60 protein-coding genes (1 of these 60 cut by a window edge) are annotated in these 54,111 nt (G+C 68.4%); 37 read left to right on the forward strand and 23 right to left on the reverse strand.

Going from position 1 to position 54,111, the window contains the following annotated elements; all coding sequences use genetic code 11:
- From rplP to ACSGC5_RS11615, 25 genes are all read left to right on the forward strand, one after another.
- Positions 1-252: the 3' portion of a 50S ribosomal protein L16 gene (gene rplP, locus ACSGC5_RS11495; protein ID WP_195692939.1), read on the forward strand. The gene continues 168 nt to the left of window position 1, outside the view; the window shows 252 of its 420 coding nt (coding positions 169-420); its start codon lies off the left edge, out of view; its stop codon occupies positions 250-252.
- Entirely contained in the window at positions 252-563 is a 312-nt protein-coding gene (rpmC, locus tag ACSGC5_RS11500) for a 50S ribosomal protein L29 (RefSeq protein ID WP_434970755.1), read from the forward strand. The genes rplP and rpmC overlap by 1 nt, the downstream gene beginning before the upstream one ends.
- 134 nt (positions 564-697) lie before the next feature.
- On the forward strand, positions 698-964 hold the full coding sequence (gene rpsQ / locus ACSGC5_RS11505) for a 30S ribosomal protein S17 (protein ID WP_434970811.1): 267 nt from the start codon (positions 698-700) through the stop codon (positions 962-964).
- Positions 965-967: 3 nt separating this feature from the next.
- A complete protein-coding gene (gene rplN / locus ACSGC5_RS11510) occupies positions 968-1,336 on the forward strand; it encodes a 50S ribosomal protein L14 (RefSeq protein ID WP_434970756.1) in 369 nt (122 codons plus the stop codon).
- A 3-nt stretch (positions 1,337-1,339) separates the two neighbouring features.
- Positions 1,340-1,699 carry a 50S ribosomal protein L24 gene (gene rplX / locus ACSGC5_RS11515; RefSeq protein ID WP_434970757.1) on the forward strand — a complete coding sequence of 120 codons (360 nt, stop codon included), beginning with the start codon at positions 1,340-1,342 and terminating at the stop codon, positions 1,697-1,699.
- 2 nt (positions 1,700-1,701) lie between these two features.
- A complete protein-coding gene (gene rplE / locus ACSGC5_RS11520; RefSeq protein ID WP_434970758.1) occupies positions 1,702-2,292 on the forward strand; it encodes a 50S ribosomal protein L5 in 591 nt (196 codons plus the stop codon).
- Positions 2,293-2,388: 96 nt separating this feature from the next.
- Complete coding sequence (gene rpsH / locus ACSGC5_RS11525; RefSeq protein ID WP_179430951.1) at positions 2,389-2,787, forward strand: 30S ribosomal protein S8; 399 nt, start codon at positions 2,389-2,391, stop codon at positions 2,785-2,787.
- A gap of 6 nt (positions 2,788-2,793) precedes the next feature.
- On the forward strand, positions 2,794-3,330 hold the full coding sequence (gene rplF, locus ACSGC5_RS11530; RefSeq protein ID WP_434970759.1) for a 50S ribosomal protein L6: 537 nt from the start codon (positions 2,794-2,796) through the stop codon (positions 3,328-3,330).
- A 2-nt stretch (positions 3,331-3,332) separates the two neighbouring features.
- The gene (gene rplR / locus ACSGC5_RS11535; RefSeq protein ID WP_434970760.1) at positions 3,333-3,692 is read left to right on the forward strand and encodes a 50S ribosomal protein L18; all 360 of its coding nucleotides are present in this window, start codon (positions 3,333-3,335) and stop codon (positions 3,690-3,692) included.
- Positions 3,689-4,387 (forward strand): 30S ribosomal protein S5, encoded by a 699-nt coding sequence (gene rpsE / locus ACSGC5_RS11540; RefSeq protein WP_434970761.1) that lies wholly within the window; start codon positions 3,689-3,691, stop codon positions 4,385-4,387. Before rplR ends, rpsE begins: the two co-directional genes overlap by 4 nt.
- On the forward strand, positions 4,387-4,572 hold the full coding sequence (gene rpmD / locus ACSGC5_RS11545; protein WP_023954062.1) for a 50S ribosomal protein L30: 186 nt from the start codon (positions 4,387-4,389) through the stop codon (positions 4,570-4,572). Before rpsE ends, rpmD begins: the two co-directional genes overlap by 1 nt.
- The gene (gene rplO, locus ACSGC5_RS11550; protein ID WP_434970762.1) at positions 4,572-5,288 is read left to right on the forward strand and encodes a 50S ribosomal protein L15; all 717 of its coding nucleotides are present in this window, start codon (positions 4,572-4,574) and stop codon (positions 5,286-5,288) included. Before rpmD ends, rplO begins: the two co-directional genes overlap by 1 nt.
- Positions 5,289-5,387: 99 nt before the next feature.
- On the forward strand, positions 5,388-6,710 hold the full coding sequence (gene secY / locus ACSGC5_RS11555; RefSeq protein ID WP_434970763.1) for a preprotein translocase subunit SecY: 1,323 nt from the start codon (positions 5,388-5,390) through the stop codon (positions 6,708-6,710).
- The gene (locus tag ACSGC5_RS11560; RefSeq protein WP_434970764.1) at positions 6,707-7,312 is read left to right on the forward strand and encodes an adenylate kinase; all 606 of its coding nucleotides are present in this window, start codon (positions 6,707-6,709) and stop codon (positions 7,310-7,312) included. The genes secY and ACSGC5_RS11560 overlap by 4 nt, the downstream gene beginning before the upstream one ends.
- A gap of 9 nt (positions 7,313-7,321) precedes the next feature.
- On the forward strand, positions 7,322-8,164 hold the full coding sequence (map, locus tag ACSGC5_RS11565; RefSeq protein WP_434970765.1) for a type I methionyl aminopeptidase: 843 nt from the start codon (positions 7,322-7,324) through the stop codon (positions 8,162-8,164).
- A 53-nt stretch (positions 8,165-8,217) separates the two neighbouring features.
- Complete coding sequence (locus tag ACSGC5_RS11570) at positions 8,218-8,892, forward strand: DsbA family protein (RefSeq protein WP_434970766.1); 675 nt, start codon at positions 8,218-8,220, stop codon at positions 8,890-8,892.
- Between the two features lie 281 nt (positions 8,893-9,173).
- On the forward strand, positions 9,174-13,016 hold the full coding sequence (locus tag ACSGC5_RS11575) for a lamin tail domain-containing protein (protein WP_434970767.1): 3,843 nt from the start codon (positions 9,174-9,176) through the stop codon (positions 13,014-13,016).
- Between the two features lie 222 nt (positions 13,017-13,238).
- Positions 13,239-14,237, forward strand: a complete 999-nt coding sequence (locus ACSGC5_RS11580) for a hypothetical protein (protein WP_434970768.1) — start codon at positions 13,239-13,241, stop codon at positions 14,235-14,237.
- 335 nt (positions 14,238-14,572) lie between these two features.
- Positions 14,573-14,794 carry a translation initiation factor IF-1 gene (infA, locus tag ACSGC5_RS11585; protein WP_013583992.1) on the forward strand — a complete coding sequence of 74 codons (222 nt, stop codon included), beginning with the start codon at positions 14,573-14,575 and terminating at the stop codon, positions 14,792-14,794.
- 68 nt (positions 14,795-14,862) lie between these two features.
- A complete protein-coding gene (rpmJ, locus tag ACSGC5_RS11590; RefSeq protein ID WP_022893853.1) occupies positions 14,863-14,979 on the forward strand; it encodes a 50S ribosomal protein L36 in 117 nt (38 codons plus the stop codon).
- Positions 14,980-15,158: 179 nt separating this feature from the next.
- Entirely contained in the window at positions 15,159-15,539 is a 381-nt protein-coding gene (gene rpsM / locus ACSGC5_RS11595; RefSeq protein WP_434970769.1) for a 30S ribosomal protein S13, read from the forward strand.
- A 28-nt stretch (positions 15,540-15,567) separates the two neighbouring features.
- A complete protein-coding gene (gene rpsK / locus ACSGC5_RS11600) occupies positions 15,568-15,966 on the forward strand; it encodes a 30S ribosomal protein S11 (RefSeq protein ID WP_228177304.1) in 399 nt (132 codons plus the stop codon).
- 160 nt (positions 15,967-16,126) lie between these two features.
- A complete protein-coding gene (locus tag ACSGC5_RS11605) occupies positions 16,127-17,116 on the forward strand; it encodes a DNA-directed RNA polymerase subunit alpha (RefSeq protein WP_434970770.1) in 990 nt (329 codons plus the stop codon).
- Positions 17,117-17,173: 57 nt separating this feature from the next.
- Positions 17,174-17,770, forward strand: coding sequence for a 50S ribosomal protein L17 (gene rplQ, locus ACSGC5_RS11610; RefSeq protein ID WP_434970771.1), 597 nt, complete (start codon positions 17,174-17,176; stop codon positions 17,768-17,770).
- Positions 17,771-17,942: 172 nt separating this feature from the next.
- On the forward strand, positions 17,943-19,058 hold the full coding sequence (locus tag ACSGC5_RS11615; protein ID WP_434970772.1) for a GNAT family N-acetyltransferase: 1,116 nt from the start codon (positions 17,943-17,945) through the stop codon (positions 19,056-19,058).
- Positions 19,059-19,212: 154 nt separating this feature from the next.
- Here the strand turns inward: ACSGC5_RS11615 and ACSGC5_RS11620 are convergent, their stop codons facing one another.
- Positions 19,213-21,192 carry an acyltransferase family protein gene (locus ACSGC5_RS11620; RefSeq protein ID WP_434970773.1) on the reverse strand — a complete coding sequence of 660 codons (1,980 nt, stop codon included), beginning with the start codon at positions 21,190-21,192 and terminating at the stop codon, positions 19,213-19,215.
- Positions 21,193-21,337: 145 nt separating this feature from the next.
- Here ACSGC5_RS11620 and truA point away from each other — a divergent pair, with 145 nt between their 5' ends.
- Together truA and ACSGC5_RS11630 are read left to right on the forward strand one after the other, a co-directional pair.
- Entirely contained in the window at positions 21,338-22,201 is an 864-nt protein-coding gene (truA, locus tag ACSGC5_RS11625; RefSeq protein ID WP_434970774.1) for a tRNA pseudouridine(38-40) synthase TruA, read from the forward strand.
- 117 nt (positions 22,202-22,318) lie between these two features.
- On the forward strand, positions 22,319-22,978 hold the full coding sequence (locus ACSGC5_RS11630; RefSeq protein ID WP_434970775.1) for a hypothetical protein: 660 nt from the start codon (positions 22,319-22,321) through the stop codon (positions 22,976-22,978).
- 117 nt (positions 22,979-23,095) lie between these two features.
- On the opposite strand, the gene ACSGC5_RS11635 is transcribed toward ACSGC5_RS11630, so the two are convergent.
- Positions 23,096-24,274: a hypothetical protein gene (locus ACSGC5_RS11635; RefSeq protein WP_434970776.1), complete on the reverse strand. Its 1,179-nt coding sequence runs from the start codon at positions 24,272-24,274 to the stop codon at positions 23,096-23,098.
- A complete protein-coding gene (locus tag ACSGC5_RS11640) occupies positions 24,274-25,905 on the reverse strand; it encodes a sensor histidine kinase (protein WP_434970777.1) in 1,632 nt (543 codons plus the stop codon). Before ACSGC5_RS11640 ends, ACSGC5_RS11635 begins: the two co-directional genes overlap by 1 nt.
- Positions 25,906-26,057: 152 nt before the next feature.
- On the opposite strand from ACSGC5_RS11640, the gene ACSGC5_RS11645 reads away from it, so the two are divergent.
- Positions 26,058-26,831: a fructose 1,6-bisphosphatase gene (locus ACSGC5_RS11645; protein WP_434970778.1), complete on the forward strand. Its 774-nt coding sequence runs from the start codon at positions 26,058-26,060 to the stop codon at positions 26,829-26,831.
- Between the two features lie 33 nt (positions 26,832-26,864).
- On the opposite strand, the gene ACSGC5_RS11650 is transcribed toward ACSGC5_RS11645, so the two are convergent.
- Positions 26,865-27,968: a hypothetical protein gene (locus tag ACSGC5_RS11650; RefSeq protein WP_434970779.1), complete on the reverse strand. Its 1,104-nt coding sequence runs from the start codon at positions 27,966-27,968 to the stop codon at positions 26,865-26,867.
- Between the two features lie 161 nt (positions 27,969-28,129).
- On the opposite strand from ACSGC5_RS11650, the gene ACSGC5_RS11655 reads away from it, so the two are divergent.
- On the forward strand, positions 28,130-29,743 hold the full coding sequence (locus tag ACSGC5_RS11655; RefSeq protein WP_434970780.1) for a glycosyltransferase: 1,614 nt from the start codon (positions 28,130-28,132) through the stop codon (positions 29,741-29,743).
- 59 nt (positions 29,744-29,802) lie between these two features.
- On the opposite strand, the gene ACSGC5_RS11660 is transcribed toward ACSGC5_RS11655, so the two are convergent.
- On the reverse strand, positions 29,803-31,038 hold the full coding sequence (locus ACSGC5_RS11660; protein WP_434970781.1) for a response regulator: 1,236 nt from the start codon (positions 31,036-31,038) through the stop codon (positions 29,803-29,805).
- A 290-nt stretch (positions 31,039-31,328) separates the two neighbouring features.
- Positions 31,329-32,339 carry a glycoside hydrolase family 6 protein gene (locus ACSGC5_RS11665; protein WP_434970782.1) on the reverse strand — a complete coding sequence of 337 codons (1,011 nt, stop codon included), beginning with the start codon at positions 32,337-32,339 and terminating at the stop codon, positions 31,329-31,331.
- Positions 32,340-32,460: 121 nt separating this feature from the next.
- Here ACSGC5_RS11665 and ACSGC5_RS11670 point away from each other — a divergent pair, with 121 nt between their 5' ends.
- Entirely contained in the window at positions 32,461-33,174 is a 714-nt protein-coding gene (locus ACSGC5_RS11670; RefSeq protein ID WP_434970783.1) for an endonuclease/exonuclease/phosphatase family protein, read from the forward strand.
- A gap of 34 nt (positions 33,175-33,208) precedes the next feature.
- Here ACSGC5_RS11670 and ACSGC5_RS11675 read toward each other — a convergent pair whose 3' ends face one another.
- The gene (locus tag ACSGC5_RS11675) at positions 33,209-33,346 is read right to left on the reverse strand and encodes a hypothetical protein (protein ID WP_434970784.1); all 138 of its coding nucleotides are present in this window, start codon (positions 33,344-33,346) and stop codon (positions 33,209-33,211) included.
- 58 nt (positions 33,347-33,404) lie between these two features.
- Entirely contained in the window at positions 33,405-35,405 is a 2,001-nt protein-coding gene (locus ACSGC5_RS11680; protein WP_434970785.1) for a DUF4012 domain-containing protein, read from the reverse strand.
- Positions 35,406-35,563: 158 nt separating this feature from the next.
- Between ACSGC5_RS11680 and ACSGC5_RS11685 the strand changes: the two genes are divergently transcribed.
- Positions 35,564-36,868 carry a type II toxin-antitoxin system HipA family toxin gene (locus tag ACSGC5_RS11685; protein ID WP_434970786.1) on the forward strand — a complete coding sequence of 435 codons (1,305 nt, stop codon included), beginning with the start codon at positions 35,564-35,566 and terminating at the stop codon, positions 36,866-36,868.
- A gap of 77 nt (positions 36,869-36,945) precedes the next feature.
- Here the strand turns inward: ACSGC5_RS11685 and ACSGC5_RS11690 are convergent, their stop codons facing one another.
- Positions 36,946-37,539 carry a hypothetical protein gene (locus ACSGC5_RS11690; protein WP_434970787.1) on the reverse strand — a complete coding sequence of 198 codons (594 nt, stop codon included), beginning with the start codon at positions 37,537-37,539 and terminating at the stop codon, positions 36,946-36,948.
- Positions 37,540-37,624: 85 nt separating this feature from the next.
- Between ACSGC5_RS11690 and ACSGC5_RS11695 the strand changes: the two genes are divergently transcribed.
- Positions 37,625-38,503 carry a universal stress protein gene (locus ACSGC5_RS11695; protein WP_434970788.1) on the forward strand — a complete coding sequence of 293 codons (879 nt, stop codon included), beginning with the start codon at positions 37,625-37,627 and terminating at the stop codon, positions 38,501-38,503.
- Between the two features lie 257 nt (positions 38,504-38,760).
- On the opposite strand, the gene ACSGC5_RS11700 is transcribed toward ACSGC5_RS11695, so the two are convergent.
- From ACSGC5_RS11700 to ACSGC5_RS11710, 3 genes are all read right to left on the reverse strand, one after another.
- Complete coding sequence (locus ACSGC5_RS11700; RefSeq protein ID WP_434970789.1) at positions 38,761-39,819, reverse strand: hypothetical protein; 1,059 nt, start codon at positions 39,817-39,819, stop codon at positions 38,761-38,763.
- 187 nt (positions 39,820-40,006) lie between these two features.
- A complete protein-coding gene (locus ACSGC5_RS11705; protein ID WP_434970790.1) occupies positions 40,007-40,942 on the reverse strand; it encodes a CPBP family intramembrane glutamic endopeptidase in 936 nt (311 codons plus the stop codon).
- Between the two features lie 119 nt (positions 40,943-41,061).
- Positions 41,062-42,036 carry a hypothetical protein gene (locus tag ACSGC5_RS11710; RefSeq protein ID WP_434970791.1) on the reverse strand — a complete coding sequence of 325 codons (975 nt, stop codon included), beginning with the start codon at positions 42,034-42,036 and terminating at the stop codon, positions 41,062-41,064.
- A gap of 135 nt (positions 42,037-42,171) precedes the next feature.
- Here ACSGC5_RS11710 and ACSGC5_RS11715 point away from each other — a divergent pair, with 135 nt between their 5' ends.
- Together ACSGC5_RS11715 and ACSGC5_RS11720 are read left to right on the forward strand one after the other, a co-directional pair.
- Positions 42,172-42,294, forward strand: a complete 123-nt coding sequence (locus ACSGC5_RS11715; protein WP_434970792.1) for a hypothetical protein — start codon at positions 42,172-42,174, stop codon at positions 42,292-42,294.
- Positions 42,291-42,485 (forward strand): hypothetical protein, encoded by a 195-nt coding sequence (locus tag ACSGC5_RS11720; RefSeq protein WP_434970793.1) that lies wholly within the window; start codon positions 42,291-42,293, stop codon positions 42,483-42,485. The genes ACSGC5_RS11715 and ACSGC5_RS11720 overlap by 4 nt, the downstream gene beginning before the upstream one ends.
- A gap of 14 nt (positions 42,486-42,499) precedes the next feature.
- Here the strand turns inward: ACSGC5_RS11720 and ACSGC5_RS11725 are convergent, their stop codons facing one another.
- The 3 genes from ACSGC5_RS11725 to ACSGC5_RS11735 all read right to left on the reverse strand — a co-directional run bounded on the left by ACSGC5_RS11725 (position 42,500) and on the right by ACSGC5_RS11735 (position 45,593).
- Positions 42,500-43,909: a sugar transferase gene (locus ACSGC5_RS11725; RefSeq protein WP_434970794.1), complete on the reverse strand. Its 1,410-nt coding sequence runs from the start codon at positions 43,907-43,909 to the stop codon at positions 42,500-42,502.
- Positions 43,910-43,982: 73 nt separating this feature from the next.
- The gene (locus ACSGC5_RS11730) at positions 43,983-44,672 is read right to left on the reverse strand and encodes a DUF2510 domain-containing protein (RefSeq protein ID WP_434970795.1); all 690 of its coding nucleotides are present in this window, start codon (positions 44,670-44,672) and stop codon (positions 43,983-43,985) included.
- Positions 44,673-44,807: 135 nt separating this feature from the next.
- Positions 44,808-45,593, reverse strand: coding sequence for an NRDE family protein (locus ACSGC5_RS11735; protein ID WP_434970796.1), 786 nt, complete (start codon positions 45,591-45,593; stop codon positions 44,808-44,810).
- Between the two features lie 53 nt (positions 45,594-45,646).
- Between ACSGC5_RS11735 and coaBC the strand changes: the two genes are divergently transcribed.
- Positions 45,647-46,888: a bifunctional phosphopantothenoylcysteine decarboxylase/phosphopantothenate--cysteine ligase CoaBC gene (gene coaBC / locus ACSGC5_RS11740; protein WP_434970797.1), complete on the forward strand. Its 1,242-nt coding sequence runs from the start codon at positions 45,647-45,649 to the stop codon at positions 46,886-46,888.
- A 44-nt stretch (positions 46,889-46,932) separates the two neighbouring features.
- Here the strand turns inward: coaBC and ACSGC5_RS11745 are convergent, their stop codons facing one another.
- Positions 46,933-47,226 carry a hypothetical protein gene (locus tag ACSGC5_RS11745; RefSeq protein ID WP_434970798.1) on the reverse strand — a complete coding sequence of 98 codons (294 nt, stop codon included), beginning with the start codon at positions 47,224-47,226 and terminating at the stop codon, positions 46,933-46,935.
- 101 nt (positions 47,227-47,327) lie between these two features.
- A complete protein-coding gene (locus tag ACSGC5_RS11750) occupies positions 47,328-48,767 on the reverse strand; it encodes an HNH endonuclease signature motif containing protein (protein WP_434970799.1) in 1,440 nt (479 codons plus the stop codon).
- A 238-nt stretch (positions 48,768-49,005) separates the two neighbouring features.
- On the opposite strand from ACSGC5_RS11750, the gene ACSGC5_RS11755 reads away from it, so the two are divergent.
- Positions 49,006-49,578, forward strand: a complete 573-nt coding sequence (locus ACSGC5_RS11755) for a DUF4287 domain-containing protein (protein WP_434970800.1) — start codon at positions 49,006-49,008, stop codon at positions 49,576-49,578.
- Here ACSGC5_RS11755 and ACSGC5_RS11760 read toward each other — a convergent pair.
- A complete protein-coding gene (locus tag ACSGC5_RS11760; protein WP_434970801.1) occupies positions 49,563-50,402 on the reverse strand; it encodes a helix-turn-helix domain-containing protein in 840 nt (279 codons plus the stop codon). The genes ACSGC5_RS11755 and ACSGC5_RS11760 overlap by 16 nt on opposite strands.
- A gap of 31 nt (positions 50,403-50,433) precedes the next feature.
- Between ACSGC5_RS11760 and ACSGC5_RS11765 the strand changes: the two genes are divergently transcribed.
- A complete protein-coding gene (locus tag ACSGC5_RS11765) occupies positions 50,434-50,586 on the forward strand; it encodes a hypothetical protein (protein ID WP_434970802.1) in 153 nt (50 codons plus the stop codon).
- A 42-nt stretch (positions 50,587-50,628) separates the two neighbouring features.
- Here the strand turns inward: ACSGC5_RS11765 and ACSGC5_RS11770 are convergent, their stop codons facing one another.
- From ACSGC5_RS11770 to ACSGC5_RS11790, 5 genes are all read right to left on the reverse strand, one after another.
- Positions 50,629-51,015: a type II toxin-antitoxin system VapC family toxin gene (locus ACSGC5_RS11770; protein ID WP_434970803.1), complete on the reverse strand. Its 387-nt coding sequence runs from the start codon at positions 51,013-51,015 to the stop codon at positions 50,629-50,631.
- A complete protein-coding gene (locus ACSGC5_RS11775) occupies positions 51,012-51,278 on the reverse strand; it encodes a type II toxin-antitoxin system Phd/YefM family antitoxin (protein ID WP_434970804.1) in 267 nt (88 codons plus the stop codon). Before ACSGC5_RS11775 ends, ACSGC5_RS11770 begins: the two co-directional genes overlap by 4 nt.
- Positions 51,279-51,366: 88 nt before the next feature.
- A complete protein-coding gene (locus ACSGC5_RS11780) occupies positions 51,367-51,636 on the reverse strand; it encodes a hypothetical protein (RefSeq protein ID WP_434970805.1) in 270 nt (89 codons plus the stop codon).
- 120 nt (positions 51,637-51,756) lie between these two features.
- Positions 51,757-53,139 carry a UDP-glucose dehydrogenase family protein gene (locus ACSGC5_RS11785; protein ID WP_434970806.1) on the reverse strand — a complete coding sequence of 461 codons (1,383 nt, stop codon included), beginning with the start codon at positions 53,137-53,139 and terminating at the stop codon, positions 51,757-51,759.
- Positions 53,140-53,182: 43 nt separating this feature from the next.
- Positions 53,183-54,111, reverse strand: a 929-nt coding sequence (locus ACSGC5_RS11790) for a sugar transferase (protein WP_434970807.1), incomplete at its 5' end; no start/stop codon positions are given.

Genomic DNA, 54,111 nt, shown 5'->3' on the forward strand with positions numbered 1-54,111 from the left:
CACATCAAGCGTGGTGGAAAGGTGTGGATCAACATCTACCCCGACCGTCCGCTCACCAAGAAGCCCGCAGAAACCCGCATGGGTTCGGGTAAGGGCTCGCCGGAGTGGTGGGTCGCAAACGTCAAGCCGGGTCGCGTCCTGTTCGAGGTCGCCGGCGTCAACGAGCAGCTCGCTCGTGAGGCCCTGACCCGTGCCATCCACAAGCTGCCCCTGAAGGCACGCATCATCAAGCGCGAGGAGGGCGACGCGTAATGGCGATCGGCACCAAGACGCTCGCCCCGAGCGAGCTGGACACGTTCGAAGACCAGCGCCTGGTCGAGGAGCTGCGCAAGGCCAAGGAAGAGCTGTTCAACCTGCGCTTCCAGTCGGCCACGGGTCAGCTCGACAGCCACGGCCGCATCCGTGCGGTCAAGCGCGACATCGCGCGGCTGTACACCGTCATCCGCGAGCGCGAGCTCGGCATCCGTGCCACGCCCACGCCCGTCGAGAAGGCGACCAAGGCTCGCAAGACGAATGCCGCGAAGTCGGATGACGACGCCGCCGCCAAGGAGGAGGCTGAGTGATGGCCACCACAGAGAACACCACCGAGAAGGCTCCGGCCAAGAAGGCGCCTGCCAAGAAGGCTCCCGCCAAGGCCGCCGCTGAGGAGACGGTCGAGGCTCCGGTCGAGGTCGGACACGAGCACGCTGAGCACGACGTGCGTGACCCCAACGCCCGTGGCTACCGCAAGGCCCGCCGCGGTTACGTCGTGTCGGACAAGATGGACAAGACGATCGTCGTCGAGGTCGAGGACCGCGTGAAGCACCCCCTCTACGGCAAGGTCATCCGCCGCACGTCCAAGGTGAAGGCCCACGACGAGGCGAACACCGCCGGCGTCGGTGACCTCGTCCTCATCAACGAGACCCGTCCGCTGAGCGCCACGAAGCGCTGGCGCCTGGTCGAGATCCTCGAGAAGGCGAAGTAACCGATGATTCAGAACGAATCCCGCCTCAAGGTGGCGGACAACACCGGCGCGAAGGAGCTGTTGACCATTCGCGTGCTCGGCGGCTCGAACCGTCGGTACGCCGGTCTCGGCGACATCATCGTCGCAACCGTCAAGGACGCGATCCCCGGCGGCAACGTCAAGAAGGGCGACGTCGTCAAGGCGGTCGTGGTGCGCACGGTCAAGCAGACCCGTCGTCCCGACGGTTCCTACATCAAGTTCGACGAGAACGCCGCCGTCATCCTGAAGAACGACGGGGAGCCCCGTGGCACCCGTATCTTCGGGCCGGTCGGCCGTGAGCTTCGCGACAAGAAGTTCATGAAGATCGTCTCGCTCGCCCCGGAGGTGCTGTAACCCATGGCGAACATCAAGAAGGGTGACCTGGTCCAGGTCATCTCGGGTCCGACCCCGGAGCGCGGCGGCGACCGCGGCAAGCAGGGCACGGTTCTCGAGGTGCTGACCGAACAGGACCGCGTCATCGTCGAGGGCGTGAACTACGTCACCAAGCACACCCGCGTGGGCCAGTCCCAGCGCGGAACCAAGACCGGCGGCATCGAGACCATCGAGGCGCCGATCCACATCTCCAACGTCCAGCTCGTGGACCCCGAGACCAAGAAGCCCACGCGGGTCGGTCACCGGGTCGAGGAGCAGGTCAAGGACGGCGTCAAGCGCACGGTCCGCGTGCGCTACGCGAAGAAGTCAGGCAAGGACCTCTGAACATGAGCACTGCAACTGCCGTCGAGACTGGCAAAATCCAGCCTCGCCTCAAGCAGAAGTACAACGGCGAGATCAAGAAGGCGCTGCAGGACGAGTTCGGTTACGCGAACGTCATGCAGATCCCCGGCCTGGTCAAGGTCGTCGTGAACACCGGTGTCGGCGAGGCAGCTCGTGACAGCAAGGTGATCGATGGTGCGGTCGACGACCTCACGAAGATCACCGGTCAGAAGCCGGTCGTCACGAAGGCCCGCAAGTCCATCGCGCAGTTCAAGCTGCGCGAGGGGCAGGCCATCGGCGCGCACGTCACCCTCCGTGGCGACCGTGCGTGGGAGTTCATCGACCGTCTCGTGAGCCTCGCGCTGCCCCGCATCCGTGACTTCCGTGGCCTCTCGGACAAGCAGTTCGACGGCAACGGCAACTACACGTTCGGCGTGCAGGAGCAGTCGATCTTCCACGAGATCAACCAGGACAAGATCGATCGCGTCCGAGGCTTCGACATCACGATCGTCACGTCCGCCAAGACGGATGCCGAAGGCCGTGCCCTCCTGCGTCACCTCGGCTTCCCGTTCCGCAGCGCCGAGCAGCAGGCCTGATCCTCCCCTGAAGTCCCGGGACCTCCGGGCCTTCGCCACCACAGGTCGGCGTCCGCGTAACGGGCGTCGAAACCTGGTGAAAGAAAGAAGAACCCCATGACCATGACAGACCCGGTCGCAGACATGCTGACCCGGCTGCGCAACGCGAACTCGGCGCACCACGACTCCGTGTCGCTGCCGAGCTCGAAGCTCAAGACGCACATCGCCGAGATCCTCAAGCAGGAGGGCTACATCTCGGACTGGTCGGTCGAGGACGCCCGCGTGGGCCAGACCCTGACCATGACCCTCAAGTACGGCCCCAACCGGGAGCGTTCGATCGCGGGCATCAAGCGCGTGTCGAAGCCCGGTCTGCGCGTGTACGCGAAGTCCACCGAGATCCCCACCGTTCTCGGCGGCCTCGGCGTTGCGATCCTGTCCACCTCCTCCGGTCTTCTCACCGACCGTCAGGCCGAGCAGAAGGGCGTGGGTGGGGAAGTCCTCGCCTACGTGTGGTGATCTGACATGTCGCGTATTGGACGTCTTCCCATCGACATCCCCGCCGGCGTGACCATCACGGTCGAGGGCCAGGATGTCGCCGTCAAGGGCCCGAAGGGTGAGCTTTCGCTCACCGTCGCGCGCCCCATCGAAGTGAAGGTCGAAGAGGGTCAGGTGCTCGTCACCCGTCCCGACGACGAGCGCGAGTCGCGTTCGCTGCACGGCCTGACCCGCACTCTGATCAACAACAACATCATTGGCGTGACCCAGGGCTACACCAAGGGCCTCGAGGTCGTCGGCACCGGTTACCGCGTGGCGCAGAAGGGCAGTTCGATCGAGTTCGCCCTCGGCTTCTCGCACCCCGTGCTCGTCGAGCCGCCGACCGGCATCAGCTTCACGGTCGAGGGCAACAACAAGGTCACCGTGAGCGGCATCGACAAGCAGGCCGTCGGTGAGGTCGCCGCCAACATCCGAAAGATCCGCAAGCCGGAACCCTACAAGGGCAAGGGCATTCGCTACGCCGGCGAGGTCGTGCGTCGCAAGGCCGGAAAGGCTGGTAAGTAACCATGACCGTGAAGACGAAGTCCGACGCGCGCGCGCGTCGTCACGCCCGCCTTCGCAAGAAGGTCGTCGGCACCGCCGAGCGTCCGCGCCTGGTCGTCACCCGTTCTGCCCGTCACGTGTTCGTGCAGGTCGTCGACGACAGCCAGGGCCACACGCTCGCCTCGGCATCCACTCTCGAGACCGACCTGCGCGGGTTCGACGGTGACAAGACCGCGAAGGCACGCAAGGTCGGCGAGCTCGTCGCCGAGCGCGCGAAGGCGGCTGGGGTCTCGGATGTCGTGTTCGACCGCGGTGGCAACCGCTATGCGGGACGGGTCGCGGCGATCGCCGACGGCGCCCGCGAGGGAGGTCTGAACCTGTGACCGAGAACAACAACAACGTGGAGAACGACGTGACCACTGCCGAAGGCACGACGGAGCAGCCGGCGGCCGAGGCCGCGGCGACGACCGAGCGCGAGCGCGAGCCGCGCCGGGGCAGCCGCGAGCGCAACCCCAACCGTGACCGCGGGTCGCGTGACCGGGGCGACAACCAGTTCCTGGAGCGCGTCGTCACGATCAACCGCGTGTCGAAGGTCGTGAAGGGTGGACGTCGCTTCAGCTTCACCGCCCTCGTGGTCGTCGGTGACGGCAACGGCGTGGTCGGTGTCGGCTACGGGAAGGCCCGCGAGGTGCCCCTGGCGATCTCGAAGGGTGTCGAAGAGGCCAAGCGCAACTTCTTCCGTGTCCCGCGCTCCGGCTCCACCATCCCGCACCCCGTGCAGGGTGAGGCAGCCGCCGGCGTCGTGCTGCTGCGCCCCGCCGCCGCCGGTACCGGTGTTATCGCCGGTGGTCCGGTTCGCGCCGTGCTCGAGTGCGCCGGCATCCACGACGTGCTGTCCAAGTCGCTCGGCTCGTCGAACACGATCAACATCGTCCACGCGACCGTCGAGGCGCTCCAGCAGCTCGAGGAGCCGCGTTCGGTCGCCGCTCGTCGCGGTCTCGACTTCGATCAGGTCGCGCCGGCTCGTCTGGTCCGTGCCGAGGCTGAGGCAACGGCCGCGCAGAAGGTAGGTGCCTGATGGCTGCTCGACTGAAGGTCACGCAGGTCAAGTCCAAGGTGAGTGAGAAGCAGAACCAGCGGGACACGCTGCGTTCGCTCGGTCTCAAGCGGATCGGCGACTCCGTCGTCCGGCCCGACGACGCGCAGACGCGCGGGTACGTCAAGACCGTCGCTCACCTCGTGAAGGTTGAGGAGATCGACTAATGGCAGACAACACTTCGTCCAAGCTCAGTGCGGGCGAGAAGGTCGAGGCCGCAGAAGCTGTGGCTGAGGCTCCGAAGAAGGCCCCGGCGCGCAAGGCTCCGGCCAAGGCCGCGTCGGATGCGCCCGCCGAGAAGAAGGCTCCCGCGCGCAAGGCTCCGGCCAAGGCCGCCGCCGATGCGCCGGCAGAGAAGGCCGCTCCCGCCAAGAAGGCTCCGGCCAAGGCTGCTGCGGCGAAGAAGGATGTCGTTCCCGCGACGCGCCCCGGCGTGCTCAAGGTGCACCACCTTCGTCCGGTTCCCGGCGCCAACACCGCGAAGACCCGTGTGGGTCGCGGTGAAGGATCCAAGGGCAAGACCGCAGGCCGTGGCACCAAGGGCACGAAGGCCCGTTACCAGGTCAAGGTGGGCTTCGAGGGTGGGCAGATGCCGCTGCACATGCGTACCCCGAAGCTGCGCGGATTCAAGAACCCGTTCCGCGTCGAGTACCAGGTCGTGAACCTGTCGACGCTCGCCGAGCTCTACCCCCAGGGTGGAGACGTCACCGTGAGCGACCTCGTCGCCAAGGGTGCGGTGCGCAAGAACGAGAAGGTCAAGGTCCTCGGCGACGGCGACATCTCGGTGAAGCTCACCGTCACGGTCGACAAGGTCTCGGGTTCGGCCCAGCAGAAGATCGTCGCCGCTGGCGGGTCCGTCGCGACCGCTGCGTCGGCGGAGTAGTACCTGAAAGGAGGGGCCGGAGACATCTCCGGCCCCTCCTTCGGTTAGCCTGGACGTTGGCGCGCCCGAGCGTGTCGGCATCCCCTTGGAGGAATCCTCTTGTTCAGCGCCATCGCGCGGGTGTTCCGCACTCCCGACCTTCGTCGCAAGATCGGGTTCACCCTGGCCATCATCGCCCTCTATCGCCTGGGTGCGCATGTGCCCACACCGTTCGTGGACTTCCCGAACGTGCAGCAGTGTCTGCGCGACTCCAGCGGCACCGAGGGACTGCTCGCTCTTGTCAACCTGTTCTCGGGTGGCGCGCTGCTGCAGCTGTCGATCTTCGCCCTCGGTGTCATGCCCTACATCACGGCGACGATCATCGTGCAGCTGCTGCGTGTGGTCATCCCGCACTTCGAGGCTCTCTACAAGGAGGGCCAGGCCGGGCAGGCCAAGCTCACCCAGTACACGCGGTACCTCACGATCGCGCTCGCTCTTCTGCAGTCCACGACGCTTGTGACCGTCGCGCGCAGCGGTCAGCTGTTCGGCACCACGGGTATCCCCGAGTGCGAGCAGCTGCTCACCAACGACGCGTGGTGGGCGCAGCTGCTCATGATCATCACGATGACCGCCGGTACCGGCCTCATCATGTGGTTCGCGGAGCTCGTGACCGAGCGCGGCATCGGTAACGGCATGTCGATCCTCATCTTCACCTCGATCGCCGCCGCCTTCCCCGCCTCGCTGTGGGCGATCTGGCAGTCGCGCGGATTCGAGACCTTCCTGCTCGTCCTGGCTGTCGGCATCGTGGTGGTCGGGCTGGTGGTGTTCGTGGAGCAGTCCCAGCGCCGCATCCCGGTGCAGTACGCCAAGCGGATGGTGGGCCGTCGCACCTACGGCGGAACCAACACCTACATTCCGATCAAGGTCAACATGGCCGGCGTCGTGCCCGTCATCTTCGCCTCGTCGCTGCTGTACATCCCGGCACTGATCGCGCAGTTCAACCAGCCGCAGCCGGGCCAAGAGGCCGCACCGTGGGTCGTGTGGATCAGCAACAACCTCACGAACGGTGACAGCGCGATCTACATGATCGTGTACTTCCTGCTCATCGTCGGCTTCACGTACTTCTACGTCGCGATCACGTTCAACCCGGTCGAGGTCGCCGACAACATGAAGAAGTACGGCGGGTTCATTCCCGGCATCCGTGCGGGCCGCCCCACCGCCGAGTACCTCGACTACGTGCTCACCCGCATCACGCTGCCGGGCTCGCTCTACCTCGGTCTGATCGCGCTGCTTCCGCTGTTCGCGCTGGCACTTGTCGGTGCCAACCAGAACTTCCCGTTCGGCGGCGCATCGATCCTCATCATCGTCGGTGTGGGTCTTGAGACCGTGAAGCAGATCGATGCGCAGCTGCAGCAGCGACACTACGAAGGGCTCCTCCGATGACGCGCTCCGCCGACCTCCCCTCCGCTCGCCTTCTCATCGTCGGTCCGCAGGGCTCGGGGAAGGGGACGCAGGGCGTCCGAATCGGAGAAGCGCTGTCGATCCCGGTGATCTCGACGGGAGACGTCTTCCGCGCGAACGTCAAGGACGGCACTCCGCTCGGACAGCAGGTCAAAGCGATCATCGAGGCCGGAGACCTGGTGCCGGACTCGCTGACCAGCGAGATCGTGCGCGACCGCCTCGCCCAGGACGACGCCGGCAATGGTTTCCTCCTCGACGGGTATCCCCGCAATCTCGGCCAGGTCGGCGACCTCGACGCCTTCCTCGAGGGCCGGGGTGAGTCGCTGGATGCCGTGATCGAGCTTTCGGTCCCGCGCGACGAGTCGATCGCCCGGCTCACGCAGCGCGCCATCGACCAAGGCCGTACGGATGACACCGAAGAGGTCATCGCGAACCGTCTCGCGATCTACGAGCGCGAGACAGCACCGATTCTCGATGTCTACCGCGAGCGGGGCATCGTCGACACCATCGACGGCGTCGGCTCACTCGACGAGATCGCCGATCGCATCGCCGCGGCGCTGTCTGCGCGCGGCATCACCGGCTGACCGGGCGCCGTGCTGCGTCGATCGATCTACAAGACCCCCGCTCAGCTGCGGGCGATGGTCGAACCTGGACTGATCACCGCCGCCGCGCTCGATGCGGTCCGCGCGCTTGCGGTGCCGGGTGTCAGAACGATTGAGCTCGACGCTGCGGCATCCGCGGTCATCACCGCTCGCGACGCCCGTTCGAACTTCCAGCTCGTGCGTGGCTACCGTCACACCGTGTGCGCGTCGGTGAACCAGCAGGTCGTCCACGGCATCCCTGGTGATTACGTGCTGCAACCGGGCGACATCCTGTCCGTGGATGCCGGCGCCGAGTACCGGGGCTGGAACGGCGACTCCGCCATCACGATCGTCCTGCCCGATGCGGAACGCCCCGAGCTGGTAGCTGCTCGTGAGCGGCTCTCGGAGGTGACACGCGGCTCGTTGTGGGCCGGGATCGCGGCGCTCGCGACGGCGTCCCACGTGGGCGAGGTCGGCGCGGCGATCGAGGGCTACGTCAAAACCCACGCCCCGGAGGGCGGGTACGGCATTCTGCGGGACTACATCGGTCACGGCATCGGGCGGAAGATGCACGAGGCACCGCCCGTGTTCAACTACCGCACGAGCGATCCGGGAGCCGAGGTGCGCCCCGGGCTGGTCCTCGCCATCGAGCCGATGGTCGTCGCGGGCGACCAGGCAACCTTCGTCGAGGACGACGACTGGACGGTGTCCACCGTCGACGGCACAGACGGTTCACATTGGGAACATAGCGTCGCCGTGCACGATGGTGGTATCTGGGTGCTGACCGCACCCGATGGCGGCGCCGCGGAGCTTGCTCCGTTCGGCGTCACTCCGCAGCCGATCGCGGGGGCCTGAGAGGCGAGAGCCGGCGACGAGCCGGCCGGACACAGCATCCGGAGGAACAGGAAATGGCAGCACCGGCGAAAAAGAACAACTACTTCGCGATCTGGATCAGCGTCGCGGTCGTCGCGGCTCTCGTTCTGATCGGCGCCCTCGTGGTGTGGATGAACAATGCGGCCAGCGCTCCGGGTGCTGTCCCCGAGGGGCCGGGCATCAACACGTCGACCGGAGCGATCGTGGTCGGCGAAGGCTCGAACGAGGTCGACGTCTGGTTCGACTTCTACTGCCCGCACTGCCAGGACTTCGAAGACGTGTATGGGCCGACGCTCGACGAGCTCGTCACGTCGGGAGACATCACCCTCAATCTGCATCCTGTCGCGCTCTCCGGCCTGAATGCCGCATCCGGCACGGACTTTTCGGAGCGCTCGGCCAGCGCGCTGTACTGCATCGCGACGCAGGATGCCGACGCCGCTTACGCGTTCTCGCAGACGCTGCTCACCGCCGACGTCACCGGGGCGGGACCGACCGACCAGGAGCTCATCGACCTCGCCGCCGACGCGGGTGTCACGGGCATCGACGAGTGTGTCACCGATCGCACGTACGTGGACTTCGTCGCAACGCAGACCCGAGAGATCCCGACCAGCCCCGAGGGTGGGCAGGGAACCCCGACTCTCGTGATCAACGGCGAGTACATCGCACTGACCGGTGACGTGAACGCCGACATCGTCAATCGGCTGAACTGAGGCCTCCGCCCACACGCGCTCATCGTGCGCCGGCGCCCCGGGGATACCGTTCCCCGGGGCGCCGCGGTGTCTGCCGGGTGCCTGCCACGGTGGCTGCAGGAGCCCTCGCCGTGTCCGATGCCGCGGTTATCAGGGGTGACACCGAGCGACCACCCCCGGTTCGCAACCCGTTCACCGCTTCTTTGCCTGGAGTCGTGAGGCTGGGCGAGCGCCCGTCCCGGGGTCCCTGACCCGACACATCGGCGCGCCATCCCCCGCACCGACCTGCAGGAGTACTCGCCATGCGCCGACGCCTCGCCGCCGTCCTGTCCGTGATTCTCGGGCTCTCCTTCGCCGTGGCGGTGCCGGGAGCAGCAAGCGCGGATCCGATCGAGATCCCGTCGGTGGTGATCAACGAGATCCAACCCGACGACGCGGTAGCCGAAGACTGGGTCGAGCTCGCAAACACGGGTGACACGGATGTCGACATCAGCGGATGGATCGTGCGGGACGACAAGAACACCTCCACGTTGCGGGCCGGCCTCGTCGTCCCGGCGGGTGGATACCTCGTGCTTTCGAACAAAGATCACTTCGACTTCGGGTTGGGCAAGAGCGGTGACGAGGTACACGTTGCGCTCCCGGACGGCACGATCGTCGACGAGTACGCCTTCACGAGCAAACCTGCGACCACCTGGGGTCGCTGCCCGGACGGAACCGGTGAGTTCGGTCTGACGGAGACCGCCACGCCCGGTGCTGCCAACGACTGCCCGGCTACTGCGGGGCCCGACAACATCACGATCAACGAGGTCACGTCGCAGGGTGAGCCGGCCGACTGGGTCGAGCTGCACAATGACGGCACGACGCCCGTCGACATCTCGGGATGGATGGTCCGCGACGCCAAGGTCGACGCGCTGGCACCGCTGCCCGAGGGCACGATCGTTCCGGCGGGCGGCTACCTCGTGCTTCAGAACGGCACGCACTTCGCGTTCGGCCTCGGTGACGGTGATCAGTTCCACCTGTACCTCGAGGACGGCACGACTCTCGTCGACGAGACGGCGTGGCCCGCGGACACCCACGCCGCGCCGTCCTGGGGACGCTGCCCCGACGTGACCGGCGCCTTCGAGATGACCGCGACCGCGACCCCCGGTGCCGTAAACGACTGCGTCCGACCGGTCGGTGCTGACGGCATCCTCATCACGGAGGTCTCGTCCGACCCCGATGACTGGGCCGAGATCCACAACACCGGTGATGCGGACGTCGACATCTCGGGGTGGCACGTGGACGACAGCAGCCCGCGCGAGGACGTTCTCCCCTCAGGGACCATCGTCCCGGCCGGCGGCTACGTTGTGCTGACCAACGGGACGCACTTCGGCTTCGGTCTCGGCAAGGGCGACCAGTTCCGCCTCTTCCTTGCAGACGGGGTCACCCTTGTCGACGAGACGCAGTGGACCGCTGACACCCACGCCGACCCCTCGTGGGGTCGGTGCCCCGACGCGACCGGCGAGTTCGTCATGAACGTCACCGCCACCCCTGGCGCCGCCAACGACTGCCCCGAGGTCAACCCGGTCGGCGAGCTCGTCCTCAACGAGGTCGAGTCCTCCGGCGAGGGCGCGGACTGGGTCGAGATCTACAACCCGACGGCTACGGCAATCGACATGACCGGTCTGGTGATCGCTGACGCCGGGGAGCCGAAGACCACCATCGCAGCGACCTCGATCGTGCCGGCCGGCGGATACGTCGTCGTCGAGACCAGCGGGCTCGGCGGAGCCGACAGCGCCCGCCTATTCGCAGCGGACGGCACCACGCTGATCGACGAGACGAGCTGGACGGCCACCGCCGACGAGACCTGGGGCCGGTGCCCGGATGCTGTCGGCGCCTTCGGAGAGACCGAAGCGCCCACCCCGGGCGCGGCCAACGACTGCCCGCCGCCGGCCGGCTGGCAAGACGTCGTCATCAACGAGGTCGAGTCCTCGGGCGGCGAGCCCGGCGACTGGATCGAGCTGCACAACACGGGAGACGTGACGGTCGACCTCACCAGCTGGATCCTGCGCGACAACGTCGATGAGCACGCGTTCGTGATCGCTCCGGGGACCTTGCTCGCTCCGGGCGGCTTCCTCGCCGTGGTGACCGACGTCGATCCTGACGCGTTCGGACTCGGCAACCCCGACACCGCACGCCTGTACCTGCCCGGCGGAGAGACCCTCGTCGACAGCTACGCGTGGGAGGACCACGCCGAGAGAACGACGTACGGCCGCTGCCCCGACGGCACGGGGGAGTTCGTCCTGACGTTCTCGCCGACGAAGGATGCCGCCAACGACTGCTCGCCGGTGCGCATCAACGAGGTCGACTCGAAGGACGCGGACCCTGTCGACTGGGTCGAGTTGGTGAACATCGGCGACGAGTCAGTGGATGTCTCCGGATACGTCCTGCGCGATAACAAGGACACGAGCGAGATCGTGATTGCCGACGGCACGACGATGGCGCCGGGTACCTACCTCGCCGTCGACGTCGATGGCGAAGGCGGCTTCGGGCTGGGCGGCGCGGACGAGGCGCGTCTATTCGCTGCTGACGGCACGACGCTGCTGGGCAGCGTCAGCTGGAGCGAGCATGCTCCCACCTCGTGGGCGAGGTGCCCGGATGGCCTCGGCGCGTTCGAGATCTCGCAGTCGGTCACCAAGGGGGCAATGAACGAGTGCGTCGGAATCGTCGCCGCCACCGCATGGCCAGGTGGGCAGGGCGTGACGACCGTTTCTGTGGAGAACCAGTTCGGCGGCGACCTGAGCGGACTCGCCTACGAGGCCACCGGCGACGGACGTGGGACGCTGTGGGCCGTCCAGAACGGCGACGGCCTGCTCTACAAGCTCGAGTGGAACAGTGCAGCCTGGGTGCCCGTCGCCGGTGAGTGGGCCCAGGGCAAGGAGCTCGTCTACCCGGACGGCGGCGGCACGGTGGATGCCGAAGGCGTCGGCTTCGTCGGATCCTCCGCATCCGGAATCTACGTCGCGAGCGAGCGCAACAACGATGGCGGCGGCAGCCGGCCCTCAGTCCTGCTCTACGACGTCTCGGCATCCGGCACGACGCTGACGGCATCCGCGGAATGGAACCTCGCGAACCTGCTGCCGACGCTGGCAGCCAACCAGGGACTGGAGGGAATCACCTGGATCCCTGACTCGGCGCTGGTCGCCGGGGGACTGGTCGATGAGGCCACGGGGGAGGCGTACGACCCCACCCGTTACGCCGGTCACGGCGACGGACTGTTCTTCGTGGGCGTCGAAGGCACCGCACGCATCTACGCCGTTGCGCTGATAAGCGATGGATCGGCCGCGCTCGTCGCGACGATCGACCCCAAGCTCGCTGTCGTTGCCGACGTCTTCTACGACGCGTCGACCGGCCTGCTGTGGGCGGCGTGCGATGACGCGTGCGACGGGCAGACCGCGGTCCTGACGATCGCCGAGGACGGACCCTTGGCAGGCACGTTCCAGGTGACTTCGTCGTACGAGGCGCCGTCGGGCATGGCCGAGAACATCGCGAACGAGGGCTTCGCCATCGGTTCGGCACTGTGCGCCGACGGACACGCTCCGGTCTTCTACGCCGACGACAGCGAGACGGATGGATACTCGATCCGGGAGGCGACGATCGTCTGCACCACCTCGGGCGGGGGCTCCGGCGGCTCGGGTGGTGGCGATTCCGGGTCGGGCGGCGGCCTCACACCCGTCGGCGACCCGGTGGCGCCGTCCGAGTCGGCGCTCACGCCGCAGACGCAGAACCAGATCCAGGCGCCGAACACTGCCGTCGCCGGCGAGACCATCACGATCGTCGTCGGAACCGCGTACGCGGGCCAGCTCGTGGACGGATGGGTCTTCTCGACCCCCACGTACCTCGGGCAGGCGACTGTGTCGGCATCCGGCTCTGTGACGTTCACAGTGCCCGCGGGTCTCGCCGCTGGGACGCACCGCCTGGTCGTGACGGACTCGACCGGCGCCGTGATCGGCTGGCAGTACCTCGAAGTCACAGGGCTCGCCGCGACGGGCGGAACCGTCGAGTCCACAGGCATCCCCGTGCTGCCATGGGCTGCCGGCGCGCTGCTTCTGGGTGGACTCCTCCTCGTCGCCATCCGGCGCCGCGCGGCTCGGCAGGGAGTCTGACGCGGCGCTGCCGACGCCGTCCCCTTGCCGCCTAGCCCACACTTCTCGGTCCAAGCCCACAGGATTCTGTCGTTGAGTCCTGTGGGCCCGGGCGGCGATCTGTGGGTTCGCGCGGGTGTGGTGCGGCGCGAGGGTTCCTCCCCAGGCCGCGGCCCGGTGAGGTTGTGTCACATCAGCGGGCCAAGGGGGTGAAGCGCCGCGCCCGCGGATGAGACTGCGTGGATGGATGCCGTACCGCAGAGCCTTGACCGAGTGCGGGCTGCGCGTGCCGCCATCGTCACGCGTGAACGACTCGAGCGCGAGGGTAGTCCCGCATTCATCGCCGCGCGGCAGGTTGATGGCGAGCTGATCCGGCTGCACTCCGGGCGGTATGTGCGAGCCGCCGACAACGACGGGTTCATCGAAGACAGGCACCTGCGGGCCGTTGCGGCAGTGAACTCCCGACGGACGACATCCAGTGCGCCCTTCTCGCACGCATCCGCGGCAGCGCTGTGGGGCCTGCCGCTGTTTCGCTACATTCCGGATGCCGTCCACGTCAGCGACGCGCGCCACAACGGCGTCGTACGCCGTGCCCGGGGCGTTGCGCGGCATGAGGTGAGCGTGCCACCGGAAGACATCACCGTGATCGCCGGTGTTCCGTGCACGTCCCTGGCGCGCACGGTATTCGATGTCGCGCGCACTCTACCGCTGGCAAGCGCGCTGGCTATCGCGGATGCCGCACTGCACCTGGTCGCTTGGGATCCAGAGGATCACGTCTACGACGAGGTCGCGGCTTCCGAATGGACGGACGCAATGGCGGAGCGCATCACCCGTGCGCGGGGAGGACGCGGCATCCGTCAAGCGCGGTGGATCAACACCTTCGCGGACGGACGGGCGCAGCTGCCCGGCGAGAGCATGAGCCGGCTCCTGCTGCACGACCTCGGGTTCGCGCCCCCGCGGCTGCAGGTGCGACTCACAGACTCCTCCCGCACCTACTTCGTCGACTTCGGACTCGACGAAGTAGGTGCCTGGGGTGAGTTCGACGGCGAGGGCAAGTACACGGATGCCCGGTGGCGAGGCGAGCACACGCCATGGGAGGTGGTGCGAGCGGAGAAGGAGCGTGAAGACTGGATCCGCGCGACGACGCACCGCCCCCTGGTGCGGTGGGGGATGCAGCATCTCGCTGCACCGGTGACCCTTGGACGGCGGTTGGCCGAGTTCGGCATCCGTCCCTCGCGCTAGCGCGTCTGCTCCGCCCGCGTCGAACCCGAAGCCCGCGCGCGGTCGCGTCCGCCGAACCCACAGTCCACGCGCCGAACCCACACCGTTCGCGCGGCGGATCGTGTGGGCTGGATGCCGAACACGTGGGTTCGCGGCTCGCGGCTCGCGGCCCGCGGCCCGGGGTTCGGAGGGGCGACACGCCCGAGGTTGCCGGGGGGTGTCCTATCACGTACTATTGATCTTTGGTGCTTTGCGCCTACCTTGGCGTGTCCGGGTGGGCTACCCCGCAAGGGCGAGCGCGGCACCGACTCCCATCCACCGCAGACCGACCGGTCTGCACAAGCGTGAGCGAGGCTATGGCCAAAAAAGACGGTGTCATCGAGATCGAAGGCACAGTGTCCGAGGCGCTGCCCAACGCGATGTTCCGCGTTGAGCTGACCAACGGACACAAGGTGCTCGCAACGATCTCGGGCAAGATGCGGCAGAACTACATCCGCATCATCCCCGAGGACCGCGTCGTCGTGGAGCTCTCGCCCTACGACCTCACCCGCGGCCGCATCGTCTACCGCTACCGCTAGGCCGGTCGAGAAGTAACGCCCCGGATGCTGCGGCATCCGCCCGGCGAAGACAGCGAACAGGAAACACCATGAAGGTCAACCCGAGCGTCAAGCCCATCTGCGACCACTGCAAGGTCATCCGCCGCCACGGCAACGTGATGGTGATCTGCAAGTCCAACCCGCGCCACAAGCAGCGCCAGGGCTGAACGGATGCCGCGTCCGCCGCGGCCCCAGAACGTATAACTCCACACATACAGGCAGGGTCAGAACCCGCATCCGGATGCCGGAGGCGGGGGACACCTCGGGACGGAGGCCCGGGCACCGATCCTGCTCCACACCTCCGACAGACTCCACAGCGATACCTGTGGGGAAAGAGAGAACCGACATGGCACGTCTTGCCGGTGTCGACATCCCGCGCGACAAGCGCGTGGTGATCGCGCTCACCTACATCTACGGAATCGGTCGCACCCGCTCGCACGAGATCCTCGCCGCGACTGAGATCGACGAGAACATCCGCGTGAAGGACCTCAGCGACGACCAGCTCGTCGCCCTCCGCGACTACATCGAAGGCACCTACAAGGTGGAGGGTGACCTCCGTCGCGAGGTCGCCGCCGACATCCGCCGCAAGGTCGAGATCGGCTCCTACGAGGGCCTGCGTCACCGCCGCGGCCTTCCCGTGCGCGGTCAGCGCACCAAGACGAACGCGCGTACCCGCAAGGGTCCCAAGCGCACCGTCGCCGGCAAGAAGAAGGCCGGAAAGAAGTAAGGCGCGGAAGGTTTAGGAGAAAACGCACATGGCTACCCCCAAGTCCGCAGCGCGCAAGCCGCGCCGCAAGGAGAAGAAGAACATCGCCGTGGGCCAGGCCCACATCAAGTCGACGTTCAACAACACGATCGTCTCGATCACCGACCCCTCCGGCGCGGTGATCAGCTGGGCCTCCTCGGGTGGCGTCGGCTTCAAGGGCTCGCGCAAGTCGACGCCCTACGCCGCCGGCATGGCCGCCGAGTCTGCTGCCCGCCAGGCGCAGGAGCACGGCGTCAAGAAGGTCGACGTCTTCGTCAAGGGACCGGGTTCGGGTCGTGAGACCGCGATCCGCTCGCTGACGGCCGCCGGCCTCGAGGTCGGTTCGATCCAGGACGTCACGCCTCAGGCGCACAACGGCTGCCGCCCGCCCAAGCGTCGCCGCGTCTGACGACAGCCCCGTTCCGGGCCGGCTCATCGCCTCCCGGGTGAAGCATTCGGATGCCGGGGCGCAGGCGACTGCGCCGCGCCCCGGCGTCCCCCGAGAAAAACTCAACACCTCACCCATTGCACGTGTCATATAGCGGGCACGTGATCGAAAGGAACACATCGTGCTCATCGCACAGCGTCCCACTCTGACCGAGGAGAAGATCGGGGAGTTCCGCAGCCGTTTCGTCATCGAGCCGCTTGAGCCCGGCTTCGGTTACACGATCGGTAACGCGCTGCGTCGCAGCCTCCTGTCGTCGATCCCCGGCGCCGCCGTCACCAGCATCCGCATCGACGGCGTGCTGCACGAGTTCAGCACCATTCCGGGTGTGAAGGAGGATGTCACCGAGATCATCCTCAACATCAAGCAGCTGGTCGTCTCGAGCGAGCGCGACGAGCCCATCACCGCGTACCTGCGCAAGACCGGCGCCGGTGAGGTCACCGCCGCTGACATCTCCGCGCCCGCCGGTGTCGAGGTGCACAACCCCGAGCTCGTGATCGCGACCCTCAACGAGACCGCGAAGTTCGAGCTCGAGCTCACGATCGAGCGCGGCCGCGGTTACGTGTCGGCCACGCAGAACCGCAACGAGTACGCCGAAAGCGGTCAGATCCCGATCGACTCGATCTACTCGCCGGTGCTCAAGGTCAGCTACCGGGTCGACGCGACCCGTGCCGGTGAGCGCACCGACTTCGACAAGCTCGTGCTGGATGTCGAGACCAAGGCTTCGATCGCCCCGCGTGACGCCGTCGCCTCGGCAGGACGCACCCTGACGGAGCTGTTCGGTCTGGCCCGCGAGCTGAACGTCGAGGCCGAGGGTATCGAGATCGGCCCCGCGCCCGTCGAGACCGTCATGTCGAACGAGCTGTCGATGCCCATCGAGGACCTCGACCTGTCGGTCCGCTCGTACAACTGCCTCAAGCGCGAGGGCATCAACACCGTCTCGGAGCTCGTCGCCCTCTCGGAGACGCAGCTCATGAACATCCGCAACTTCGGCCAGAAGTCGGTCGACGAGGTGCGCGACAAGCTCGTTTCGCTCGGACTGTCGCTGAAGGACTCGGTTCCCGGGTTCGACGGCGCACACTTCTACGGCGGCTACGACGACGAGACCGTCTGACCGGTACCTGTGATGGATGCCGCGGCATCCTGACCGACTTTTCCTGGAGTAACTGACATGCCCAAGCCCACCAAGGGTCCCCGCCTCGGAGGCGGCCCCGCCCACGAACGTCTGCTGCTTGCGAACCTCGCCGCCGCGCTGTTCACCCACAAGTCGATTCAGACGACCGAGACCAAGGCCAAGCGCCTGCGTCCGCTCGCCGAGCGCCTGATCACCTTCGCCAAGCGCGGAGACCTGCACGCTCGTCGCCGCGTCCTCTCGGTCATCGGTGACAAGGAAGTCGTGCACATCCTGTTCACCGAGATCGCGCCGCTGGTCGCCGACCGCGCGGGTGGCTACACCCGCATCACCAAGATCGGCAACCGCAAGGGCGACAACGCGCCCATGGCGGTCATCGAGCTCGTGCTCGAGCCGGTGAACCCGAAGCCGAAGTCGGCCAAGAAGGCTGCCCCGGCAGCCGCACCGGCCGAAGCTGCACCTGCCGAGGAGACGCCCGCTGAGGACGCTGCCGAGGCCCCGACCCCCGAGGTCGAGGAGGAGTCGACGGACGCGGCTGCGGATGCCGGCGCGGAGTCGCCCGAGGAGGGCGCTGCTGCTGAGGCCGCCGCCGAGGACGCGATCGTCGACGCTCCCGCCGAGGACGACGCGAAGTAACACCACAGCTTCGAACCCCGCCGAACCCACACGTTCGCGCGCGAACCCACAAGGTTTTCCGCGCTGAACGTGTGGGTTCGGTCTTTTCGTGTGGGTTCGGCATCCGCGGGGGCCGGGCCGGGGCCGGGGCGGGGCCGGGGTGGGGCGGGAGAGGGGCGCATAGGGTGGGACGGTGACCGAGAACACCCACCCCGAACCGGCCGCCATCCCCGAGAACGCCGAGCGCACCGAACCGGCCGCCATTCCCGAGAACGCCGAGCGCACCGAGACGCGGTCGCTGCGTGAGCGTCTCGGCCCTCCCGGAACGGTGGCCGAGCCCCGTCATCCGGATGTCGAGGTCTGGCGCCCGGCAACGGTGGATGACATCGACGCGATGATGGACCTCGCCGGCGCGGCCGACCGGGTCGACCACCCGACCTGGCTCACCCCGCGCGATGAGTTCGAAGAGCTCTTCGAGCTGTCGCACATCGATCCGGCTCGCGACACCCGCCTGGGCTTTCACACGGACGGGAGCCTTGTCGCGATGGCCGGCATTCTGGCGCATCCGTCGCAGGACGAGCACGTGTACGCGTACTGTACGGGTCGCGTGCATCCGCAGTGGCGGCGCCGGGGCATCGGGCGGGAGGTCGTGCGGTGGGAGTACCAGACGGCGCAGACGGCGATCGCCGAGACGGATGCCGCCGCCACCGAACTTCCCGGTGCGATCTATCTGTACGCGCACGAGCCAGACGTCGGTGCACGGGCGCTGGGGGAGCAGCTCGGCATGGTCGAAGAGCGCTGGTTCACCACGATGCTGCGTGACCTGTCGCAGCCGATCCCCGATGTCGAGATCGATCTGCCGATCGTGCCGTTCACGCTCGAGCTGTCCGAGAGCACGCGCCTCGCGCGCAACGATGCGTTTCGGGACCACTGGGGGAGTCTGGAGACGCCGGCCGAGCGGTGGGAGCGGATGGTGACCGGGACGCATTTCCGGGTCGATCTGTCGCGTGTCGTGCTCGACGGTGATCGGGTCGTGGCCTTCGCGCTCGCCTCGGTGAACGAGGATGACTGGGAGGTGCAGGGGTACAGCTCGGCCTATATCGAGTACATCGGCGTGACCCGGGATCACCGCGGCAGACGGCTCGCCCCGGCGGTCATGACCGCATCGCTGCGGGCGATCCGAGATGCGGGCCTCGACAAGGCCAACCTGGATGTCGACACCGAGAGCCCGACCGGCGCGACGAGCCTCTACACGAACCTCGGGTTCGAGGCGACCGACCGCGAGGTGGCGATGGTCGCCCGGTTCTGAGGCGCGGGTCGCCCGGTTCTGAGGCGCGGGTCGCCCGGTTCTGAGGCGCGGGTCGCTCGGTTCCGGGTTGGCCCGGTTCTGAGTTCACCCGGTCTTGAGGGGCGGGCGTGCCGGCGCGGGTCAGTGCGCGGACGCGACGGCGCTCGTACGCCCGTTACTGGGCGATGCGGGCATCCTCACGGTGCGCGTCGCGGTAGGCACGGGTTTCGGCGACGTACGCGTCGATCGCCCGCTGATTCTCGGCCTGCCTGATCGCGGCGAGCACGGTGTCGGCGTAGATCCTGCCTCCGGACGTGCCGGGATGGATGCGGTCGCCGGCGAGCGTGTCGACGTGAGGATCGATCGCGCCCGCCCAGTCGGCGATGACTGTGCCGGGGTGCGACGCCGCGAAGGCGGCGATGTCGCTGTTGACCCCCGGGATCCAGTCGCGTGGCGCATAGGCGTTCACGAGCACGAGGGTGCGATCGGGGCCTGCTGTTGCGGCCATGCGCTCGTACGCATCCCAGCTGATCGGACCGTTCGTGCCGAGTGCGATGACCAGGTACCTGCCGAGTTGGCCGGCGTTCGCCCACGCGCCGACGATGCCCGGGCCCGCCCAGGACGAGCGGGACTCGGCAGCATCCAGACGGATGCCGGGCATGGTGTCGAACAGGGACGGCGCCGCGGCGAGCATCACCGAGTCGCCGACGGCGTTGACGTCGCTCCCCGAAATCGGTGTCGGGGACGGCGCCGGCGGACGCCGCGCGCCGTCGGCGAACGTGCCGGGTGCGGGGGCGGGGTCCGGCTCGGGAGCGACATCCGCGGTCGGCGTGGGACTCGCCGACGCGGCGTCGACGGCAGCCTGACCCTGCGCCACCACGGCCTCGCCGGATGAGACCGTCGCGCCGCTCAGGGCTCCCGCGAGCGTACCGGCGACCAGGGCGGCGGTGGCAAGGCCGCCGACGACGGAGGCCCAGAGCGCCCGCGACTCGATGCGGACAGCCGCCTGCGCCTGCCGCCACGTGTCACGGAACCCGCGACGTCGGATAGGGGTCTCGAGGAGTCGGTAGGAGGCCTCGGCGATGAGGACCGTCAGTCCGAGGGTGACCACTCCCACCCATACCGGCACTCCCGCCTCCGGTGCCGTGCCCTGTACCGCGGCCACGAGCAGTACCAGCAGCGGCCAGTGCCAGAGGTACAGGCCGTACGAACGCTCGCCGATCCACCGCAGCGGCGGGATGTCGAGGGCGTGCCCGAACCTGCCGTGCGGCCACACTGCCGCGATGATCGCCAGCCCCGACAGGATGCTGGCTGCCGCGATCGTGAGCGGGAAGGTCCGGATCGTGTCGGCGGGGGGAATCAGTGAGATGCCGATCACGCCGAGGACCGCCGCGACGCCCATGACCCCGATGCCGCGGCGGACGGCGGCGCGCTGCATCCAGAGCGAGGGTGCGGTGAGCAGCCGATGCAGTCCGAAGGCGATCGCGACGCCGAGCAGGATGCCGAACGCGTGCGAGTCGGTGCCGTAGTAGGCGCGGCTGACCTCGCCCGTGGTGGCGACGATATCCCCCATCCACACGGCGGATGCCACCGCGAGCGCGCTTGCGGCAGTGACGCGTGCCCAGGTGCGGGGAAGGAGCAGGACCAGCGGCAGCACCAGAGGCCACAGCACGTAGAACTGTTCCTCGATACCCAGGGACCAGAGGTTGCGGAACAGCTCGGGGGTCGAGCCGCCGAAGTACCCCTCGCCGATGAGGATCGCGACCCAGTTGTAGCTGAAGGTCAGCGCCCCCAGGATCTGCGCACCCAGGCGCACGAGGACATCCCCTCCGATGACCCATGCGGCAGTGGAGCACACCAGCAACAGCAGGACGAGGGCAGGCAGCAGCCGCCTGGCGCGTCGTTTCCAGAACCCGACGAGGCTGATCCGCCCGTTCGCGTCGCGTTCGCGCAGCAGCAGGGTGGTGATCAGAAACCCGCTGATCACGAAGAACACGTCGACCCCGATGAAGCCGCCCGCGACCCACCACTGCGGGAACAGGTGGTAGACGACCACGAGGATCACCGCGAGCGCGCGCAGGCCGTCGAGCCCCGGCAGATGGGCGCTGCCGGCGGCACCGCGGGCGGCGCGGTCGGTGGGGAGGGGGCTGGACATCGGGCGTGGCTCGGTCGGGACGGCGTGCGGCAGGCTCCCGGTTCGGAGCGTGAGCCGCGGCGATGCGGGTTCGGGCACCCAAAGTCTACGTCCGCGGCGTCCCCTCCTCCCTGGGGATGAGCCGGGTGCTCGTTAGGCTGAAGCGGTGCGGATCCGGCTCGACATCTCCTACGACGGCTCGCACTTCCGCGGGTGGGCGAGGCAGCCCCACCAGCGCACCGTGCAGGGCACGATCGAGGGCGCGATCGCACGCGTGCTCGGCGGCGAGCCGCGGCTGGTCGTGGCAGGTCGCACGGATGCCGGGGTGCACGCCACGGGACAGGTGGCCCATCTGGATGTCGATGACGCGCAGTCCGCGCGGCTGGCGTCGACGCGCCGGCGCAGCGGCCAGGAGCAGGAGCAGGGTGACGGCGTGGCAGCGCTCGCCCGCCGCATCCGGGGAGTACTCGGCGCCTATCCGGATGTCGCGGTGACGCGGACATCCCTCGCTCCGGATGGCTTCGATGCCCGGTTCTCGGCGGTGTGGCGGCGCTACGAGTACCGCGTCGCCGACGATCGGGTGCCCTACGACCCGCTCGAGCGTCACCGCACCACGGTCGTGCGCGGGGAGTTGGACGTCGCAGCGATGGATGCCGCCGCCGCCGCCCTGCGTGGCCTGCACGACTTCGCCGCCTACTGCAAACCGCGCGAGGAGGCGACGACCATCCGGACGCTGCTCGATTTCGGCTGGGTGCGCACTGAGGCAGGAGTGCTGGTCGCGACGATCCGCGCGGACGCGTTCTGTCACAGCATGGTGCGCGCCCTCGTCGGCGGGTGCGTCGCGGTCGGGCAGGGACGGCTGAGTGGCGACGATCTCGTACGGATCCGTGACGACCTGGCCCGTGTCCCCGAGGTCAAGGTGCTCGCCGCGCGCGGGCTCACCCTGACCGAGGTGGGGTACCCGGCCGACGACCTGCTCGGGCAGCGGGCGGTGCAGACGCGGGCGCGGCGAGATCTCGACGTCGACTGAGCGCGGGAGCGAGCGGCGGCTGGGTGCCTCGCGAACAGGGAGGGCCGTGCGTCACGGATGCGTAGACTGAACCCACCCCGTGCGGGGTGCCATGCGTTATCCCGAGGGGGGATGGAGATGAAGGCCGTTGGTCGCAACGACGCGAGCGTCGGCATCCGTGTCGGTCGCCGTGTCCGGACTGCTCTGCGAACGGGCGCCGTCGCGGGGCTCCTCGCGCTGCCGGTCGCGCTCGCCGGGTGCGGACCTGCCCCGTGGAACAACTGGGGGTATGAGACGACGAGTCCGTCGCCGACCTTCACGCGCCAAACCGTCGCGCCGCCGGTGAAGAATGACCTGTCCAGCGGCGCGACCCAGCGGGACCTGCAAGCCGGCGCGGTGAAGGCGACCGTCGACTACTGGTCGACGCTGTCGATGGACAAGTGGACCGCGGATGCTCTCAAGCCGATCAGCCTGTCGCTGATCACCACTGTTGAGCCCAACGACGGTCAGAAGGTCTATCTGCAGCGCGCGACGATGGTCGCGGTGCCGCAGAGCGAGACGGGCGATCTGGCACCGCTGGATCCGCAGGTGGACGCGGCGAGCGTGAACCCGGGCTACCTCGTGCTCTCGCCCTACAGCTACTCGCAGAACTTCACTGTGGGCCCGGTGCCGGCGAACACGATCTCGGTCACGGTGCAGTTCACCTACGACTTCCTGGTGCAGACGACGCCGACCTCGAACGAGTACGCAAAGCAGACGGCCTCCGACACCCTCACGATCGCCATCGCCCAGCAGTAGCCATCCAGCCCCGCGAACCCACACGATCGCGCGCCAACCCCCACAGTTCGGTGCGCGAAAGGTGTGGGTTCGGCGGGGATGGTGTGGGTTCGGCGGGATGGGGCACGGAAGCTGGGGTCACGCCCGGACGCGCTCCCAGCGGTCGCCGCCTTCGGCACGGGCCGCCGCGGACGCCTCGGCGGTCGCCGCCAGGAGCGCATCGAGGTCATAGCCCGACACCGCGACGCTGGCCCAGCCGATGCTGGCGGTGGTGGTCACGGTGATGGGAGCCGCGGGGTCACGGAGAGCGATCCTGCCCAGCGCCTCCCGCACGAGTTCTCGAACGATCCGCTCGGGGCGCGAGATCAGCACGACCACTGCCCCGTCCGGCGTGATCGCAATGTCCGCGTCCGACGGGAACACGGCGCGCGCCCGTGTCCGGATGTCGCGAATCAAGCGCCCGAAGACCGAGGTGCCGCCGGCCGCGTGCAGGTCTTCGGCGTCATCGAGCTCGATGCGCAGCAGCGACCACGTGGTGTCGTGTCTGGCGTGGGCCCGATCCAGCCGCTCCCGTGCGGTCGCGAGGAACCTGCCCCAGTCGTTCTGGACGGCACCCGCGCTGATCGAGTGAGCCCCCGGCGTGACCAGCGGGACGAGCGAGACGAGCACGCAGGTCATGTAGACGAGCATCCCGACGGAGTTGAAGATGCGGGTCGACGTGAATGAATCAGCCGTCGACAGCGGCGCGAACACCGCGCCGAGCAGCACCGCGACGCCGGCGATGGCGTAGACCGCCGAGCAGATGACGACAGGCCACAGCAGACGTTCGGATCGCTCGGGGATCCGGCGCCACTCGAGCAGGAAGAGCACACCGAAGATCGACGAGCCGAAGAAGACGACGCGGTACGCCAGGCCGTACCATCCGGAATCCCCGGCGGCCAGGAGAGCGATGATCGAGACCGCGGCCAGCACGGGACTGATCCACGCGAGGCTCGGCACGCGGCGGTGGGCTCGCAGTCCCGACCACAGCAGCGCGGGGGCTCCCATCAGCAGCCCCAGCGACCCCCGTCGAAGCTCCTCGGACTCGGCGGCCGTGGCCGCCAGGTAGCCGAAGCACGCGACCATGATGCCCATGAAGGTCAGCGACCACAGCAGCGTCGAACGGCGCGGACGGGCGAGGAAGGCGAGACCGACGAACATGATGGTGCCGAGCGTGGCGATCGTCGCGTGGGCAAGGCCGATGCTGGCGCCGCCCAGGTCCGGCCAGGGCAGGTCGATGGGCCAGGGCATGGCGGTGGGGAGGTGCGGGGGCATCATCACTCCGGTGCAGCGGAACGGGGGAGACGGAGCGTGACCGTCGTGCCCTCGCCGAGCTCGCTGGTGACGGTGACGGTCCCCCCGTGGGCGGTCACGATCTCGCGCGCGATGCCGAGTCCGAGACCGGTGCCGGTTGCATGCTCCTGCGCGCGTGTGCTGCGAAACAGCGGGTCGAAGACGTGCTCGAGGTCTTCCGGTGCGATGCCGATCCCGGTGTCCGCGACGACGACCACGACGGTGTCGCCGTCCATCGCCGCGGAGATGCGGACCGAGCCACCCGCGGGGGTGTACTTCACCGCGTTGCTGACGACGTTGTCGAGCACCTGGCGAAGACGGAACATGTCGCCGTCCATAGGCAGGTGAGCGGGAAGATCGTCGTCGAGGGTGACGCCGTGCTCGCCGGCCGTCGCCGAGAACGCTTCGCGGACGGCGACGAGCATCGGAACAAGGTCGAACGAGCGGCGGTCCTGGGTGGGGGTGAATCCGCTTCGTGAGCGTTGCAGCATCGTCGAGGCGATCCCCAGCATCCGTTCGCTCGCCGAAAGGATCGTCTCGAGATGCTCCCGGATCTTCGGGGTGAGTTCGTCCTCCTCTTCGAGCGCGAGGTCGGCATGGCCGATGATGACGGTGAGCGGATGCCGCAATTCATGCGATGCCACTGCGGCGATGCGCTCCCGCTCACGCTCGGCCTCGGTCACCGCCGTGATGTCGTGGGCGACGAGCATCGTGGAGGCGGAGTCGTCGGCAGACGAGGTGAGCGGCATGGTCGTCACCGACAGTGCGCGCCACGTGCCTTCCGCGTCGAAGAGCCAGACGCGAGCATCCTGGAAGATCTCGCCGCGCTGGGCGCGTGCGAACGTCCGCTCGGATGCCGGGATCGCCGATCCCTGCAGCGACGCGTACTCGACGGAGGTGGGAGGGGAGTGCGGATCCTCGGGGTCTGTGCCGTACAGGCGCGCGTAGGTGGTGTTCGCCGCGAGCAGGGAACCGTCGCGAGCGAAGCGCAGAATGCCGACATCCACCCCGTTGATCAGTTCGATCGTGCTGCGTTCCGCGTTCGAGACACGCTCGAGTGTGGTCTCGAGTCTGCGGGTCTGGCCCAGCAGGAGGCGCTTGAACGCTCGCGTCTGTCGCATCGTGATGTTCGCGGTGATGCCCAGGAACGTCACGCCCAGCAGAACCGTGAACAGCTCCACGGCTCCGGGCGGTTCCGTCGAGGTCGCCGCCTCGATCAGAAGGGAGGCCGCGATCGTCCCGATCGCCGCGCCCAACGCCCACCTGGTGAAGTGCAGCCCGATCCACATGACCGGGAAGACCCAGAAGAAGCCGAGTGGCAGGATCGACGATCCTGACAGAAAACCGATCGCGACGATGTCGGCGAAGGGGATGACCAGCGGAGCCCACCGCGGCAGCCGGCCCCATGGGGTGAGGAGGGTGACCGCCGTCGCGACGACCACGATGGCAACGCCCGTCAGCATCAGCCAGGACTGGAACAGTTCCGGCTCATAGCCCAGCGCCACGACCGAAATGACGATGATCGAGACGCCGAGGGAGAGCTGGGTGAGCCAGATGGATCGTACTCGCATCGTCGCGCCGTCGACGTCGCGGAATTGCGCGTCCCTTGCGCTCACCTTGTGCTCCCCCTTGGACGGCGTTGAGTTCGAGCCATTGTTCGTATCGTATACTTCCAGCGCACCAGGCTTGTGGAACCCGCCATAAGCCCTCGAGAACCAGCGGATTTCCCGCCCGCTCGCCCTCTCGCAGGCCCTCTCAAGGAGAAACCATGGCTACCACCACGCAGGCGTCGCGCGTCGTGCGTCGCGTCGTGCTCGGTGCTGCCGCACTGGCTCTGGGCGCGTCGTCGCTGACCGGATGCCAACAGATCGTCGAGGCCTTCAACTCGATTCAGGGCGAGGCGCCGGGCGCTGCCTCGACGGCGACACCGATCCCCCAGCCGGTCGCGACCACCGCGACGATGGACTTCGACTCGCTGTTCTCGTATGACGGCTCGGTCTCTCTCACGACGGATGTCGCATCCGATCTGGAGGTCGTGCTCGACGTGTGGGCTGCCGACCCCAAGCGAACCCGCGAGTGGACGCCCAACAACGAGAAGGTCTTCGGCTTCGCGATCAACGCCTACGACCGTCGCGTCGATGACAAGGCGGTGCTTGCGCAGAAGCGCCGCGTGTACATCTCGTCGATTTCGATCACGTCGCAGACCGCCCAGACCTCGGGGATGGTGCAGCAGCCCTTCCAGTTCGCCGCAGATCCGCGCACGCTCGTGCCGCCGGACACGCTGCGGTCCGATCGAGGGCTGTTGCTCAACAGCTTCCAGGGCGGTCTGCTCGTTCCGGAGACGACGATCTTCATGCTCCCGGCTGACACGTACGGTGTCACGCTGCAGTTCTCGTTCGGCATCTACGTCGAGGGCACCGCGAACGATGACGCATCGTTCGCGCAGCAGACGATCTACCAGTACCTGCCGATCGCGATCTACAACGACCAGGGAACGCTGAACATCGTCTCCAACGAGCCGACGACGGCGCCCCAGGGCTGAGCCGGCGTTCCGTCGGCGCCCGGAGACAAGCCGTCAGGGTGCCGCGACAGCACGCTCCGCCGTGGGTGTCTGCGCGCTGAGGTCGCCGGTGGGGATGACATCCGGCCACACACGGGCGAGCTCTTCGGGGGAGCGCACGGTCGACCGTGTCACCCGCACGTCGATGGCTTCTCGGTAGTCGAGGTGGGGGACGGCGCGGGCGGCCGCCGTCTTCACGACATCTTCGATCGCGTCGACGCGCTGGTCGCCCTCGAGGGCGACGAAGTGACGACCGGTGCGGGCCCGGTGCACAGCATCCGGCAGGACCTCGTGAAGTGCGACCGACGCCGCGCGGTCGACCGCGGCGGCGGCAGGGCCGCCGAACGCGGCGCGGATGAGGGAGAGGTCCGGTATGCAGACCTCGTACACGGTGACGGCGTCGCGTATCGCGATCGCCGAGCGCAGCGCATCGATCTGGAACTCGATCTGCGCGGCGCGGGTCTCGAGCGCGCGTTCGCTCCACCAGACGGCCACGCACAGCACCACCACGAGAGGGATGCTGATGGCGGATGCTGCGAGCGGGGTGAACAGCGCCTGGAACACCGGTGCCTGCTCGCCGACCGCGAAGTACAGGAAGGTGCGCACCGCCGAGTATCCGGCGTAGAGCGCGAACACCGCGCCGATCAGTCGGAACGCCGGGATGGTGCGCGCGGGAGGAGTGAACGCTTCGACGGCGATGCCCCCGCAGCCCAGTGCCACCAGGACCAGCCGCAACACGAATCCATCCGTCGGGCCGCCGATCACCGCTGTGACGGTGGCGCTGGTGACGAAGGTGACGGCGACCGCGCCGGAAGCGAGCCATCCGGGCGCGACGGACTGGTCTCGCAACTGCCGCATGCCCGCCCAGAAGTATGCGGGCCCTCCGACCAGCGCCGCGTTCGCTGTCGCGATCACGATCGGAATGGGGTGATCGGGAACGAGAGCGCTCGTGATCCCCGCGACGACTCCGCTCAGCGCTGCCGCAGCTGAGAAGCGGAGGAACAGGCGCCTGGCTGCGCGACCGCAGTTGGGAGCCGGCTGCGCCTGGAACTGGACGATCGCCGGGGCGCTGATGACAAGAGCGACCGCCAGGAGAGCGAACAACTCCAGTACACTCATTTTGCGCTTCTGTTTCTCGGGGCCTCGGGTGTTCACCGGGGGTTTTCTTGCGGAAAACCTGAGGTGATGCTCTTCGACAACAGACCGGATGCTTGAGCCGAGTGTAGCAGTGTGGTAGCAGCACTTATTGTGGCGCGCGGATCGAGGGAAGGAGCGTGCTGATGTCCCACTGGGAAGCCCCGTACGTTCCTCCGTACCCGCAGCAGGGACAGCCCGCGATCGGGCAGTATCCCGGGTCCGCGTACGCGGGCCCCCAGTACGCCGACCCGCAGTACAGTCAGCAGCCGTACGCACAGCCGCAGTACGCGCAGCCCCCCTACACGCAGCCCCAGTACGACGACCCCCGGTTCCCGAATGCGCAGGTCGAAACCTCGCACGTGGAGTTCAACGACGAGTTCGAGTCGGTGCTCGAACGCATCTCCGTGCACCGCTCCACGATCGGTTGTGTCATCCCGTGCTACAACGAGGAAGAATCCATCGCGGGCGTGCTCGAGGGTCTTCTCCACCAGACCCGCGTCCCCGATGTCATCCACGTCGTCGTGAACAACACCACCGACGCGACCGTGGCGATCGCCTCGCAGTACGCCGGTCCGCACCAGGTCGTCACCGACCTCGGCGAGCAGTTCACCGAGGTCTTCATCCATGACATCGGCAAGAACCCCGACAAGAAGGTCGGCGCCCTGAACTACGGGTACGCGCTCGTGGAGGGGTATGACTACCTGCTCGGGGTGGATGGCGACACGATCGCGGACGAGAGAGCTGTCGAGTACCTGGAGACCGAGGCCGTCGGGGACTCCCGGATCGGGGGCATCTCGGCGATCTACACGATCGACGATCGCCCCATCAAGGGACTCGTCGCCAAGTTCCTCATCGCCGGTCAGCGCACCCAGTTCGCGGCCTTCAACCTGCAGAACCTGCTGCGCGGGCGCAACATGGCGGTGCTCGGCGGTCAGTTCTCGATCTTCTCGACAGCGGCGCTGCGCGATGTCATGCGCGCGAATCACCAGAGCACACCCTGGGTGAAAGACAGCGAGGTCGAGGACTCGCTCCTGTCGCTGCAGATCAAGAGCGCCGGATACCTCACCAAGATCAGCCCGTACGCGCGCGCGAGTGTGGGCGGCATGACGACGCTGAAGGGATACGACGCCCAGCAGGTGAAGTGGACGTACGGCGCGATCGAACTCATGTGGCCCGGTCAGCGCGGTGACACGAAGGGTCAGCCCTTCCACCCGAACCTGCGACTGCGGTGGTTCGAGAACTTCGGCATGCTCACCAACCTGTTCGTGCGTGTCGCGTTCCTCACCCTGTTGGCTGCATCGCTGTCGATCAACGCCTTCGTGTTCTCCCCGTGGTGGCTGATCCCGCCGCTGGTTGCCACCCTGCTGAACCTGCGTGTCGCGTTGACGATGAAGTACGTCAACCAGCGCGACATCCTGTTCTCGGCACTGGTGTTCCCCGCCGAGATCTTCATGTGGATCAGGATCGGGCACTTCCTGAGGTCATGGTCGTCGTTCCTGTCCCGCAAGAAGGTCGACAACTGGGCAGCGCAGGCCAAGGCTGAACGCGGCGGCGGCTTCTCGCTCGGGCACTGGGTGCCCCTCATCCTGCTCGTGATCACCGCCATCGCGATGACCTTCATCTGGTCGCTGCTCGACCCGGTGGTGCAGTCATCGATCCTGTGGGTCGGTTGGCCGATCGTCGGCGTGGTGACCGTGATCCAGACCTTGCTCATGGCGTTCAAGCTGTTCCGTCGCCAGTACGGCTACAAGGTCTGAAGCCCGGCGCCGGCGCGCGGCCTCAGCGCGAGCGTGATGCGTGAGCGGTCCCGGCCGTGTCAGTGGCCCGGCGGCGGAGCGACGTTCTCGGCGGTCATCCGATACCCCACGCCGCGCACGGTCTCGATGTAGCGCGGGTTGTTGGGGTCGTCGCCGAGCTTGCGACGCAGGTTCGTCATATGCGCTTCGATGGCACGCTTGTCGGCGTCGCCGACGAAGTAGGAGGTGACGTAGGACTCGCCGCGCAGGACGAGGGTCAGATCCGCCTTGCTCCGCACGCGACGCTTGGACTCCATGAGGGTTGCGAGCAGCTCGAACTCCGTGCGGGTGAGTTCGACTTCGCGATTGCCGACGATGACGATGCGAGAGTCGGGGTCGAGGACGAGATCGCGGTGGCGCATCGTGCTCGGGCCGAGCTGGTGTCCGCCCGGCCCCGGCATGGGCATGTTCGGTGGCGTGCGCGCGACCAGCTGGGACCCCGGCGGCGGCTGGTTTCCGGGGGCGCCAGGCGGGTCGACGGGGCCCTGCGGCGCCGGGGGGTACTGCTGCTGCGGGTATCCCTGCTGCCCCGGCTGAGGATAGCCGGGAGGTGCGCTCGGGTAGCCGGGCTGCGGGGGCGACTGCTGCCCGGGCGGGAACGGGGCCTGCGTGCCGGGTGCTCCGGCGTGCGGTGGACGCAGCGGGGGGATCTCGCCGCCCTCGGCGCCGGTGTCGGCAGTGACGATGTACGGATTCTGTCCGGGCGTGACACCGCCGTGCGCGTCGACGGTGGCAAACGGCTGGTTCGGTGCGGACGGGATGACTCCCGGTACCGCCGCCGGCTGGGCGGGCTGGCCGCCGATCGCCGATCGAGCTCCCGGAAACGACGGTCCGGATGGGGCCTGGATCGGTGGTTGCGCGGCCGTCGGAGACTGCCGAGGGCGACGCAACAGCGCTTCGATCCGGGCGCGAAGCTCTCGCGGGCGGAACGGCTTGACGATGTACTCGTCGGCTCCCGCTCCCAGGCCGAGGACGACATCCGCCTCGTCCTCGAGGCCCGTGAGCATGATGATGTAGGTATCGCTCTGTGCCCGGATGCGGCGCGCGGCCTCGAAGCCGTCGATGCCGGGCATATTGACGTCCAGCGTCGTGATGAGCGGCTGATACGACAGGACGGCGCGCACGCCGTCGATGCCGTTGCCGACCGAGACCGTCGAGAAGCCTGCGGCTTCGAGCGTCTCGGCGAGGATGTGCCGGATCTGCGGGTCGTCCTCGACGATGACGGCGGTCTTGCTCACCCCCGCGTCAGTGCTCATGCTCGGTCGTCTCTTTCGCGTCGGGCCGGGGGTGCTGTGCCGCCGGGTGCTGTTCCAGGAGCCACGGAGGGCTACGGCCGCTGCGGGTCAGGGCCCCATCGTGTCACGGCCGCACAGTCCCAGGTGTTCGCGGCCTCATCTCTTGATCGTACACAGGCCGGTGCACCGCCGGTGCGGTCATCCGTCGGCGTGGCAGCGTGCCGCGGGCTCCCCTCGGATGGACCGCCGGGCGCAGCGCAGGCCGGTGTGTCAGTGCCAGCGACCGTGCGTCAGGGCCCAGCGACCGCGCGTCAGGGCAGGGTGACGTTGCGGGTGAGCTCGACTGCGGCCTGCGGCCACCACGCGCCGGCGACGGGCCCGCCGTTGCAGGTGCCGTCGCTTTCGCCCGGCGGCTTGATCCACAGGTTGGTGTCGACGACGTCGTCGCCGTACGTCCCGCCGGGCGCGCCGATGAGCCGGCCGGGCGGGTTGCACCATTCGCCGTTGGATCCGGCACCGTTGCGGGAGGTGTCGATGACGGCGTTGAGGCCGCCCGTGAGCCCCGAGAGCTGGTGGGCGTAGTCGAACTCGAGTGCCGTGTCGTTGTAGTTCGACACGTTCGTGGCGAAGCCGCGGATGACGCCGTTCATGCCGAGGCCGTTGATCAGCTCGGCCATGCGCGCCGCGGGCAGCCACGTCGAGTGGCCGCCGTCCACGTAGATCCACGTGTTCGTCGAGGCAAGCCGCGCGATCGCGTCGCGCAGCTGTTCCGTGCGCTGCGCGACGTTGCCGCACTCGGGAGCCAGGGCGAGGCTGTCGGGCTCGAGCACGACGGTCTTCTGGATGTCGGGCGCCGCGCGCAAGGCATCCCCGATGATTCGCGTCCACTCGTCGTAGGCGGCGTCATCGAGTCCACCGGCAGAGAGGCCGGCGCTGCAGTCGCGCTCCGGAAGACCGTAGACGACGATCGCCAAGGGCTTGCCCTGTGTCCGGGCTTCGTTCAGGAGATTCTCCATGCGCGCGCCCACTTCGCCGACCGGATCGATCTCGGGGGTCAGCCAGTAGGCCGTGGGCTGCGCGGCGAGGTACGCGGTTGCGGCGTGCTCGTCGGTTCCCTCGGCAAGCGACGGCAGCGCGAGGGCAGCCTTCGACTCTTCGGGCGCGATGATGGTCGTGCCCACCGCGGGGGCCGTCGCCGTCAGGTCACGGACCCAGTTGTTCAAGAACATCCAGATGGTGGCGGCGATGGATGCCAGCAGAAGCACGCCGACACCGACGATCGTCGCGATCGCCCAGCCGGGCAGAATCTTCGCGGGGGGCACGTCCGAACTCTATCGGAGCAATCTGGGGTCCGGCGCGGAGGACCATCGATACCAAACACTGGGGATATCTCCAGCGCGGAGGGCGCTGTCGGCATCCGCGCCCCTCTATCGTGGGAGGGGCATGAAGGTCATCTCGTACAACCTGCGCAAGCACCGCGCCGCGACCGAGTTGCGAGGACTCGTCGAACGCCACGGTGCCGACCTGCTGTGCCTGCAGGAAGCGGACACGACCGACATCCCGGATGAGATCAGCGGCCTCGTGCTCGCCGACTCGACGCAGCGCAATCGCCTGGGCCTTGCCGTCTACTATCGCGAGAACACCTACCGCGCCGTCGATGTGCGCGCGATCGCGCTGAAGAAGTCGCTGCACGATATGGTCCTCAAGCCCGCGGAGGAACGGCTGCTCGGGGTGCGTCTTCGCGACATCGACGCGGGCAGCGACATTGTGATCGCGTCGTTTCACGCGGCCCCGCTGACGGCGCTGAATTCCCTCCGTAGGCACCAGATCCGCACGGCGCTGGCCGAGCTCGACCTCCTGGGCGAGGGACTTCCCAAGCTCATGGTCGGCGACTACAACTACCCGGTCTTCAAGGAGCGCCTCGGTCAGCACGTTCGCGACCAGGGGTACGAGCTGAACCTCAGCGACTCTCGCACCTACACCCGATATCGGTTCTTCCGCGGACACTACGATTTCGCAACGTCGGTCGGCTTCACGATCGACACCGTGCGTACCCTGCCCCAGGGGCTCAGTGACCATCTCCCGATCCTGGTGACCGCCGAACCCACCCCGGCGTCCGGGTCGGCATCGACGGATGCCGCCAGCGGCGTCGCGTGAAGGCCGCTTGAGGTTCGTCAGCGGATCAGAGTCGTCAGCGGATCGCCGCGGCGTAGTGCATGAACGCCGCGTACACGAGCACGCCCACGCCCGAGGCAAGGAGCGCCACGCCGACGTAGAGCAGCCAGTTGCGGGACTTGCGGGGGTCGCGCGGTTCATAGGGGCTGCTCATGATGCCCGATCCTAGTCAGATCGGGCCGGGCCCGAGTGTCGTGTGTGTTACGGAAGGGTTATCCCTCGTCGGTGGTCGTGATCGGGCACGCGCCTGCCTCGATCATTCCGGTGCCGCCGATCGTCGGGGTCACGAGCGCCTGCAGCGCGTCGGTCATCGGAGTGCGGACCTGGATCGTCGCGCTCGTGGTCTGGCCAGGCTCGAGGAAGCTCTCCCACACGAGGACGGGTCGTCCGTCGTGGGATCCCTGTCCGAAGCCGGGGGTCGATCCGACGCCGGACGAGGTGCTCGAGACGAGTTCTGACCCCTCGGGCAGGTAGAGGTAGGCCACCGTACGTGTGACGCCAGGTTCGACGCCGAAGCTGCCACCGCCGGTGATGTAGGGCGCGAGGCTGGTTGCGGCATCCGGCGGCGCGGTGCTCGTGAGCGAGACGGTGAGGGTCGCGAGCTGTTCACCGGTGTTCGAGGTGCACCAGCCCACCGTGGGAGCCGCCTGCATGTAGTAGTCCATCTTCGAGCCGGTGCCGTCGTTGAGGTACGCGCCGAACTGCGTGGTCGCGGCATCCGTCACCGGGAGGGTGCCCTGCAGGGTCGTGCCGTCGAGCATCGCCTGCTCGTCGGGGTTCGCGCTCCAGAAGAACAGGCGCCGCTCGGTGCCCGAACGCACGAGGGCGTCCACGAGCGCGGCCGGATCGGCGGCGCCGTCGGCGATGGTCTGGAACACGACGGCGGCGGTGGCGGCGAAGAAGGCGTCCTGCTCGCGGGGGTCGGGGTAGCGCGCGTACACCTCGTTCAGCAGCAGCGGCACGGCGTTCTCGCTCGTGAGCTGCTCGCCGGTCGGGAGCGTGATCGGACCGGTGGCTTCCAGGAGATACGACAGGCTGACGGGGTCGAGGCTCAGGACGCCGTCCACGCTCACGCCGGTCTCGCGCAGCCACATCTCCCGGGCCAGCGGCCCGTCGATCGTGTAGTCGGGGATCTGGGTGACGTTCTGGATGTAGACGCCGGGCTTGTCGACGAAGATCCCGAGGATCTCCTCCGAGAGGGGCAGGACGGGATCCGTGTAGCGCGTGAAGTCCGACGAGGATCCCTGGTCGACGAGGTCCATGCGGCCGGCATCCGTGCGGATCATCGCCATGGCACCGACGATCCCTCCCAGCGACCGCCATTCCGCGTTGTTCTGGAACATCACCAGATAGGTGCGCGGTCCGTCGGCGCCCAGTGCCAGGGGCAGCAACTGCGTCGTGCGGCGCAGGGCGTCGGCGGCGGTACGTCCCTCGGTGAGGAGCCCCCGGACCTCATCGACGGGGGCTGCCAGCACCGGGAGCAGCTCGGTCGTGTCGATCGCGTCGACGGATGCCGACGCCGCCGACAGGCTGTCGGACGCCGTGGTCGCGACGTCCCTGAGGCTCGCGATGGCGGCGACGTCGAAGGCGCCGCCCTCGGGGCGGAGGGTGTCGAGCGAGAAGCCGGAGGCGGCCTGGGCGAGCGGCTCGAGGGCGGTCGCGGCGACATCGTCGACGGCGGCGATGACGGTCGCGGTCGCCGCCAGTTGCGGTCCGATCCACGGAAGCCGTTCCGCGGCGTTCCAGATCGGGTCCGAGGTGAGGGCGCGGGCTGCCGAGGTCTCGGCAGCCAGGCCCGGGACGGCCTCGGCTGCGGCGGCGGGGTCGGTCAGGGAGCCGGCGAGGTTCGCGGCGGAGCGCTGCGCATCGGCGATGTGTCCGTAGGCGAGGGCTCCGCGGATGCCGATCCAGGCGGCGCCGGCGACGCCGAGGATCAGGATGACGCCGAGAACGGAGGCGAAGACGATGCCTGCGGTGCGTTCGCGGCGGTGGCGTCGGCGTGCGCGCGCCCTGCGGGACTTCTCGGCGTCCACCTCGCGCCGGGTCGCGGCGAGCTCGTCGTCGTGCCCCGCCGAGGCGTCGGCGGCGCGCGCAGTCCCGGCGGTGCCGGCGCGGTCAGTCCCGGCGGTGCCGGCGCGCTCAGTCCCGGCGGTGCCTTTGTCGTCGCGCCCTGCCGCGGCGGTGCCGCCGTCGAGCCCGGAGTCGTCGTGCATGCGTCGTGAGCCCTCCTGTCCTCAGGCAGCCTATTGGTCCGTTCCCGAGTGCACGATGAGAGGCCGCTCACGACGGTGTGCGAAGAGGCAACCCCCTCAGCCCGGACACGCAGGCCCAATAGGGTGGGGAGTCGGGCGACGAAGGGACCGGGGTTCCCATGGTGACGGCGAACGCGACGACCCAGCGGGTGTGGGTGGACGCGGCGGCGACCCCGGATTCGGCATCCGGGCCCATCGGATGGATGGATGTCGTGACGGTGACCGAGCGGGCCGTCGCGGTGACGTTCGAGTACGACGAGGCGTACCTGGCGCGCGCTGACGCGTTCGCGGTCTCGCCGGAGCTGCCGCTGGGGGCGGGGCCGCGGGTGCTCGGGTCGATGCCTGGCGCGTTCGTCGATGCGAGCGCTGACTCGTGGGCGCAGAAGCTGATCCGCCGGCGCTTGCGTGCCGACGGCATCACGATGCTCTCGGACGTCGATGCGCTGCTGGGGGTCTCGGATGACGCGCGGACGGGGGCGTTCCGGTTCCGCCAGCGCGCGAGTGCGGCCGATGACCTGGCCTACCTCGCGGACCCCGCCGACCGGGTGCCGGTCACCCTCGACCTGCGAGACCTGCGGGGTGCCGCCGATCGCGTGCGCGCCGGAGACGCGTCCAGCGACGACGCGATCGAGGACCTCCTGGATGCGGGCACGGCGGTGCTCGGCGGTGCCAGACCGAAGGCCCTCGTGCGGCGGAAGGGGCGGGCGCTGCTCGCGAAGTTCCCGGCGCCCGATGACGAGCACGACGCGATCCGCTGGGAGGCGGTGTCGCTGCACCTGGCCCGCGCCGCCGGCCTTGCCACCTCCCGCGTGCGGACGATCGAGATCGGAGAGCGCGCCGTGCTGCTGGTCGACCGATTCGACAGAGTCGGCCGGGCGGAGGCTTCGGACGGTGACCCGGCGGCCGGTGGCGCAGCTGAGAGGCGGATTCCGTACTGGTCGGCGCGCACCGCGACGGGAGACGGGCGGGACTACCTCGATGTCGCGCGGGTGATCCTCGGGGCGAGCGCGTCCCGCGACCTCGCGCGTGCGCAGCTGCGGGATCTGTGGCGTCGCGTCGCGTTCGCCGTTGCCGTGCACTGCACGGACGATCACCTCCGCAACCTGGGGTTCCTGCGGCGGGAGGGGGCGTGGCGGCTGTGTCCGGTCTTCGATATCGAACCGGACCCGGTGCAGGAGCGGCTGCGCTCGACCGCGATTCTCGGGGTCGTCGAACCGGATGCCGCGCCCTCAGCTCTGGTCGATCTCGCGGGAGAGCTCGGGATCAAGAAGTCGTCGTGGCGACGCTCGCTCGTGCAGGTGCTCGCCGCGGTCGAGACGTGGCCGGATGTCGCCAGGCGGGTTGGACTCGCGGAGGCGGAGTTCGCGGCAATGGATGCGGCGATCGGTCATCGGCGGGACGCGCTCGCGGCCCTGCTCTCCTGACGCCGAGGTTCGCGGCCCTGCTCGCCTGATGCCGAGCCGGGGCTCCGCGTGCCTGATCCCGAGGCTGACGGTGTCCGTCAGGCGACGGTCAGCGGCGCGATGATGGCGGCGACGAGCTCGCTGGGGTCGCGCACGAGGGTGAAGTCCGCGCTGTCGGTCACGACGCCGGGCGCCGCGTAGCCGAGCAGGAGGATCCCGGGCTGGCTCGTGCGGGCGCGGGCCACGAACGCCTCGATCGCAGCGAGGTCGCTGTCGGGGGCGATTCCGAACACGAGGGCCGTGTACCTGTCGGCGGACAGGTAGGCCAGCGCGGCATCCGCGTGCGTGGCCTTCACGACCCCGGTGCCGAGCTTGTGCAGGGCGATGGTCTCGGACATGCTCGTGTCGGGGTCGCCGTCGACCCAGAGGACGCGCCCGAGCCGGACCCGCTCGGGAAGCTTCGGGGCGATGCCACTGCCCTGACCCCGCGCCGCGTGCGCTTCGCGCAGCTGTGTCGCAATCGCCTCCCGCTCGTCGGGTGCGAGCGTGATCTCGATCGTGGCGAGTCGGCCCGCAGGCATCCGGACGGTGGCGTTGCGCCGGATCCACAGGATGACGCCGATGAGCGCCGTGAGAACGATCACCCCGAGGAAGCCGAGGACGAGTGTCACGAAGCCGGTGTCGATCTCCATGAGGTCAGTATGCCGGGTCGACGGGCGAGGATCCGGCCCAGCCGGGGGTATCGCGGGCGACGGATACCCGCAATAGGGTGAGGGCATGACCGACATGTCCGCGAACGCCGCGTCCGCCGCATCCGCCCCTCCCGCAACGATCGTCGTCGGGGCGACCAGCAAACCGGGGTCGCGCCGCGCGATCGAGTGGGCAGTCGCGCGCGCCGCGAGCACCGGCGCTCGTCTCGAACTGCTGTCGGTCGTCGGTGGCGCCGTCGGCGCTGTCGGGGAGCAGGAGGTCGTCCAGCGCGCCGTGGATGCCGAGGAGGCGTTCCTTCGCACGGAGGCCGAGGCGCTCACGGCCCGCGGGCTTGACGTCACCGTGCGGGTCACGCACGGGAACCCGACGAAAGAACTCGTCGAGGCGTCGATGGATGCCGGGCTCCTCGTGATCGGCAGCGACCACACTGGCGGCACCGACAAGCATCGGGGACCGCACGGCACGCGGATCGTCGCCGGCGCCCACTGCCCCGTGGTCGTCGTACCCGACATCGACACGACCGGTCGCGCCGGAGTCGTCGTCGGCGTCGACGGCTCGGAGGTCTCCCACGCCGCGCTCGCGTTCGCCGCGGCGGAGGCGTCACGGTTCGGGGAGCCGCTGACCGTGGTGTCGACGTGGATGCCGGTCGTCTACACCGGCGACATCGCGCCGTACCCCGACATGTACCTCACGGATCTGCAGGGGACGACCGAGGCGTTCGCGCAGTCCATGGCCGATGAGGCGCGCAAGAGCCACCCGCACCTTGACGTGACGGTGCACGTGGACGAGGGGGATCCGGCCGCCGTGATCACGGAAGTGGCGGCATCCGCCCGCCTGGCCGTCGTGGGAACGCACGGGCGCACGGGGCTCGCCCGGTTCCTGCTCGGATCGGTCAGCACGCAGGTGCTCGAACACCTGACGACCGTCACCGCTGCGGTCCGCTGACGCCCCCACCAGAGCGCTGCGGACACGACAATGCCCCCGGCTCGATCTGGGGGGGGGCGTCGAGCCGGGGGCAGCACGCGAAGCGCGTACCTTCGCAGTGGAGGAGTGACCCGAAACACTCTCCGTGCGGTCTTGCCATGATGAGGATCGCACGGTTCGTCATTCCGTGTGGGGGGATTGTCAGCGGCCTGCCGCGGGTGCGATAATCCGGCGGCCGCGGCTCAACGCTCTGCGGCCCAGCGGCACGGTTCTGGGGGTCAGCGGCCGAGGATCCGACCGACGACGCTCGGGAGTTCGCCCGGGGTGGTGACCACTTGGTCGTGCGGAAGCTCGGGGGCGTCGGGACCGGTCACCACGGCGCCCGGGTCGTACGCGATCGTCGGGACGCCGGGGTAGTGGCGGCGCACGGTGCGGATGAAGTCGGCGGTCGACATCGTGTCGCCCTCGCGCACGCAGTCCGTGATGACCAGAAGGTACTTCTCGGCGGCGAGGTAGGCGAGGGCAGCCTCCCAGTGGTTCGCGACCGTCACGGTCAGGCCCATGCGGTGCAGGGCGACGACATCCGGGACGTGGCTGTCGGGGTCGTCATCGACCCAGAGCACGCGGCCGAGCCGGAACACCGTGGTCTGCGGCGCCCGGGGTGTGGCGCTGTAGGGCGGAGTGACCCCGGGTTTCTGGGTGGGCGCGGCGGCGGGTGGTACGGATGGCGGCGCGGCGTGTGCGGGCGCGGCCGGTGGCTGTGCCGCTGTCGGGGCTGCTGTGGGGGCCGCGGGTGCAGCCGCTGCCGGGGCCGCTGCCGGGGCCGGTGGGGCCTGGGCCGGCGTGGGGGTGGTGTACGCCGTGGTCTGTGTGGGTCCGAACGCGGCAGCGGCGACAGTGACGGGCTGCGCGGACGGCATCGGGGCGAACACGTACTCGGTCGTTCCGTCGATACCCGGAGTGGCTGCAGCGACGGGCGGCTGTGTCAGCGGGGCCTGGGTCGCCGGGCCCTGGGTCAGCGGAGTCTGGGGTGCCGGGACCGGTGACGGGGGTGTCTGCACCTGCGGCGGGTAGGCGGGCGGCTGCGCGACGGGGTACGGGTAGGGCATCGGCGCGCCGCCCGTCGTGCGGACCGCTCCGGTCACGGTGCGGACGGTGCCGGTCGTGACGGCGGGCGTGCTCATGTCGGGGTAGCGGGGGCCGCGCTGGGCGGGCTCGTGACGGTTGGCGGCAGCCTCTGCCTTGTTGCTCTCCCACATCGCCCAGCCCACGATGAGGCCAAGGACGGCGACGACGCCGAAGCCGACCATGAGGGTGATGAGTGAATTACTGTCCATGTACGCACCTGGTGCTGGGTCAGGGGTGAGCCATGTTGCGCGCTCTCGGGTTGACGACTATTCTCTGCGATCCGCTCGGTGCGGCAAGAGAAATCTGTGCGAACTCTCATCCAGCACATGAGAGATACGCGGCTATTGCGTCAGATCCGGACGATTTCGGACCCGAAAGCTACGACGGATGCCGTAGTCAGCGTGCTGCGGTGGCGCGATTGTGACGACCGCGCGCCCAGAAGGCAGCCGTGACCGCCGTCATGACGGCGAGCATCAGGACGGTGATCAGACTCGCCTCCAGACCGAACAGTCCGCCCGAGACGAGGGGGTTCGCATCCGTCGTCTCGACGACCGCGTAGAGCGAGTTCTGTGCCGGGATTCCCGAGACCGGGACGCCGAAGAGGCTGTTCTGCGCCCAGTTCCAGGTGGCGTGGAACGCGATGACGCCCCAGAGGCCGCCTTCGCTGAGCGCCCAGAACCCGAGCAGGAGGGAGACGAGCACGAGGGAGAGGACCGACATGATGTTCAGGCCGGTGTTGAGGGAGTGCGCGAGCGTGAAGAAGACGGTCTGGGCGATCATCGCGGCGAGCAGGCCGGCGCGCGGCATCCAGGACTGGATGAGGTAGCCGCGGGACATGAGTTCTTCGGCGCCGCCTTGGATCGTGAAGCCGATCAGCGCGACGACGACCCAGCCGATTGCCGGCCAGTAGGCGTAGCCGCCGTCCTGGGTCTGCAGGAATTCCATGTTGCCGGTGAGGACGGCGATGCCGACGGCGAGGGTCATGGCCCCGAGGGCGATTGCGCAGCCGCGCGCGATCTGCAGGGGGGCACGCGAGGGCGTGCGGAATCCGATGCTCGCGAAGGGACGCTGCTCTTTCAGGCGCAGCCACAGCCACAGCAGAAACCAGAGGGGCAGGAACGCGACGGTCGTCACGAGTGTGAGGCCGAGAGCGGTGACCCCGGGAATGAGGGCGAGCAGGATGCTGGTCGCCATCACCGACGCGAACAACACGACGACGACGATCGAGCCGATGAGGGGGCCGGTGGGACGCGCCGCCTCGCGCATGGCGTACGCGAAGCGGTCGCGACGCGCGTCGGGAGCGAGGGTGGCGCGGTAGGAATCGTCAGACACGGGGGCCTCCAGGGGTCGGCGATCCCGGCCGACCTTACTGAACTCGTGCGTGTGCGCGCCACCCCCTGGCGCGGGCGGCGGTCTGCGCGGGCGGCGGCGGTCTGCGTGCGGACCGTGGCCTACGGAGCGCGACCGTGCCCGGACTGCTGCGCTCCCCAGACCGTGCCGAGGGCGAACTGGCTGCTGACGCCGAAGTGGCGCATGGCGTGATCGACTCGGCGGCGTGCGGTGCGGGGGCTCAGCCCCAGTGTGTGGGCGGCTGCCTCGACGGTCATTCCGCGGCTCATGAGCGCGAGCATCGGCGCCCACGGCTCCTCGTCTTCGTCGACCGCGGTCGCCTCGCTCCAGAGCCGTTCGAACACCCACGAGGCGAGGGTGACGATCTCCTCGGCGCGGCTGGCGATCACGCGCGTCGGATGGGGGTCGCCCCAGGTCGAGGGGAGGGTCACGGTGTCGTCGTCGATGATCCAGAAGAAGCTCGGCGGTGACGGGTGTGTACGGATCCACGTTCCGGCGGCGAGTTCGTTGTCGATGTGCCACCGGTTGATGGGGTCGAGGGCGTCCTCGTCCGAGAGGATGACACGGATGCGGCTCTCGCCGCCGAGCGGCCGTGCGGCCCAGAGCGTCTCGGCGTACTCGAGGCCCGCTTCGCGCAGGATCTGGGTCGAGGGGATGCACAGCTGTGCCGACCGCGGTGCGCTCCGTGAGGACTGGGTGCGCCACATGTCGGCGAGCGCCCACGTGCCCTGCACAGTGGTCGAACTCGACGTGCCGTCGTCGGCTTCGCCGACGCTCCACGCCTGCAGGAGTTCGGGGATGCTGCGAGCGAGCGCCTGGGCGGTGGTGGCGGCATCCGTGAGCTCGCGGATGCCCTCGTCGATGATCTGCTGGATGGCGGCCGCGACAGTGAAGTCGGGCCGTCGGTGGGCGATCGTGTCACCGGTGACCTTGAGCAGGCCCCGGCGTTCGAGCACGGCGAGGTGTTCGCGCAGCTCGTCCTCGTCGAGTTGGAGCCTGTTCGCGAGGGTCGCTGGTCCGGCGGCGGGGTCGCGCAGGGCTGCCGCCAGCACGACGAGCGCGCGTCGGTCGCTCATCGGTCGCTCATCCGGTCTCGCACAGGGTCGCTCGGGAGGCTGTTTGTGGCCATTGGCACTAATGTGCCACATCCGGTCGGTAACGTCGGCCAGGCGCACGCTGCCGCGTGGCATGTCCAGCGTCGAGGAGGAACCATGAGTGAGCAGCCGACCGAGAAGAAGAAGTGGACGCCGGGGCGGATCGTGTTGACCGGCGTCGGCCTGGTCGCCGTGGGTGTCGCCGCGTACTGGGTGACCTACGTGCTGCTGCTGCGATGAGCGGCGGGTCGTCGAAGAAGACGGGCGTTGCCACGAGCATGGGCATCGCCCTCGGGGTCGGCATCGGCGCCGTCCTCGGGGTGATCACGCAGAACATCGGTCTGTGGCTGCCGGTCGGTCTGGGTATCGGGATCGCGATCGGCGTGAGTCTGGATGCCCGCGCGTCGCGCTCTCGTCGCGACGACTCCTGACGCGGTCGCTGCGCTCAGCGTCCCGCGCGACCGAGCAGGGCGGCCTTGGCGGACTTGACCACGATCGCGACGTCGCCGGCGAGACTCCAGTTCTCGACGTAGGAGAGGTCGAGGCGGACGGCATCCTCCCACGAGAGGCTCGACCGACCGCTGACCTGCCACAGGCCCGTGATGCCGGGCTTGACGAGGAAGCGCCGGCGAACGGCATCCGTGTAGGTCTCGACTTCCCTCGGCAGCGGGGGTCGGGGCCCGACGAGAGACATGGATCCGCCGATGACGTTGAACAGCTGCGCCATGTCGTCGAGGGCGTGGCGCTGCATCCATCGCCCGAGGGGGGTCGGGGTCGATGCGGCGTCGGCTCCGTCTGTGCTCTGCCGGGTCGTCCGGAACAGCAGCATCGTGAAGGGTCGGCCGTGGTGGCCGATACGGACCTCGCGGGAGCAGACCGGGCCGGGGGACGAGAGCTTCACCGCGAGGGCGAGGATGCCCAGAAGCGGGCTCATGATCACGACGGCGAGCAGTGACAGGAGCAGGTCTGCAATGCGCTTGCCGAAGCGTTGCCCCGGTGAGAAGCGCGGTGTCTCGACGTGGACCAGCGGCAGGCCCGAGACCGGGCGGGTGTGGATGCGCGGTCCCGCGACGTCGGCGATGCCCGGCGCGAGGAGGAGGTGCTGGCGGCCGGCTTCGAGGCTCCACGAGATCTGCTTGACCTTCTCGGGCGGGAGCGCGTCGCTGCTGGTGACCAGGACGGTGTCGGCGCCGGTGTCGGTGAGCACGCGCGTGAGGTCGTCGAAGGTGCCGAGGACCGGGATGTCGGCATCCGCCGCGCGCAGCTCGTCGGGGGCGTGCAGGTCATCGGGTGGGAGGCAGGCTCCCACGACGAGGTAGCCGGCGTCGCGACGCTGCTGGAGCTCGCGGCCGACCTGCGCGACCGAGGCGAGCGAGCCGATGAGGATGACCCCGGAGGCGCACTTCCCGACGCGGCGTTTGGCGGCCAGCCATTGTCGCCACAGCCATCGGACAAGCAGCAGCAGCAGGATGCCGACCGGAAGGCTGATGAGCAGGTAGCCGCGGGCGATGTCGATGCGGAACAGGAACGCGACGATCGCGATGACGCCGAACAGCACGAGGGAGGCGTCGATGACGCGGATGTACTCGGTCATGCCGACACCGACGACGCCGGGCGTGCGGGTGTCGGCCAGGCTCAGGGCAAGCAGCCACAGGCCGACCAGGATGGCGGAGGCGAACCAGTACGACACGGCCGTGAAGCGGAGGTCGCGCAGCAGGGAGAGTTGTGCGTTGCCGGTGCCGAACCACACGATCTGGGTACCGTAAACGACCCACACCAAGACGACGGCGTCGCTGATCAGCAGTCGTGTGCGGTAACTCTCATGCCACGGTCGTGGCTCACCCGCGGAGCGCACCCACTCAGCCTTGCACACCCCCGTTGTTCACCGGCGCGATACGGGGCGTTTGCCGAATGCCGCGCCGGCCGGGTCAGCCGGAGTAGCCGCCGTGGCGGGCGAGGGTGCTGAGGAACTGCAGCGTGATGATCGTGATCTGGGCCGAGAGGATCACGCCGACGATGAGTCCGACCGCCTGCACGGCGATGAGCGCCCACAGGGGACCCCATCCGGTGCCGGTGCGACGGATGGCGACGACCGTGCGGCCGATCGGGTAGACGATCGAGAGGAACATCCACGGCCAGGGGAAGGGTCGGTCGATGCCGCGGTGGCCCAGCTCGCGGTGATCCAGGTAGGCGAACCACACGCTGAGACCGTAGATCACCCAGCCCAGGAGCATGAGTCCCCACCACCAGGGTGAGGAGAAGATGTCGAACGGCTGCATGAAGAGGCGGATGTCGGACGGGGTGCCCGGCTGCGAGTAGGACTGTGCGATCCAGCCGCCGAAGTTCAGGACGGACCGCCAGGGCACGAGAAGGACCGACAGCGACGACACGACGGGCAGCAGGACGATCAGCCAGATCCACACGGTGTTCGTGTCGACCCCCGGGGAGGTGCGCGGTTCCGGGCGGGCTGGTGCTGTCTGCTGTGGCGCGGCGGCGGGTGGGGCTGCCGCGGGGGCGGAGGTGTGGGTCGTCCAGGCGGTGCCGTCCCAGAATCGGAGGACTCCGGGGACGGTGGGGTCGGGGTACCAGCCGGCGGGCGGTTGTTGCGGCATCGACATGGGTGTCCTCCCGTTCGCGCGTTCCGTGCCCACTCTAGGCCGGGGTCGGATGCCGCGGCAGGGGGCTAGCCCCCACGCCCGGCGCTCGTGCGGACGTCGCGTCCTGCGCGGGGGGGATCTTGCGCAGGTGGGGGTCTAGTGCAGGTGGAGGTCGCCCCACTCACCGGGCGCGGGCAGATCGGCGTAGCGGACCTCGATGTCGTCCGGGCCGATGGTCGCTGCGCACACGAGGAGGGAGAGGGTGGGATAGCCGAGCGGCCGGTTGTCGCGGATGATCGCGCGGTCGTCGACGGGACCGAGGTCGGCGCTGCGGGCGAGCACACGCAGCCACGGGGCGAACCAGTCCGCGGCGGTATCTCCCTTGGGTGCGCCAGATCCCTGGGCTGCGCCGGGCCCCTCGGGTGCGTCGGATGCGGTGGGTGCGGCATCCGGGATCGCGGTGCGGAAGTGCTCGAGCCAGTGGGAGATGCGGGCGGTGGCGGGGTCGTCGACGTCGTCGTGGGCGATCATGTGGATGCCGGGGTCGATCTCGGTCTCGCGGCGGTGCTCACCGTCCCACGAGATGACGCGGGCCCGGCCGGGTTCGGCGACGAGTAGGTTGAATCCGCGCATCCGCGGGCGGTCGCCGGGAAGGATGCCGCGGACGGCGTCGAGGGGGAGCGTGCCGCGGGACACGACGGCCTCGTCGGGGAGCTCGTCGCCGCCGGCGCGGTTGAGGAGCACGGCGACGCGGCGGGTGTCGGCATCCGCGGCGAGCCAGGCGCCGCCCGCGCGGGCATCCTGCACGCCGAGGATCGACGGATGCGGGGGCCACCAATGTCCGAGCGGGTTCCAGGGGCGGTTCGGGTCTTCGTCGCGGATCGCGAGCAGGCGCACCGGGTCAGCCGGGTCGGTGGGGACGTCGATGATGACGGTGCACATGGGGGTTCCGGAATCGGGGTGGTGTCGCGGGGATGGCGTGGGAGACTGGGCGCGTGTTCGTTGTCGTCGGTGTCACGGGCGGGATTGCCGCCTATAAGACCGTACATCTGGTGCGGCGCCTGATCGGCGAGGGCCATGAGGTGCACGTCGTGCCGACCGCTGACGCGCTGCGGTTCGTCGGGCAGCCGACGTGGGAGGCGATCAGCCGGAACCCGGTGACGACCTCGGTGCACGAGGATGTCGCGACGGTGCGGCACGTGTCGCTCGGTCAGCGGGCGGATCTGGTGATCGTGGCCCCCGCCACCGCGAACACGCTCGCGAAGATGGCCGCGGGGCTCGCCGACGATCTGCTGGGCACGAGCCTGCTGGCGACGACAGCGCCGGTAGTGGTGGCGCCGGCGATGCACACGGAGATGTGGCGGCATCCGGCGACGCAGGCGAACATGCGGGTGCTGCGCGGGCGCGGGGTGCACGTGGTGGGGCCGGCGGACGGTCCGTTGACGGGTGGCGATTCGGGCCCCGGGCGGATGAGTGAGCCGGACGAGATCGCGGATGCCGCGCTCGCGGTGCTGGAGGCGGCGCATTCGAGCGGGGGCGCGGGCGCGGGGCGTGCGGGGTCGGCGGATCTTGCCGGCCTGCGGGTGGTCGTGTCGGCGGGTGGTACGCGGGAGCCGCTCGACCCGGTGCGGTTTCTCGGGAACAGGTCGAGCGGCCGGCAGGGTGTTGCGCTCGCGGTGGCCGCGGCCGAGCGCGGCGCGGAGGTGACGCTCGTTGCCGCGCACGTCGAGGGTGAGGTGCTGGCGGCGGCGCAGGGGCTCGTGGAGGTCATCTCGGTGGGGACTGCGCTGGAGATGCGGGATGCCGTGACGGATGCGGCATCCGGTGCCGATGTCGTGGTGATGGCGGCGGCGGTTGCCGACTATCGGCCGGCGGAGACGGCGGAGTCGAAGCTCACGAAAGAGGTCGAGGGTTCGCGTCTGACGCTGGAGCTCGTCGAGAACCCGGACATCGTGGCGGGGCTTGCTGCCGGCCGGACTGCGGGTCAGACGATCGTGGCGTTCGCGGCGGAGACGTCGACGGGTGAGGAGCTGCTCGCGCGGGCGCGGCGCAAGCGGGAACGCAAGGACGTCGATCTGCTCGTCGTGAACGAGGTCGGGTGGACGCGCGGGTTTGAGTCGGCCGACAACGAGGTCACCGTGATCGATCGGTCGGGTGAGGTGGCGGTGCAGGCGTCGGGGTCGAAGCGTGAGGTCGCGGATGCTGTGTGGGATGCGGTGGTGGCTGCTCGGCGGTAGCTGACCCAGTGGTCGCTGGGTGGTGGCGAGGGGACGGCTTGGTGCTATTCGCCCGAGGGCTCGCCCCAGACGCGGCGGTTGAGTGCCGCGATGTCCTTGTCGAGGTGGTCGACGCGGGTTCCGATCGCGTCGAACCGGGCGTTCATTTCTGCGCGGAGTCCGCTGATCGATGCATCCATCTCGCCGCGCAGTCCGTCGAAGCGGCCATTCATCTCGCCGCGCAGTCCATTGATCGATGCGGTCATGGTGCGGGTGAGCAGAGTCGTCATGATGGTCATTCCGCCGAGCATGAGCGTGGCAAAGAGCCCGATGAGCACCCAGCTCTGTGGTGCGGTCACGGCGGTCAGCTTCCCAGTGTGAGAACGGTGCGACGGCAGCGCCCGCGCGTCGGGAAGGTGCGCCGGTTAGGCAGCGTGGGTGCCGCACGGCAGCCGGAGTGTTAGAACGGTGCGTCGGTGGGTGCGGGATCCGGGGGTGGGGGCCCGCCCGGGGTGTAGGGGTCGGGTGCGAAGTGCACGCCGGGGGTGGGTGGGTGGTCGGTGTAGGTGGTTCCGATGGGTGAGGTCCATTCGAGGATGCCGCCGTCGAGTTGTCTGACTTTCCAGCCGGCGAATTGTTTCATCGAGTGGTGTCGTTGGCAGAGGTGGGCGAGGTTGCTGATGTCGGTCTTGCCGCCGAGTGCGTAGTCGATGGTGTGGTCGACTTCGCAGCGGATGGCGGGGAGGCGGCATCCGGGGAATCGGCAGTGTCGGTCGCGTGCCCGCAGGTGCCGGTCGATGGCGGCGGTGCGCTGGTAGCCGTCGGTGTGGAGGACGACGCCGGTGACGGGGTGGGCGACGAGGCGCTCCCACCAGGTGTCGCACGCCTCGGCGATGGCGCGGGCGGTTTCGGCGTCGATGGGGGAGTAGCCGACGATGTCGGCGGGTTCTGCGTGGCCGTTCTCGTCGCCCTCGGGCCTCAGGAGGCTGAGGGCGGGGACGACGACTTGGATCTTCGCGCGGATCGCGCCGAGTGTGCCGGGTCCGTCGCCGGTGGCGGTGGGGTCGGCGAAGGGGGATCCGGTGAGGAGGATGTCGGCGGCGATGTCGGCGCGGATCTGAGCGCGGGTGCGGGTGTCGGTCGCGAGCACGTGAGCGGGGATGCGCGCATTGTCGTCTGGGACGGTGGACGCGCCCGCCGCGCCGACGGCCGCCTCGCCCGCGCCGATGGCAGTCTTGGCGGCGTTGCGGGCGTCGATGATGACGGTGGCCATCTGGTTCATGCGGTCGTCGATGCCGGCGATCACGGGGGTGGGTCCGACCAGGAGAAGCGAGGACATCCCGTCGGGCAGACCACGGACCGTGATGTCGCGGCGTTCGCGGGCGGAGGCGTGGCGTTCGGTGAAGCTGCGGGGGTGCATCCGTTGGGCGAGGATCTCGAGTTCAGCTTTCACCCGGCCGACGGTGTCGCGGCGGCACCGCTCGAGCGCTTCGGCTTCGAAGGCGGGCACGGCGTCGTCCGGGAGGTCGGCTGCGGCATCCTGGATCGCGTAGACGTGCTGGCGGGTGATCTCACCCAGTTCGCGGGCTTCGAGCGTGCCGGGGTAGCGTTCGGCGAGTCGTGTCGCTTCACCGATCTGGCGTTGCATCGATCTGTCGGACACACGCGCCGGAGCCCCGATCGTGGCGGCGATGCTGCGCAGTGCCATGTCGTGCTCACGCACCCGGGACGGCTTGCCCGCCGCAAGTTCGCGGGCCAGTTCGCCCGCCCTAGCCAGAGCGCGAACGCGGGATGCTTCGGCGGCGGCGAGCGCGGCATCCGCCTGCTGAACGGCAGCGACGATCGAGGTCAGCTCGGCGGTCTGCGCCTCGCTGAACTCGATGACCCCGTTCGAATGCATGTACTAATCATGACACTGGCCTCCGACATTGAACCGCCGAGGTCCACAGATGGGAAAAACTCGCCCAGAGTCGATGAAAACGGGATGATCGAGCCGCGTGGGGGGCGGAGATGCATGCGTATATATGTACCAATAACTGGTGCTCGCGGCACAACATGAGCGCCAGAGGGGTGGGTGGTCGCGAGGCAGATCAAGAATGTTCAAGACCGGCATCGGCCGACCCTCGTACGGTGTGCTCATGAGCCAGAATGCCTCGCCCACCTCCCAGATTCCAGCCCAGACGCAGACGATGATCGACAATCTGCCGGCGAAGACCGGTAGGTCGCTGGATGAGTGGTTCCAGGTATTGGATGCTGCCGCCACGCCGTCGCACGGCGCTGCGATGGCATACCTGAAGTCGGAGCACGGGATGACGCACGGCTTCGCCAATCTGGTGGTCAGTCTGTTTCGCGCTCGCGGGCAGGAAGCTCCGAGTGACGAGGATCTCGTCGTGGTGCAGTACTCAGGCAAGAAGGCCGCGCTGCGCCCTGTTCTCGACCGAATCGTGGCGATTGTGCAGGAGTTAGGGCCGGATGTCGAGATTGCGCCGAAGAAGACGGGGGTGTCGCTGCGACGCAGCAAGCAGTTTGCTCTCGTGGAGGTGCCGAGTGCTGCCCGGGTCACGCTTGGACTCAACCTTCGGGGGGTGCCGGGCGGCGACCGATTGCGGGAGGTCACGGGTATGTGCACGCACCGAGTGGATCTCGCCTCGGTCGATGATGTCGATGCGGACGTTGAGGGGTGGTTGCGCGAGGCCTATGAGCGTGCTTGAGCCGGGCGGGGTATGTGTTCGAGGGGAACGAAGTGGGCGGCCTGCGGTCCGTACTCGGATGCGAGTCGGTGGTATTCGGTGGGCGTCCATCCACTGAAGCGGCGGAACGCGCGAATGACGTGGGGTTGGTCGGCGTAGCCTGATTCGGCTGCGAGGCTTGCCCAGTCGGGGGTTGCTCCGGCATCCTGCACCGAGTCCACGAAGCGGTGGAATCGCAGCACCTGGGCGTGCTGTTTCGGAGTGGTGCCCGTAACCGTTCGGAAGCGTGCGATGAGGGTGCGGTTCGAGACGCCGAGCGTGTCGGCGATCGTTCCGATCGGGGTGGCTGGGTTGCGTGCGAGTTCGTTGAGTGCGCCGAGGACGAGCTGATCGGGGTCGCCTACGCGGGTGTGTCGGACGTAACTCGCAAGAGTGTCGAGCGCTGCCGCGGGCGTGACGTCGGGGGCGAGGTTGCTGATGAGGTCGGCGATGCCGGGAAGGATCCCGACGGCATCCTGGACGTGCCCGGCGCTGAGCGCCGCAGCGGCGGGCGCGAGGGCGTGGAGTCCGGCGGGAGTGAGTTCGACGCCGACGTGGCGGATCTCGGGTGGTGACTCGATCACGAGGTACTCGGACTGCAGGCCCGAGACGAAGGCATGGGATACGGGTGTTGGGTGGCTTGCCCTGGACCAGATGGCGTAGGGAGTCGACAGATTGACGATGACGTGCACATACGGCAGCGGCAGGATCTTCTCGAAACGCTGATTTCTCGGCATTTCGAGAAACCAGAAGCGTGAGACGACGCCTTCCAGTCCGGGCGGTGTGTGTCGCTCCTCGAAGTGCACGGAGGCACACTATCGCGGACGGAGGGAACGGATGCCTACTCCCCGGACGGTTCGCCCTGACCCGGCGGCTCAGCGCGGCGACGTCTCTGTCGAGGTGGTCGATGCGGGATCCCATCGCGTCGAAACGAGCGTTCATCTCGCCGCGAAGGCTCTCGATCTTCGTGTCGAGGCCAGAGATGCGTGACAAGTGTCTCTCAGCACGCGGCCCCCGGGGAGAAGGTTGCCTCTAGGCCGGCGCCAGCACCCGCAGCCCCGCCCGTTTGGCCGCCGCCGAGAGCTCATTATCGTAGGTGAGCACCTCGTCGGCGCCCACGCGCAGAGCGGTTGCGAGGTGAATCGCGTCGATCGACCGCAACGGTGCATGCGTGCCCGCCGCGAGAAGGTCGCCTCGCGTGATGTCGATCAAGGTCACCGCGTCGAGCACTGTGGTGATGGCGTCGATCTCGATCAGAGCGGGGTTTCGTCCGGCAGCGCAGTGCAGCTCGGTGTGCAGGAGCCACGAAGCGACCAGGTCGCGCGTCGTTGTGGTGAGTTGCTGCACGAGCACGTCGGATTCTGCCTCGTCGATCAGCAGCTTCATCGCGGCTGAGGTATCGAGGTAGGTAACGGTCACCAGCGGCCTCGGATATCGCTGATGATCTCGTGCGTGTCGCGCGTGGATGCAGTTCGCCGGATGCGTGAGAGTGTCGATAGGGGAGCTTTGGCGCCCCGCGCCCCGCCCTGATCGACGAGAGCATCGAGGCTTCGTGGTGCGAGGGGTGAGACGAGCGCAACGGGCTTGCCCCGATTGGTGATCTGCACCGACTCGCCGGCTTCGACGCGGCGGAGGATTTCGCCGCTGCGGTTGCGGAGCTCTCGGTGGCTCACGGTGTCCATATCGAGCAGTGTAGCGCGGTGTAGCACATTGGCGCGAAGAGATCGACGCGGTGATGCGTCGACCCAGCGACGATCGAAGGCTGCGGGGCTACTCGCCGGAGGGTTCGCCCCAGACCCGGTTGCTCAGCGCTGCGACGTCGCGGTCGAGGTGGTCGATGCGGGTTCCCATCGCGTCGAAGCGCGCGTTCATTTCGCCGCGCAGGCTCTCGATCTTGGTGTCAAGGCCGTCGATGCGCCCTTCCACGCCGGAGATGCTCGCGGTGACCGCGCGCATGATGAGGTTCGTCGACAGTGTGAGTCCGCCGAGCATGATGGTCGCGAAGATGCCGATGAGCACCCAGCTCTGCGGTTCGGTCACGACGGTCACCCTCTCAATGTGCGGCACCGCGATTCCGGATGCCACCATCCCGCCCTACGCGCTGGAGCGGCAACCGCGCGCCACAGACGTCCCTCCGCGAGGCGCCTGGGAGGAATCGCGTTACGGGCGCCCCATGCCGTAGTAGGTCCAGCCGGCGGCGCGCCAGGCGGCGGCATCGAGGCAGTTGCGTCCGTCGACGATGACGCGCCCGTCGGTCAGGGTCGAGACGTGCTCGGGAGACATCTGCCGGCGGTACTCGTCCCACTCGGTGACGACAACCACGGCGTCAGCGGCGCGCAGGGCTTCGTCGCGGTCTTCGACGTAGTTGAGCTGCGGATGCTTCGCCTGAGCGTTCGCGATCGCCTCGGGGTCTGTGACCGTGACCCAGGCGCCCAGGCCGTGCAGGCGCACGGCGACGTCGAGAGCGGGGGAGTCACGGATGTCGTCACTGTGCGGCTTGAAAGCGGCACCGAGCACGGTGACGTTCTTCTTGAACACCGATCCGCCCAGGCCGTCGACCACGAGCTGCACGGCCCGGTCGCGGCGGCGCATATTGATCTCGTCCATCTGCCGCAGGAACCCGACGGACTCGCCGCGGCCGAGCTCTTCGGCGCGGGCGGCGAAGGCACGGATGTCTTTGGGGAGGCATCCGCCACCGAATCCGATGCCGGCGCCGAGGAATTTGCGTCCGATGCGCGCGTCGTGTCCGATGGCGTCGGCGAGCTGCGTGACGTCGGCGCCGACGACCTCGGCGATCTCTGCCATCGCGTTGATGAACGAGATCTTGGTCGCGAGGAACGCATTCGCCGAGACCTTTACCAGTTCGGCGGTGGCGAGGTCGGTGACGATGAAGGGTGTGCCCTTCGCGACCGGCGGCGCGTATACCTCTTTCATCACGGCGACGACGTCGACCTCTTCTCCGGTCGTCGAGTGACCGTCGCCTCCCTCGGTCGTTGAGCCGGCGTCGCCTCCCTCGGTCGTTGAGCGAGCGAAGCGAGACGAAACGCCCAACACCAGCCGGTCGGGGTCGATGGTGTCTTGCACGGCCCAGCCCTCGCGGAGGAACTCGGGGTTCCACACGAGGGTCGCGCCCGTGGCCTCGACCCGCGGCGTCAGCTCAGCTGCCGTGCCGACGGGAACCGTCGACTTGCCCGCAACGATGTCGCCCTCGGAAAGGTAGGGCAGGAGTCCGTCGATGGCGGCGTTCACGTAGGTGAGGTCGGCGCCATAGCCGTCTTTCTGCTGCGGTGTGCCGACGCCGATGAAGTGGACCTTGGCGCCCTTCGCCTCGGCCATGTCGGTCGTGAACCGCAACCGCCCCGACGCGACGCCCTCGGAGAGGATCTCGGGCAGCCCGGGCTCGAAGAACGGCGCCTCACCCTTCGAGAGTGCATCGATCTTGCGCTGGTCGACGTCGATCCCGACGACCTCGTGTCCGATCGAGGCCATGGCTGCCGCGTGCACGGCTCCGAGGTATCCGCATCCAATGACAGAGAGTTTCACGCGCATAGCCTAGGGGGCTCACGCGAAGCATCGGTGTCGCGCTTCAGTGCGCGGTCTCGCCAGGTATGATCACGGCGCGAACTGTCTTGAGCAGGATCGCGATGTCGCCAGCGAGACTCCAGTTCTCGACGTAGTACAGATCGAGCCTAACAGCGGCTTCCCAATCGAGTGCCGACCGGCCGCTTACCTGCCACAGTCCGGTGATTCCCGGTCTGGTGAGAAGTCGCCGCTTCGCAGCTTCGGAATACAGAGCTACCTCGGCTGCTATCTGCGGTCGGGGCCCGACAAGGCTCATGGACCCACCGATCACGTTGAAGATCTGTGGAAGCTCGTCGAGTGAGTACTTGCGGAGGAAGCGACCAACCGGAGTAATGCGGGGGTCATCCTTGACTTTGAACAGGGGCTTCTCGCTGGTGCCCTGTGCCTCGAGTAGAGCCTTCAGCTCCTTGTCGGCGCCGACGCGCATCGACCGGAACTTCAACATTCGGAACGGTTTGCCATTAAGCCCGATCCTCTCCGACTTATAGAGAATCGGGCCTACGCTCGTCCAGCTGACTGCTAACGCAACGATCAGCAGGATTGGTGAGATCAGAATCGCGATAGCCGTTGCGGCCACAAGATCGAACGAGCGCTTCAGGAGGCGCTGTCCAAGGCTGAAGCGGGGCGTTTCAACATGGATGAGAGGCAGGCCTGAAACGGGGCGGATGTGGATTCGCGGGCCGGCGATATCCACGATGCTGGGCGCGAGTACCAAGTGCTGCTTGCCCGCCTCAAGGCTCCACGAGATCTGCTTGACCTTGTCGGGAGGAAGGTCGTCGGCGCTCGTCACCGCAATGGTATCTGCTTGCGTTGCTGCGATCGCTCGTTCCACGGAATCGACGTTCCCCATCACCGGTACTCCCGTACTTGGGATCGTATCGGCGACTCGGCCGGAGGGCACGCACGCGCCAACGACGTGATAGCCAGCCCGCG

The organism is Microbacterium sp. bgisy207 (assembly GCF_965345035.1).
GTDB lineage: Bacteria > Actinomycetota > Actinomycetes > Actinomycetales > Microbacteriaceae > Microbacterium.

Bases quoted from the DNA above. Each gene is read 5' to 3' on its own strand.
- rpmC (WP_434970755.1), top strand. From the start codon at position 252: ATGGCGATCGGCACCAAGACGCTCGCCCCGAGCGAGCTGGACACGTTC.
- rplN (WP_434970756.1), top strand. From the start codon at position 968: ATGATTCAGAACGAATCCCGCCTCAAGGTGGCGGACAACACCGGCGCG.
- rplX (WP_434970757.1), top strand. From the start codon at position 1,340: ATGGCGAACATCAAGAAGGGTGACCTGGTCCAGGTCATCTCGGGTCCG.
- rplE (WP_434970758.1), top strand. From the start codon at position 1,702: ATGAGCACTGCAACTGCCGTCGAGACTGGCAAAATCCAGCCTCGCCTC.
- rpsH (WP_179430951.1), top strand. From the start codon at position 2,389: ATGACCATGACAGACCCGGTCGCAGACATGCTGACCCGGCTGCGCAAC.
- rplF (WP_434970759.1), top strand. From the start codon at position 2,794: ATGTCGCGTATTGGACGTCTTCCCATCGACATCCCCGCCGGCGTGACC.
- rplR (WP_434970760.1), top strand. From the start codon at position 3,333: ATGACCGTGAAGACGAAGTCCGACGCGCGCGCGCGTCGTCACGCCCGC.
- rpmD (WP_023954062.1), top strand. From the start codon at position 4,387: ATGGCTGCTCGACTGAAGGTCACGCAGGTCAAGTCCAAGGTGAGTGAG.
- rplO (WP_434970762.1), top strand. From the start codon at position 4,572: ATGGCAGACAACACTTCGTCCAAGCTCAGTGCGGGCGAGAAGGTCGAG.
- ACSGC5_RS11560 (WP_434970764.1), top strand. From the start codon at position 6,707: ATGACGCGCTCCGCCGACCTCCCCTCCGCTCGCCTTCTCATCGTCGGT.
- ACSGC5_RS11570 (WP_434970766.1), top strand. From the start codon at position 8,218: ATGGCAGCACCGGCGAAAAAGAACAACTACTTCGCGATCTGGATCAGC.
- ACSGC5_RS11575 (WP_434970767.1), top strand. From the start codon at position 9,174: ATGCGCCGACGCCTCGCCGCCGTCCTGTCCGTGATTCTCGGGCTCTCC.
- ACSGC5_RS11580 (WP_434970768.1), top strand. From the start codon at position 13,239: ATGGATGCCGTACCGCAGAGCCTTGACCGAGTGCGGGCTGCGCGTGCC.
- infA (WP_013583992.1), top strand. From the start codon at position 14,573: ATGGCCAAAAAAGACGGTGTCATCGAGATCGAAGGCACAGTGTCCGAG.
- rpmJ (WP_022893853.1), top strand. From the start codon at position 14,863: ATGAAGGTCAACCCGAGCGTCAAGCCCATCTGCGACCACTGCAAGGTC.
- rpsM (WP_434970769.1), top strand. From the start codon at position 15,159: ATGGCACGTCTTGCCGGTGTCGACATCCCGCGCGACAAGCGCGTGGTG.
- rpsK (WP_228177304.1), top strand. From the start codon at position 15,568: ATGGCTACCCCCAAGTCCGCAGCGCGCAAGCCGCGCCGCAAGGAGAAG.
- rplQ (WP_434970771.1), top strand. From the start codon at position 17,174: ATGCCCAAGCCCACCAAGGGTCCCCGCCTCGGAGGCGGCCCCGCCCAC.
- ACSGC5_RS11620 (WP_434970773.1), bottom strand. From the start codon at position 21,192: ATGTCCAGCCCCCTCCCCACCGACCGCGCCGCCCGCGGTGCCGCCGGC.
- ACSGC5_RS11630 (WP_434970775.1), top strand. From the start codon at position 22,319: ATGAAGGCCGTTGGTCGCAACGACGCGAGCGTCGGCATCCGTGTCGGT.
- ACSGC5_RS11635 (WP_434970776.1), bottom strand. From the start codon at position 24,274: ATGATGCCCCCGCACCTCCCCACCGCCATGCCCTGGCCCATCGACCTG.
- ACSGC5_RS11645 (WP_434970778.1), top strand. From the start codon at position 26,058: ATGGCTACCACCACGCAGGCGTCGCGCGTCGTGCGTCGCGTCGTGCTC.
- ACSGC5_RS11650 (WP_434970779.1), bottom strand. From the start codon at position 27,968: ATGAGTGTACTGGAGTTGTTCGCTCTCCTGGCGGTCGCTCTTGTCATC.
- ACSGC5_RS11655 (WP_434970780.1), top strand. From the start codon at position 28,130: ATGTCCCACTGGGAAGCCCCGTACGTTCCTCCGTACCCGCAGCAGGGA.
- ACSGC5_RS11660 (WP_434970781.1), bottom strand. From the start codon at position 31,038: ATGAGCACTGACGCGGGGGTGAGCAAGACCGCCGTCATCGTCGAGGAC.
- ACSGC5_RS11670 (WP_434970783.1), top strand. From the start codon at position 32,461: ATGAAGGTCATCTCGTACAACCTGCGCAAGCACCGCGCCGCGACCGAG.
- ACSGC5_RS11675 (WP_434970784.1), bottom strand. From the start codon at position 33,346: ATGAGCAGCCCCTATGAACCGCGCGACCCCCGCAAGTCCCGCAACTGG.
- ACSGC5_RS11680 (WP_434970785.1), bottom strand. From the start codon at position 35,405: ATGCACGACGACTCCGGGCTCGACGGCGGCACCGCCGCGGCAGGGCGC.
- ACSGC5_RS11685 (WP_434970786.1), top strand. From the start codon at position 35,564: ATGGTGACGGCGAACGCGACGACCCAGCGGGTGTGGGTGGACGCGGCG.
- ACSGC5_RS11690 (WP_434970787.1), bottom strand. From the start codon at position 37,539: ATGGAGATCGACACCGGCTTCGTGACACTCGTCCTCGGCTTCCTCGGG.
- ACSGC5_RS11695 (WP_434970788.1), top strand. From the start codon at position 37,625: ATGACCGACATGTCCGCGAACGCCGCGTCCGCCGCATCCGCCCCTCCC.
- ACSGC5_RS11700 (WP_434970789.1), bottom strand. From the start codon at position 39,819: ATGGACAGTAATTCACTCATCACCCTCATGGTCGGCTTCGGCGTCGTC.
- ACSGC5_RS11710 (WP_434970791.1), bottom strand. From the start codon at position 42,036: ATGAGCGACCGACGCGCGCTCGTCGTGCTGGCGGCAGCCCTGCGCGAC.
- ACSGC5_RS11715 (WP_434970792.1), top strand. From the start codon at position 42,172: ATGAGTGAGCAGCCGACCGAGAAGAAGAAGTGGACGCCGGGGCGGATC.
- ACSGC5_RS11720 (WP_434970793.1), top strand. From the start codon at position 42,291: ATGAGCGGCGGGTCGTCGAAGAAGACGGGCGTTGCCACGAGCATGGGC.
- ACSGC5_RS11730 (WP_434970795.1), bottom strand. From the start codon at position 44,672: ATGTCGATGCCGCAACAACCGCCCGCCGGCTGGTACCCCGACCCCACC.
- ACSGC5_RS11735 (WP_434970796.1), bottom strand. From the start codon at position 45,593: ATGTGCACCGTCATCATCGACGTCCCCACCGACCCGGCTGACCCGGTG.
- ACSGC5_RS11750 (WP_434970799.1), bottom strand. From the start codon at position 48,767: ATGCATTCGAACGGGGTCATCGAGTTCAGCGAGGCGCAGACCGCCGAG.
- ACSGC5_RS11755 (WP_434970800.1), top strand. From the start codon at position 49,006: ATGAGCCAGAATGCCTCGCCCACCTCCCAGATTCCAGCCCAGACGCAG.
- ACSGC5_RS11765 (WP_434970802.1), top strand. From the start codon at position 50,434: ATGCCTACTCCCCGGACGGTTCGCCCTGACCCGGCGGCTCAGCGCGGC.
- ACSGC5_RS11775 (WP_434970804.1), bottom strand. From the start codon at position 51,278: ATGGACACCGTGAGCCACCGAGAGCTCCGCAACCGCAGCGGCGAAATC.